Source organism: Agrobacterium sp. RAC06, assembly GCF_001713475.1.
Classification (GTDB): domain Bacteria; phylum Pseudomonadota; class Alphaproteobacteria; order Rhizobiales; family Rhizobiaceae; genus Allorhizobium.
Map to the genome: position 1 here is coordinate 3,360,001 of NZ_CP016499.1, position 57,671 is coordinate 3,417,671.

The 57,671-nt window shown below is 58.9% G+C and carries 38 protein-coding genes, 1 tRNA gene, 2 rRNA genes and 7 pseudogenes; 39 read left to right on the forward strand and 9 right to left on the reverse strand.

All coding sequences use genetic code 11. The annotated features are described in order from the left end of the window. The first annotated feature begins 9 nt into the window (after positions 1 to 9). From BSY240_RS16135 to BSY240_RS16145, 3 genes are all read left to right on the forward strand, one after another. Positions 10 to 2,808, forward strand: a 23S ribosomal RNA gene (locus BSY240_RS16135). Between the two features lie 117 nt (positions 2,809 to 2,925). Beyond that, positions 2,926 to 3,040, forward strand: a 5S ribosomal RNA gene (gene rrf, locus BSY240_RS16140). 176 nt (positions 3,041 to 3,216) lie between these two features. Beyond that, positions 3,217 to 3,293 (forward strand) — tRNA-Met (locus tag BSY240_RS16145). A gap of 167 nt (positions 3,294 to 3,460) precedes the next feature. On the opposite strand, the pseudogene BSY240_RS24265 reads toward BSY240_RS16145, so the two are convergent. Further along, a pseudogene (locus BSY240_RS24265) lies at positions 3,461 to 3,646 on the reverse strand (integrase core domain-containing protein); the annotation flags it as partial. 383 nt (positions 3,647 to 4,029) lie between these two features. Between BSY240_RS24265 and BSY240_RS16150 the strand changes: the two are divergent. Then, positions 4,030 to 5,001 (forward strand): NAD(P)H-binding protein, encoded by a 972-nt coding sequence (locus BSY240_RS16150; RefSeq protein ID WP_083229747.1) that lies wholly within the window; start codon positions 4,030 to 4,032, stop codon positions 4,999 to 5,001. Between the two features lie 130 nt (positions 5,002 to 5,131). Beyond that, a complete protein-coding gene (locus BSY240_RS16155; RefSeq protein ID WP_210183759.1) occupies positions 5,132 to 6,061 on the forward strand; it encodes an alpha/beta fold hydrolase in 930 nt (309 codons plus the stop codon). A gap of 173 nt (positions 6,062 to 6,234) precedes the next feature. Here BSY240_RS16155 and BSY240_RS16160 read toward each other — a convergent pair. Further along, positions 6,235 to 6,513, reverse strand: a pseudogene (locus BSY240_RS16160) (recombinase family protein); the annotation flags it as partial. 303 nt (positions 6,514 to 6,816) lie between these two features. Here BSY240_RS16160 and BSY240_RS16165 point away from each other — a divergent pair. The 3 pseudogenes from BSY240_RS16165 to BSY240_RS24270 form a co-directional block, all read left to right on the forward strand. After that, positions 6,817 to 7,536: pseudogene (locus tag BSY240_RS16165) on the forward strand (BID domain-containing protein); the annotation flags it as partial. Beyond that, positions 7,536 to 8,261 (forward strand): annotated as a pseudogene (locus BSY240_RS24615) (ATP-binding cassette domain-containing protein). The pseudogenes BSY240_RS16165 and BSY240_RS24615, both read left to right, overlap by 1 nt. Beyond that, positions 8,258 to 9,017 (forward strand): annotated as a pseudogene (locus tag BSY240_RS24270) (ABC transporter ATP-binding protein). The pseudogenes BSY240_RS24615 and BSY240_RS24270 overlap by 4 nt, the downstream one beginning before the upstream one ends. Positions 9,018 to 9,142: 125 nt before the next feature. Here the strand turns inward: BSY240_RS24270 and BSY240_RS16180 are convergent. Continuing rightward, complete coding sequence (locus BSY240_RS16180; RefSeq protein ID WP_069042963.1) at positions 9,143 to 9,577, reverse strand: Lrp/AsnC family transcriptional regulator; 435 nt, start codon at positions 9,575 to 9,577, stop codon at positions 9,143 to 9,145. Between the two features lie 126 nt (positions 9,578 to 9,703). Between BSY240_RS16180 and BSY240_RS16185 the strand changes: the two genes are divergently transcribed. Next, complete coding sequence (locus BSY240_RS16185; RefSeq protein ID WP_069042964.1) at positions 9,704 to 12,754, forward strand: aminotransferase class III-fold pyridoxal phosphate-dependent enzyme; 3,051 nt, start codon at positions 9,704 to 9,706, stop codon at positions 12,752 to 12,754. Between the two features lie 96 nt (positions 12,755 to 12,850). Further along, complete coding sequence (locus tag BSY240_RS16190; protein ID WP_069042965.1) at positions 12,851 to 13,858, forward strand: amino acid ABC transporter substrate-binding protein; 1,008 nt, start codon at positions 12,851 to 12,853, stop codon at positions 13,856 to 13,858. Positions 13,859 to 14,289: 431 nt separating this feature from the next. On the opposite strand, the pseudogene BSY240_RS16195 reads toward BSY240_RS16190, so the two are convergent. Beyond that, positions 14,290 to 14,647: pseudogene (locus BSY240_RS16195) on the reverse strand (IS3 family transposase); the annotation flags it as partial. 558 nt (positions 14,648 to 15,205) lie between these two features. On the opposite strand from BSY240_RS16195, the gene BSY240_RS16200 reads away from it, so the two are divergent. From BSY240_RS16200 to BSY240_RS16305, 22 genes are all read left to right on the forward strand, one after another. Further along, positions 15,206 to 16,723, forward strand: a complete 1,518-nt coding sequence (locus BSY240_RS16200; protein WP_083229641.1) for an ABC transporter substrate-binding protein — start codon at positions 15,206 to 15,208, stop codon at positions 16,721 to 16,723. Positions 16,724 to 16,785: 62 nt separating this feature from the next. Beyond that, on the forward strand, positions 16,786 to 17,727 hold the full coding sequence (locus BSY240_RS16205; RefSeq protein ID WP_069042967.1) for an ABC transporter permease: 942 nt from the start codon (positions 16,786 to 16,788) through the stop codon (positions 17,725 to 17,727). Between the two features lie 13 nt (positions 17,728 to 17,740). Beyond that, complete coding sequence (locus BSY240_RS16210; protein ID WP_069042968.1) at positions 17,741 to 18,598, forward strand: ABC transporter permease; 858 nt, start codon at positions 17,741 to 17,743, stop codon at positions 18,596 to 18,598. A 2-nt stretch (positions 18,599 to 18,600) separates the two neighbouring features. Then, on the forward strand, positions 18,601 to 19,707 hold the full coding sequence (locus BSY240_RS16215; protein ID WP_069042969.1) for an amidohydrolase/deacetylase family metallohydrolase: 1,107 nt from the start codon (positions 18,601 to 18,603) through the stop codon (positions 19,705 to 19,707). Beyond that, positions 19,704 to 20,702 carry an ABC transporter ATP-binding protein gene (locus tag BSY240_RS16220; RefSeq protein WP_069042970.1) on the forward strand — a complete coding sequence of 333 codons (999 nt, stop codon included), beginning with the start codon at positions 19,704 to 19,706 and terminating at the stop codon, positions 20,700 to 20,702. The genes BSY240_RS16215 and BSY240_RS16220 overlap by 4 nt, the downstream gene beginning before the upstream one ends. After that, on the forward strand, positions 20,695 to 21,651 hold the full coding sequence (locus BSY240_RS16225) for an ABC transporter ATP-binding protein (RefSeq protein ID WP_069042971.1): 957 nt from the start codon (positions 20,695 to 20,697) through the stop codon (positions 21,649 to 21,651). Before BSY240_RS16220 ends, BSY240_RS16225 begins: the two co-directional genes overlap by 8 nt. Next, positions 21,648 to 22,133 carry a RidA family protein gene (locus BSY240_RS16230; RefSeq protein ID WP_069042972.1) on the forward strand — a complete coding sequence of 162 codons (486 nt, stop codon included), beginning with the start codon at positions 21,648 to 21,650 and terminating at the stop codon, positions 22,131 to 22,133. Before BSY240_RS16225 ends, BSY240_RS16230 begins: the two co-directional genes overlap by 4 nt. An 18-nt stretch (positions 22,134 to 22,151) precedes the next feature. Beyond that, the gene (locus BSY240_RS16235) at positions 22,152 to 23,375 is read left to right on the forward strand and encodes an aminotransferase class V-fold PLP-dependent enzyme (RefSeq protein WP_069042973.1); all 1,224 of its coding nucleotides are present in this window, start codon (positions 22,152 to 22,154) and stop codon (positions 23,373 to 23,375) included. A gap of 62 nt (positions 23,376 to 23,437) precedes the next feature. Continuing rightward, entirely contained in the window at positions 23,438 to 24,211 is a 774-nt protein-coding gene (locus tag BSY240_RS16240; RefSeq protein WP_083229642.1) for an IclR family transcriptional regulator, read from the forward strand. Between the two features lie 1,094 nt (positions 24,212 to 25,305). After that, positions 25,306 to 26,472 carry an ROK family transcriptional regulator gene (locus BSY240_RS16245; protein ID WP_236759265.1) on the forward strand — a complete coding sequence of 389 codons (1,167 nt, stop codon included), beginning with the start codon at positions 25,306 to 25,308 and terminating at the stop codon, positions 26,470 to 26,472. Between the two features lie 113 nt (positions 26,473 to 26,585). Further along, entirely contained in the window at positions 26,586 to 27,725 is a 1,140-nt protein-coding gene (locus tag BSY240_RS16250) for a M20 family metallopeptidase (protein ID WP_236759266.1), read from the forward strand. A gap of 26 nt (positions 27,726 to 27,751) precedes the next feature. Then, positions 27,752 to 28,813, forward strand: coding sequence for a substrate-binding domain-containing protein (locus BSY240_RS16255; RefSeq protein WP_054149574.1), 1,062 nt, complete (start codon positions 27,752 to 27,754; stop codon positions 28,811 to 28,813). A 73-nt stretch (positions 28,814 to 28,886) separates the two neighbouring features. Further along, positions 28,887 to 29,834 carry an ABC transporter permease gene (locus tag BSY240_RS16260; RefSeq protein ID WP_069042976.1) on the forward strand — a complete coding sequence of 316 codons (948 nt, stop codon included), beginning with the start codon at positions 28,887 to 28,889 and terminating at the stop codon, positions 29,832 to 29,834. Between the two features lie 13 nt (positions 29,835 to 29,847). Further along, a complete protein-coding gene (locus BSY240_RS16265) occupies positions 29,848 to 31,065 on the forward strand; it encodes an alanine racemase (RefSeq protein WP_069042977.1) in 1,218 nt (405 codons plus the stop codon). After that, complete coding sequence (locus tag BSY240_RS16270; RefSeq protein WP_054149571.1) at positions 31,062 to 31,796, forward strand: ATP-binding cassette domain-containing protein; 735 nt, start codon at positions 31,062 to 31,064, stop codon at positions 31,794 to 31,796. Before BSY240_RS16265 ends, BSY240_RS16270 begins: the two co-directional genes overlap by 4 nt. Positions 31,797 to 32,534: 738 nt before the next feature. Next, positions 32,535 to 33,611 (forward strand): transporter substrate-binding protein, encoded by a 1,077-nt coding sequence (locus tag BSY240_RS16275; protein ID WP_069042978.1) that lies wholly within the window; start codon positions 32,535 to 32,537, stop codon positions 33,609 to 33,611. Further along, on the forward strand, positions 33,608 to 34,219 hold the full coding sequence (locus BSY240_RS16280) for an ANTAR domain-containing response regulator (protein WP_069042979.1): 612 nt from the start codon (positions 33,608 to 33,610) through the stop codon (positions 34,217 to 34,219). The genes BSY240_RS16275 and BSY240_RS16280 overlap by 4 nt, the downstream gene beginning before the upstream one ends. After that, positions 34,194 to 35,093, forward strand: coding sequence for an ABC transporter permease (locus BSY240_RS16285; RefSeq protein WP_069042980.1), 900 nt, complete (start codon positions 34,194 to 34,196; stop codon positions 35,091 to 35,093). The genes BSY240_RS16280 and BSY240_RS16285 overlap by 26 nt, the downstream gene beginning before the upstream one ends. Next, a complete protein-coding gene (locus tag BSY240_RS16290; protein ID WP_054149568.1) occupies positions 35,093 to 36,013 on the forward strand; it encodes an ABC transporter permease in 921 nt (306 codons plus the stop codon). Before BSY240_RS16285 ends, BSY240_RS16290 begins: the two co-directional genes overlap by 1 nt. A gap of 27 nt (positions 36,014 to 36,040) precedes the next feature. Further along, positions 36,041 to 37,657: an ABC transporter substrate-binding protein gene (locus BSY240_RS16295; RefSeq protein ID WP_069042981.1), complete on the forward strand. Its 1,617-nt coding sequence runs from the start codon at positions 36,041 to 36,043 to the stop codon at positions 37,655 to 37,657. 7 nt (positions 37,658 to 37,664) lie between these two features. Then, the gene (locus BSY240_RS16300) at positions 37,665 to 38,624 is read left to right on the forward strand and encodes an acetamidase/formamidase family protein (protein WP_069042982.1); all 960 of its coding nucleotides are present in this window, start codon (positions 37,665 to 37,667) and stop codon (positions 38,622 to 38,624) included. A gap of 8 nt (positions 38,625 to 38,632) precedes the next feature. Further along, on the forward strand, positions 38,633 to 40,396 hold the full coding sequence (locus tag BSY240_RS16305) for an ABC transporter ATP-binding protein (protein ID WP_069044014.1): 1,764 nt from the start codon (positions 38,633 to 38,635) through the stop codon (positions 40,394 to 40,396). A 441-nt stretch (positions 40,397 to 40,837) separates the two neighbouring features. On the opposite strand, the gene BSY240_RS16310 is transcribed toward BSY240_RS16305, so the two are convergent. Further along, positions 40,838 to 44,068, reverse strand: coding sequence for a PAS domain S-box protein (locus BSY240_RS16310; protein WP_171901584.1), 3,231 nt, complete (start codon positions 44,066 to 44,068; stop codon positions 40,838 to 40,840). Between the two features lie 604 nt (positions 44,069 to 44,672). On the opposite strand from BSY240_RS16310, the gene BSY240_RS16315 reads away from it, so the two are divergent. Together BSY240_RS16315 and catE are read left to right on the forward strand one after the other, a co-directional pair. Further along, the gene (locus BSY240_RS16315) at positions 44,673 to 45,176 is read left to right on the forward strand and encodes a YciE/YciF ferroxidase family protein (protein WP_069042983.1); all 504 of its coding nucleotides are present in this window, start codon (positions 44,673 to 44,675) and stop codon (positions 45,174 to 45,176) included. Between the two features lie 100 nt (positions 45,177 to 45,276). Beyond that, entirely contained in the window at positions 45,277 to 47,421 is a 2,145-nt protein-coding gene (gene catE, locus BSY240_RS16320; protein WP_069042984.1) for a catalase C, read from the forward strand. A gap of 44 nt (positions 47,422 to 47,465) precedes the next feature. Here the strand turns inward: catE and BSY240_RS16325 are convergent, their stop codons facing one another. The 3 genes from BSY240_RS16325 to BSY240_RS16335 all read right to left on the reverse strand — a co-directional run bounded on the left by BSY240_RS16325 (position 47,466) and on the right by BSY240_RS16335 (position 50,315). Continuing rightward, positions 47,466 to 47,858: a response regulator gene (locus BSY240_RS16325; protein ID WP_069042985.1), complete on the reverse strand. Its 393-nt coding sequence runs from the start codon at positions 47,856 to 47,858 to the stop codon at positions 47,466 to 47,468. Between the two features lie 67 nt (positions 47,859 to 47,925). Further along, positions 47,926 to 48,978, reverse strand: a complete 1,053-nt coding sequence (locus BSY240_RS16330; protein WP_069042986.1) for a sensor histidine kinase — start codon at positions 48,976 to 48,978, stop codon at positions 47,926 to 47,928. A 335-nt stretch (positions 48,979 to 49,313) separates the two neighbouring features. After that, a complete protein-coding gene (locus BSY240_RS16335) occupies positions 49,314 to 50,315 on the reverse strand; it encodes a sensor histidine kinase (protein ID WP_054149561.1) in 1,002 nt (333 codons plus the stop codon). Between the two features lie 249 nt (positions 50,316 to 50,564). On the opposite strand from BSY240_RS16335, the gene BSY240_RS16340 reads away from it, so the two are divergent. From BSY240_RS16340 to BSY240_RS16350, 3 genes are all read left to right on the forward strand, one after another. Next, complete coding sequence (locus BSY240_RS16340; protein WP_069042987.1) at positions 50,565 to 50,882, forward strand: PepSY domain-containing protein; 318 nt, start codon at positions 50,565 to 50,567, stop codon at positions 50,880 to 50,882. 31 nt (positions 50,883 to 50,913) lie between these two features. Then, positions 50,914 to 51,525 (forward strand): general stress protein, encoded by a 612-nt coding sequence (locus tag BSY240_RS16345; protein WP_069042988.1) that lies wholly within the window; start codon positions 50,914 to 50,916, stop codon positions 51,523 to 51,525. A 106-nt stretch (positions 51,526 to 51,631) separates the two neighbouring features. Next, complete coding sequence (locus BSY240_RS16350) at positions 51,632 to 52,717, forward strand: extracellular catalytic domain type 1 short-chain-length polyhydroxyalkanoate depolymerase (protein ID WP_069042989.1); 1,086 nt, start codon at positions 51,632 to 51,634, stop codon at positions 52,715 to 52,717. A 1,101-nt stretch (positions 52,718 to 53,818) separates the two neighbouring features. Here BSY240_RS16350 and BSY240_RS16355 read toward each other — a convergent pair. Further along, positions 53,819 to 55,735, reverse strand: a complete 1,917-nt coding sequence (locus tag BSY240_RS16355) for a putative bifunctional diguanylate cyclase/phosphodiesterase (RefSeq protein WP_069042990.1) — start codon at positions 55,733 to 55,735, stop codon at positions 53,819 to 53,821. A gap of 219 nt (positions 55,736 to 55,954) precedes the next feature. Here BSY240_RS16355 and BSY240_RS16360 point away from each other — a divergent pair, with 219 nt between their 5' ends. After that, positions 55,955 to 56,581 (forward strand): ATP-binding cassette domain-containing protein, encoded by a 627-nt coding sequence (locus BSY240_RS16360; RefSeq protein ID WP_069042991.1) that lies wholly within the window; start codon positions 55,955 to 55,957, stop codon positions 56,579 to 56,581. Positions 56,582 to 56,824: 243 nt separating this feature from the next. After that, positions 56,825 to 57,518 (forward strand): annotated as a pseudogene (locus BSY240_RS23740) (IS3 family transposase); the annotation flags it as partial. Positions 57,519 to 57,671: the final 153 nt, after the last annotated feature.

The following is a 57,671-nucleotide window of genomic DNA, read 5'->3' on the forward strand; positions in this document are numbered from 1 at the left end:
AATGAGAACGATTAAGTGTCGTAAGGGCATTTGGTGGATGCCTTGGCATGCACAGGCGAAGAAGGACGTGATACGCTGCGAAAAGCCGTGGGGAGCTGCGAATAAGCTTTGATCCATGGATATCCGAATGGGGAAACCCACCTTAAATGCTTGGAGAATCCAAACTGATCGCAAGGTCGGCTTGGGTTTCCAAGCATTGTGATAAGGTATCTAACTCTGAATACATAGGGGTTAGAAGCGAACGCAGGGAACTGAAACATCTAAGTACCTGCAGGAAAGGACATCAACCGAGACTCCGCAAGTAGTGGCGAGCGAACGCGGACCAGGCCAGTGGCAATGAGGAATAAAGCTGAACAGGTTGGAAAACCTGGCTAGAGTGGGTGATAGCCCCGTAAGCGTAGAACACTCATTGTCCTTGAGTAAGGCGGGACACGTGAAATCCTGTCTGAACATGGGGAGACCACTCTCCAAGCCTAAGTACTCGTGCATGACCGATAGCGAACAAGTACCGTGAGGGAAAGGTGAAAAGCACCCCGACAAGGGGAGTGAAATAGAACCTGAAACCGGATGCCTACAAGCAGTCGGAGGGCGCAAGCCTGACGGCGTACCTTTTGTATAATGGGTCAACGACTTAGTGTAACTAGCAAGCTTAAGCCGGTAGGTGTAGGCGCAGCGAAAGCGAGTGTTAATAGCGCGTTCAGTTAGTTGCATTAGACCCGAAACCGAGTGATCTAGCCATGAGCAGGCTGAAGGTTGGGTAACACCAACTGGAGGGCCGAACCCATATCTGTTGCAATAGATCGGGATGACTTGTGGCTAGGGGTGAAAGGCCAATCAAACTCGGAGATAGCTGGTTCTCCGCGAAATCTATTTAGGTAGAGCGTCGACCGAATACCCCAGGGGGTAGAGCACTGGATGGGCTATGGGGACTCACCGTCTTACTGATCCTAACCAAACTCCGAATACCTGGGAGTACTAGTCGGCAGACACACGGCGGGTGCTAACGTCCGTCGTGAAGAGGGCAACAACCCTGACCTCCAGCTAAGGTCCCCAAGTCATGGCTAAGTGGGAAAGGATGTGAGGATCCCAAAACAACCAGGATGTTGGCTTAGAAGCAGCCATCATTTAAAGAAAGCGTAACAGCTCACTGGTCTAAATAAGGGTCTTTGCGCCGAAAATGTAACGGGGCTAAAGCCATGCACCGAAGCTGAGGATTTGCAGTTTACTGCAAGTGGTAGCGGAGCGTTCCGTAAGCCTGTGAAGGGGTACCCGTGAGGGGCCCTGGAGGTATCGGAAGTGCGAATGTTGACATGAGTAACGATAAAGGGGGTGAGAGACCCCCTCGCCGAAAGACCAAGGGTTCCTGCTTAAAGTTAATCTGAGCAGGGTTAGCCGGCCCCTAAGATGAGGCAGAAATGCGTAGTCGATGGGAACCACGTTAATATTCGTGGGCCTGGTGGTAGTGACGGATCGCGTAACTTGTTCATTCTTATTGGATTGAATGGGCGAGGAAGCGGTTCCAGGAAATAGCTCCACCGTACAGACCGTACCCGAAACCGACACAGGTGGTCAGGTAGAGTATACCAAGGCGCTTGAGAGAACTATGTTGAAGGAACTCGGCAAATTGCACGCGTAACTTCGGAAGAAGCGTGACCCCTTTATACGCAAGTGTAATGGGGTGGCACAGACCAGGGGGTAGCGACTGTTTATCAAAAACACAGGGCTCTGCGAAGTCGCAAGACGACGTATAGGGTCTGACGCCTGCCCGGTGCTGGAAGGTTAAGAGGAGAGGTGCAAGCTTTGAATCGAAGCCCCAGTAAACGGCGGCCGTAACTATAACGGTCCTAAGGTAGCGAAATTCCTTGTCGGGTAAGTTCCGACCTGCACGAATGGCGTAACGACTTCCCCGCTGTCTCCAACATAGACTCAGTGAAATTGAATTCCCCGTGAAGATGCGGGGTTCCTGCGGTCAGACGGAAAGACCCCGTGCACCTTTACTATAGCTTTACACTGGCATTCGTGTCGGCATGTGTAGGATAGGTGGTAGGCTTTGAAGCAGGGACGCCAGTTTCTGTGGAGCCATCCTTGAAATACCACCCTTATCGTCATGGATGTCTAACCGCGGTCCGTCATCCGGATCCGGGACAGTGTATGGTGGGTAGTTTGACTGGGGCGGTCGCCTCCGAAAGAGTAACGGAGGCGCGCGATGGTGGGCTCAGACCGGTCGGAAATCGGTCGTCGAGTGCAATGGCATAAGCCCGCCTGACTGCGAGACTGACAAGTCGAGCAGAGACGAAAGTCGGTCATAGTGATCCGGTGGTCCCGTGTGGAAGGGCCATCGCTCAACGGATAAAAGGTACGCCGGGGATAACAGGCTGATGACCCCCAAGAGTCCATATCGACGGGGTTGTTTGGCACCTCGATGTCGGCTCATCGCATCCTGGGGCTGGAGCAGGTCCCAAGGGTTTGGCTGTTCGCCAATTAAAGCGGTACGTGAGCTGGGTTCAGAACGTCGTGAGACAGTTCGGTCCCTATCTGCCGTGGGTGTAGGAATATTGACAGGATCTGTCCCTAGTACGAGAGGACCGGGATGGACATATCTCTGGTGGACCTGTTGTCCTGCCAAGGGCATAGCAGGGTAGCTATATATGGAAGGGATAACCGCTGAAGGCATCTAAGCGGGAAACCCACCTGAAAACGAGTATTCCCTATCAGAGCCGTGGAAGACGACCACGTTGATAGGACGGGTGTGGAAGTGCAGTAATGCATGAAGCTTACCGTTACTAATAGCTCGATTGGCTTGATCGTTCTCATTGACCATGCTCATCGGCCCGGACAAAACCGGGCGATGATGCCAAATACGTGTTCAAAAAGACAAACAGGTAATCCCTGTACCAGCTTCTCAACAACATTGCCCTTAGCCGACCTGGTGGTCATGGCGGGGTGGCTGCACCCGTTCCCATTCCGAACACGGCCGTGAAACGCCCCAGCGCCAATGGTACTTCGTCTCAAGACGCGGGAGAGTAGGTCGCTGCCAGGTCTGCTAAAGGCAATGTTGTCAGGTTTTGTAAAAGCAAATACCTCAGGTTTTGCATCGCAAATACACCAATCTTCTCAACACAAAATCGGCCCAAGCCGAAAACATCGGGCCGCATAAAGCGGCCCTTTTTGCTTGGTAAGAACTCTCAAGCGCAACAATCATAGTTGCGCTCTTGGCGCGGGGTGGAGCAGCCCGGTAGCTCGTCAGGCTCATAACCTGAAGGCCGCAGGTTCAAATCCTGCCCCCGCAACCAATCAGAATTGCAAATTATCCCTCGGGGGATAACATCTTCAAAAGCTCCTCGGCATAAAACTCGAGGAGCTTTTTGCGTTTGATCGAGAAGACGTCGAGCAAGTGACTTGTGACCTGAGATCCAATTTCCCTCCAGTTTCAGGAGAATCTTGGGCTTATAATCTGGCCTCATGCGGCGTGGTTTTCCATAGCCATTTTTATTGCGAATTCACTGGGGGTGATATCGCCGAACGACGAGTGCGGTCTGTTTGTGTTGTAATCCTCCTTCCATGCGGTAAGGTCGGCGCTGGCTTGAGCAAGCTACGAGAACAGGGTCTCGTTGAGGCACTCGTCGCGGAAACTGCCGTTGAAGCTTCGACGAAGCTGTCTGCATCGGCTTGGTACAGGTCACCTGCCGACTGCCTGAAGGGCCCGTCTTGTTGATCTCCTGACATCCTACTCTTGCGCCCTTTAATCTCCCGGCGGACATGCTGACTAGCCGGCGACGATCAGGCGTTTTGCGGCGCTTGAAAATCAGCAAAGGTCGTTGCAAACAAGAGTTGCGGTTTCGTCGGGTCGTTGTTCGCTTTTGGAAGACCGGCAATTACTTCGCGGGCTTTCGTGAGAAGCGCGCCTAAAACGGGGCTTGGCGGTATACTGCGCATACTGCAGCCTTAAGCGATGGGGATACTGTGACGGGCACTGGTACTTCGGTGATGCCGGGCCGTTCCGGCCTGCAAGCCTCCAAGCGTGTCTGCCTGCTGGGCGCCACCGGTACGATCGGTCGGGCGACATCTGCGGCACTTGTGCGGCGGGGATATGAGGTGGTCTGTTTGGTCCGGCCGCCCGCTGGTTCCAGTGGAGCGAGGGTGCCAACGACACTCTCTCGAGTAATGGAGGGTGTCTCTGTCCGGTTCGTGGATGTTTCCGATCCCGTATCACTGGATCGCGACGGGTTTTCCGGCTCCAGATTCGATGCTGTGATCTCGTGCATGGCCTCGCGCACCGGCGCGCCGAAAGATGCCTGGGCCATCGACCACCGCGCGCAGCTGAACGTTCTGGAAGCGGCACAGCGTGCAGGCGTTGATCACTTCGTCCTTTTGTCTGCAATCTGCGTGCAAAAGCCGCTCCTCGCCTTTCAACGCGCCAAGCTGGCGTTTGAGGCAGCCCTGCTGGCATCCGGTCTTCGCTATTCCATCGTGCGCCCGACCGCTTTCTTTAAATCCTTGTCCGGCCAGATCGAACGCGTCCGCAATGGTCGCCCCTTTCTGATCTTCGGAGACGGCACACTGACCTCCTGCAAGCCCATCAGCGATGGCGATCTGGGCAGCTATCTTGTCGACTGCCTGGAAGATGCACGCCTCTGGAACTGCATCTCGCCGATCGGTGGGCCGGGTGAGGCGATCACACCACGCCAGCAGGGCGAAAATCTCTTTGAACTCCTCGGGCGCCAGCCGAGGTTCCAATCGGTTCCAATCGCCTTGCTCGACGGCATTATCGGTGGCCTCGCAACCCTTGGCCTGATCGCACCGTCCCTGCGCGAGAAGGCGGAACTGGCACGGATCGGCCGCTACTACGCAACCGAATCCATGCTTGTGCTCGATCCGCAGACAGGGCGGTACGATGCGGATGCCACGCCCTCGACGGGGACCGAGACTTTAATCGACTTCTACCGCTCTGTCGTGGCCGGCGGTGTCTTGCCTGAGAGGGGAGACCACGCCGTCTTTTAGGTTTCTGTGAGGCCTGAAGGATTAGCGGTCTGAGAACGCAGGGTTCCATTGCCACTTAGTGCCTGGCCGGCGGTGGGTTGAGGCGATCTTAAGGCATGATGGGGTGCAGGACATGGCCAGAAGAGGGAAGATGATGATGACGATATTTGCCTGGGTGGCCGGGTTCACTGTCCTTGGGATCATCGCCATCGCTGTCTGGCTTTATGAGCCCGACAAACAGCGTGCTGCATTGGAGGAAATCTATGCAGGGGAATATCGCATTGTCGACGGGGTTCGTCTGCGACTGCGCGACACCGGCCCTACGGCCGCCCAGGCCATTGTCATGCTCCACGGTTTTGGCGCCAGCCTGGATACCTGGGAGGATTGGGCACAGGCCTTGTCGACACGGTACCGGGTTATTCGCTTCGACTTGCCGGGATTTGGGCTGACCGGGCCAGATCCGACGGGCGACTACACCGACGCTCGCAGCATGAAGATCCTGGGCGACCTGATGGACCAGCTGGATGTGGCCCGCGCCAGCCTGATCGGCAATTCCCTGGGCGGACGCATTGCCTGGAACTTTGCCGCCATGCATCCGGATCGGGTGATCAATCTCATCCTGATCTCTCCCGATGGTTTCGCCAGTCCGGGCTTTGACTATGACAAGCAATCAGAGACGTCGCTGATCATGCGCGCTCTGCCCTACACGGCACCGCGCAGCATGTTGAAGGCTAATCTGGCTGCGGCATACGGAAACCCGGACGTCCTGAGCGAGGCAAGCGTCACCCGCTACCACGACATGATGCTGGCACCTGGTGTGCGTCCAGCAATCCTCGCACGCATGAGCCAGGTGATCCTGCGCGAACCCGGTCCAACGCTCGCCCGCATACAGGCCCCAACGCTGCTTCTCTGGGGTGAGAAAGACGGCATGATCCCGATCAGCAATGCGGATGATTATCTGCAAGACCTGCCAAATGCCACGCTGGTGCGCCTACCGGGACTCGGTCATTTGCCCTTTGCGGAAGATCCGGTTCAGTCGCTTCTCCCGTTGGAGCGTTTCCTGTCAGGCAAGGCGCCATAGGGCCTCCATTAAGGCAGGGGTACAAACTCTGGATGACGTAGGGACACAACCCCACAATTTGGCCGTTTCAAGGACGCTTCACATCTGTGGTCGGCGGGTGGTTTCAGTGATCGAGCAGAGAAGCTGGGGTATTTGAACCGTTTGCAGGCCGCCGAGCTGGTGTCGATCGGCTATTCCGTCGCCTTCAGCGTTACCCCTTTTTGCTTGAGCAGCCGTACGATTTCCTGCAGATCCCCAACTGACCGCGCAAGCCGATCGACCCGCGTCACGACCAGGTTGTCGCCGTCGCGCATGAATTCCAGAAGCGTGTTAAGCTCTTTCCTATCCTGCTTGGTCGATCCGGATTTCTTTTCCTCCTGGATGACCGTGCACCCCGCCGCTTTCAGAGCCGCCTCTTGAATCGCCAGATACTGATCGATGGTGCTGACCCGCGCATACCCGTAAATCGCCATGAAGCGTCTCATTAGCTTCTAGACCTTCTTTGGGTAGCGTCTCATAACTGCAGAATCAAACCAAATGATACACTGATTTACGTCTCACGGAGATTGTCTCAGCAGGTATACCCAAACGAAGCTGTGGCTTCATTTTGCGGAGGGTTCGGTCGTTGACCACCGATGCGCGTAGAATAGAGGGGACAGAGACGTGCCCAATCGAAAAGCTGCGTGATACGTGCACGGTGCGAGAGAGAATGTGTTGCGAAGCTTATAAACTTAGTGTCATCTCTTCATGAGATGAAGCCCGTTAATTGGTGGGGGGATTACCACCTGACCTATGTCGCGATGACGCGCCAAAGGGAGGATCTGTATCTCTATTTCGGGTGCCGCTCCTTCGAGATGAGTGGTGGGCTGACGAAGATCCTGTCGCGGCAAAACGCGAAGGAGACAACCCTCGACTACGAGCGCGGCACGCTCTACCGCGACGCGCTTCACTTTGCCGAAAACCGAGGCCTACACATCGTTCACGTGGAGCGAACGCTGCTGCGAGACCGCCTCGACTGGACGCTGCGCCAGAAGAAAAAGCTCACGTATCTCGCCAACCGCCTTCGCGCGCTCGGCGAATGGCTCGGCTTGCGGCAATCCCCGCTAGCCCAATCAGCCAAGGAGTCGGAACCCATGGTCGCCGGCGTAACCCGGTTCGAGAATTCCGTCGCAGATACGGTCAGCGAGAGGCTCGACGCTGATCCGGCCTTGAAGAAGCAATGGGAGGAGGTTTCGATCCGGTTCCGCTATGTGTTCGCCGATCCCGAAACCGCCTTCCGGGCGATGAACTTTGATGCCGTGCTGGCGGATAAGGACATGGCGCGGCAGTTACTTCAGAAGCCTAAGACCGAACCGGCATCGATCGGGCCGCTGAAGGATAAGACCGGCATTCTTGCCAGCGAAACGGAGCGCGACGCGCGACGCGTCGCCGAGGTCAATGTGCCCGCCCTGAAGCGTGACCTCGAACGCTATCTGCAGATGCGAGAGAGCGTTACCTGCGCATCGGCTTTGCCGGCGAGGGCGGCCGCGTGCTGGAGGCGGTCAAGGGCGTCGCCTTCCGCGTCGGCCGGGAAAAACTCGGCATCGTCGGGGAGAGCTGTTCGGGCAAGAGCCTGTCCAGCCGGGCGCTGATGGGCGTTCTGCCCCCTCACGCGCGGGTTTCGGCCGATGCCATGTCCTTTGCCGGCATCGATCTTCTCTGGGCTTCGCCGGCAATTGCGCGGCGGCCGCATGGGCATGATCCTACAGGACCCGAAATTCTCGCTGAACCCGGCCTTGCGTGTCTGCCAGCAGATCGCAGAGGCAATCCGGCTCGGCGACTGCACGATGCCCCGCGTCGCCGTGCGTCGGAATGTTCTGGAGGTGCTGGAGGCGGTGCATATCCGTTCTCCCGAGCGCGTCTTCGATCTCTATCCGCAAGAACTTTCCGGCGACATGGACCAGCGCGTGTTGATCGCCATGATGGTGGTGCGCGAGCCGGAGCTGCTGATCGCCGACGAGCCGACCTCCGCCCTCGACGTCGCCCTGCAGGCGCAGGTTCTGGAGATCATGGACGAACTGGTGCGCAGGCTTGGCATGGGGCTCATCCTCATTAGCCACTATCTCAACCTCGCCTCGCGCTTACGCGCGGGTTGCTGGCCTGCCTTCCCGCCATTGACGGGCCGCTGACGCCGCAGCCGACCTTTGTGCGCGAAGCGAGCTGGAGCGAGGCCGGCATATGATCCGCATCGAAAACCTCACCGTGTGCTTCGGCAGCGCCATCGCCGTCCGCTACCTTAGTCTCTCGGTGGCGCCGGGCGAGAGTTTTGGCCTCGTCGGCGAAAGCGGCTCGGGACAATCCACCGTGCTGCGCACCCTCATGGGCCTTAACCGCGACTGGACGGGCACAGTCAGCCTCGGCGGCATCGGCCTGCGCAAGGGGCCGCGAGCGGAGCTGATCCGCCTTGCGCAGATGGTGTTCCAAAACCCTTATGCCTCGCTCCACCCGCGCTATACGATCGGCTAGGCTCATCGCTGAGCCGATGCGCATCAACCGCCTGCCGGATCCCGACGGCCGCACGGTCGAACTGCTAGAGATGATCGGTCTGACGGCGGCGCACCGCTTCCGCTTGACGCACGAGCTTTCCGGCGGCCAGAGCCAGCGTGTGGCGATTGCCCGCGCGCCTTCGCTGTCGCCGCGCCTTCTCCTGCTCGATGAGACGACTTCGGCGCTCAATGTTTCCGTACAGGCGAAAATCCTCAACCTGCTCAATCGGTTGCGACGGGAACTAGACCTTACCTTCGTTATCGTCAGCCACGATCTCGCGGTAATTTCCTATATGTGCGACCGGCTGATGGTGATGCAGAACGCCTCGTCCGTGGAAACACTGACCGGCGAACAGTTGCGCGCCGGGGACATGCAAGCCGACTATACCCGTACGCTCTTCCTGGCGAGCCATCGTCGATTGAAGGTCGCTCAACTGGGCGATGAGTTCTGAACCCCAAGCTCAAGCGCCGGACGCTGGAGTTTCTGAGCCGTGATCACGATGACTTGCTGGTTCCGCGCCTCGATCGTCTGACGGCCATCAGCACTAGCGGATGGCACTCAAACGTATAGCCTATTTTAGCTCCGTTCTATCTCTCGCCGTAGTACAATCAAGCTCGTCAAGTCATCTACACTATCCATCGCTGAGACTTCGTTCCGCAGTTCGTTCAGTGCGTTGATGGATCCGACCTCAACCTCCACGACGAGGTCGAGCTGGCCGCTGACCGAAGACACCTTGCGCACGGCCGCGTAGCCGGCTAGCCGGTCAAGCACGCCGAGCGAGGGCGTGCGCTTCAGCGTCACCAGCAGGAAGGCCTGGATCTGGCCGTCGTCGAGCTGGCCGATATCGGCGCGGTAGCCCCGAATTATACCCGCCTTTTCCAGTCGCGTGACGCGCTCCGTCGTCGCACTGCGGGACAGCCCTATGCGACCGGCAAGCGACTTCATGGGGATGCGCGCTTCCTTGGTGAGGATGCTGAGGATCATCCGGTCGATGCTGTCCGTGCCCTGCATAATGCTACTCTCCGCCACGCCGACAAGATGACGGTTATTGCATACACAGTGCTGGCGCAACCGGCATAATGCCGGGTGCGCCAAAGGGCCGTCCATGCAAATCTTCGTATCGAGAAGAGGATTGCCATGAACGACATACTGAAGACGACCCCGGATTTTTCCCTCGACGCCGCAGCCGGCCTGCTCAAGGAGCATTATGGTCTTGCCGGCAAGCTCTCGCCGCTCGCCAGCGAGCGCGACCAGAATTTCAAGGTGGAATCGGCCGAGGGGACCTTCATCCTGAAGATCGTCAATGCCGCCGAGCCGGCGGTGGAGAGCGATTTCCAGACAGCACTCCTCGCCCATATCGGCACCCACGCCGGCGATCTGCCGGTGCCGCATATCCGCCCGACGCTGTCAGGCGAAAGCTTGGCCTTCATCACCAGCACTCACGGCGCCGCGCACCGCCTCCGCCTCGTCAGCTGGGTCGAGGGCGTGCCGCTCGCCGAGACGGGCCGCAGCGAAGCCGCACTCGAATCCCTCGGCCGCATGCTCGGTCGCTTAGACGCCGCCCTGAAGGGCTTCATGCATCCCGGCGCGTTGCGCGATCTCGACTGGGACATCCGCACTGCCGCCCGCTCGGCGGGCCGCCTTTCGCATGTAGCAAATGCCGAAGACCGCGCCCTTGTCGAACGCTTCCTCAAGCGCTTCGCCACCGTCGCGCCGCGCCTTTCGACGTTGCGGGCCGCCGTCATCCACAATGACGCCAACGATTGGAACGTGCTGGTCGATGCCGCCAACCACGACCGCATCTCCGGCCTGATCGATTTCGGCGATGCGCTGCATACGCCCGTTATCGCGGAAATGGCGATCGCCGCCGCCTATGCCGGTCTCGATCATGCCGACCCGATCGGCGCCACCGCCGCCATCATCAGGGGCTTCCACGCCGAGTATCCGCTGCTTGAAGAGGAAGTCGATCTCCTCTTCGACCTCATCTCGATGCGCCTCGTCACATCGGTGGCCATCTCCGCCTCGCGCCGTGTCCACGCCGAGGACAATCCGTATCTCACGATCAGCGAGCGCCCGGCGTGGACGCTGCTGCGCAAGCTCGACCGCATGAACCCGCGCTTCGCCACCGCCATCCTGCGCAAGGCCTGCGGCTTCGAGGCCGTGCCCGGCGCCCGCGCGGTCATCGACTGGATCGAGACGAACCGCAAGTCGCTCGCGCCCCTCCTCGAAAAGCCCGCGGCGACCTATCCCGCCGCGCTCGTGCCCTATGCGGACCCCGCCCATCCGATGACGATCGCCTCCGCCGCCGAGCGGCCGGACGAGGCGCAAGCGATCTGGGAAGCCTATTGCCGCGAGACCGGAGTCGAGCTCGGCATTGGCCCCTTCGCCGAGGAACGTACCGTCTATGCCGGCGAGATGTTCGTCTCCCGCTTCATCGAAGGCGCGCGCCGCACGCACCATCTCGGTTTCGATCTCTTCCAGGCCGCCGGCACTAGGGTCTTCACGCCGCTTGCCGCGACCGTCGTCAGCGTCGAGGTCGAGAGGGATCCACTCGGTTATGGCTGCCTGATCGCACTGCGCCACGAGCCCGAGGGCTGCCCGCCCTTCCTCTCGCTGTGGGGCCATCTCGCCCATGAAGCCGTCAACCGCCTGAAGGCCGGCGACCGGTTGGAAGCTGGCGCGCTGGTCGGCGAAATGGGCGCGCCGAAGGAAAACGGCGGTTGGGCGCCTCATCTCCACCTGCAGATCTCCACCGACACTACGCTCTCGGCCACCGAAATCCTTGGCGTCGGCGAGCCGCGCTATCTCGACGTCTGGACGGAACTCTTCCCCGATGCCCGCACCTTCGCCGGCATCGCGAAGGAATTGTTCAAACGCCAGGGCCGCTCGCATGAGGAGATCGTCAAGATGCGGCGCGATCTGCTCCTGCCGAACCTCTCGATCTCCTACGACAAGCCAATCAAGTTCGTGCGCGGCGAAGGCGTCTGGCTGATCGATGACAGCGGCCGGGCCTATCTCGACTGCTTCAACAATGTCTGCCACATCGGCCATGCCCATCCGGCCGTAGTGGAGGCGATGGCCAGGCAGGCGGCGACGCTCAACACCAACACGCGCTACCTGCACGATAACATTGTCGCCTATGCCGAGCGACTCACGGCGACGCTGCCAAAGGAGCTGACGGTCGCCGGCTTCGTCAACAGCGGCTCGGAAGCCAACAGCCTGGCGTTGCGCATGATGCGCGCCCATACCGGCCGCGAAAACGCCATCACGCTCGACTGGTCCTATCACGGCACGACGCAGGAGCTGATCGACATCAGCCCCTACAAGTTCCGCCGCAAGGGCGGCAAGGGCCCCAAGCCGCATGTCCATATCGCTGCCGTGCCGGACAGTTATCGTGCTCCGTCGGACTGGCCGATCGAGGAGCACGGCAAGCGCTTTGCCGAAAGCGTCGCCGAACAAATCGCCGTCATGAAGGCCAAGGGCGAGGGGCCGGGCTTCTTTCTCGCCGAATCCATCCCGAGCGTCGCGGGCCAGGTCTTCCTGCCGGAGGGTTATCTCAAAGAGGTTTACCGGCTGGTGCGCGAGGCGGGCGGCGTCTGCATCGCCGATGAGGTTCAGGTCGGCTTCGGCCGCGTCGGGAGCCATTGGTGGGCTTTCGAAACGCAGGGCGTCGTGCCCGACATCGTCACCATGGGCAAGCCGATCGGCGACGGCCATCCGCTCGCCGCCGTCGTCACGACCCGCGAAGTCACCGACAGCTTCAACAACGGCATGGAATATTTCAATACCTTCGGCGGCAACCCGGTCTCCTGCGCCGTCGGCCTTGCCGTGCTCGATGTCATCGAGGGCCAGGACCTGCGCGGCAATGCGCTTGCCGTCGGCAATTACCTGATGGACGCCTTCCGCGACATGCAGAAGCGCTACCAGGCAATCGGTGACGTGCGCGGCCTCGGCCTCTTCATCGGCATCGAGCTTGTCACGGACCGCAAGACTAAGGCGCCCGCCACCGAATTCGCCCGCGCCGTATCCAACGGTGCGCGCTGCCGCGGCGTCTTGATGGGCACCGAAGGGCCGCATGACAACGTGCTGAAGATGCGCCCGCCGATGATCTTCTCCAGGCGCGACGCCGATCATCTGATAGCCGTGCTTGAGGAAACCTTCGCCGGCGTAGAGAAGACGTTCGGCTAACGCCCAGACATCATTTTTTCAAAACCTGTCAGCTGGGGCGCTTTCCCCCGGCCGGGAAGACGCATGCCAAAAGGATCAATCAAGGAGGAGAACACCATGAAGACTACAATACTGGCCCTCGCGGCCGCAGCCTTTGCCGCCGGCAAGGCCTATGCCGGCACGGTCGATGTCATCAAGGAGCGCGGCGAGGTGCGCTGCGGCGTCAGCCAGGGCGTGCTCGGCTTTTCCGGGCCGGACAAGAAGGGCGTCTGGGGCGGTTTCGACGTCGATTTCTGCCGGGCGGTCGCTGCGGTCACACTCGGTAACCCGGACAAGGTGGCCTATGTGCCGCTTTCCACAAAGGACCGCTTCACGGCGCTGCAATCGGGCGAAGTTGACCTTCTCTCGCGCCAGACGACCTGGACGCTCTCGCGCGACACCGATCTCGGCATGAGCTTCGTCGGCGTCAACTACTATGACGGCCAGGCCTTCATGGTGAACAAGGAGGTCGGCGTGAAGAGCGTCAAGGAGCTCTCCGGCGCCTCCGTCTGCACGGAAACCGGCACGACGACCGAGCAGAACATGGCCGACTATTTCAGCGCCAACAAGATGGAGTACGAGGTCATCGCCTTCGAAAAGCCGGACCAGACGATCCAGGCCTTCAACACCGGCCGATGCGACGTCTATTCGACGGATGCTTCCGCGCTCTACGCCCAGCGCCTGACGCTCAACGATCCCGACCGTTTCGTGGTGCTGCCCGAGGTCATCTCCAAGGAGCCGCTCGGCCTGGCCGTGCGCCAGGGCGACGACCAGTGGTTCAAGATCGTACGCTGGACGCTGTTTGCGCTGATCGAAGCCGAGGAAATGGGCATCACCAAGGAGAATGCGGCTTCCCTCGCCGAGAGCGGCACCGTCGCGCAGAAGCGTTTCCTCGGCATCGAGAGCGAGGCCGGCAAGACGTTGGGGCTTGATTCGAAATGGGCCTATCAGGCGATTTCTGCCGTCGGCAATTACGGCGAAATCTTCGAACGCCACCTCGGCAAGGACAGCCTGCTCAAGATTGATCGCGGCCTCAATCGCCTGTGGAATGACGGCGGCCTGATGTACGCCCCGCCCGCTCGCTGACGTAGACTGGGCAGCTACCGCGGGATGTTTACCGCGGTAGCTGGCTATGTCTCGCAGGCAACCTTGCAGGTTCAAAATTACCTTTTGGATATTCCGACCCGACACCCGTCGAAGACACGAGTGGGCTAGGGAATGATTGTGAGGGAGTGGCCCCGCTGAGGCAGCGCATCGACTACGCCATGCGCGCCACCGGTCTGAGTCATCGCAATGAGCCTTGTCTCCTCCGCGGAAGGCGATCCAGCTCGCCTCACGAGCAGATTCGAAATAATTTAGGCCTATCGAGAACTTAGCTCAATTTAGAAAGTTGAACCGATTCGTTAGCTGGTTTGTTTTCGGTGTTAATGGTGACGTTAAGTTTCACCGAGCCGTCTCGCGACGTCTTTCCTGGTTTCCTCTCCTGAATAGCCCCGAGTTTCGTAGACACCCTCGGGTTAGATTTTCTGTTGCTTCTCGAATTCGACGGGCGACAGCATTCCGTTTCTGACGTGCTTGCGTTTGGGATTGTAGAACATTTCGATGTAGTCGAACGCGTCCTGGTGAACTTCATCGCGTGAACGGTAGACCTTGGCGTATCCGCTCCCGCTTCAGAAGATTGAAGAAGCTTTCAGCCACCGCATTGTCATGGCAGTTGCCGCGTCGGCTCATCGAGTGAACCAGATTGTGGTGCTTGAGGAACGATGCCCAGCCCATGCTGGTGAACTGCGAGCCTTTATCCGAGTGGACCAACACCTCATCCTTCGGCTTGCGTCGCCACACCGCCATGAGCAGCGCCTGCAGCACGACGTCGGTGGTTTGACAGCCGGAAAACTCTAGTTCCCGGCGGTCCAAGGTTTGGTCCCAGAGCAAGCCGCTTGGCAGCAGAGGTCTCGCGCCAGTTGGTAAACGAGCGTTCGCCTTCTTCGGTCAAAGAGATAGCATAGATGCCTAGGCGGAAGGGTAGATCGGTTCGGCTTTGTGCGATCCCAATGCCGTTGCTAGCCATAAACTCAATCTGCCGCTGGGAAAAAGCGTCTGCGCCGAAGGCCGAATGAAAGTCGGCGTGGAGCGTGTCGCCAAGGCATCCTTTCATCATCCACACGTGTTGAACGTGTCTCCGGCATAGGAAAGGCGCCACAGTTCCTGCGCGCCTGACAACTCCATCATGCACTCGCCACCTGCCGTAACTTCCATGAAACTTCCTTATAAGGGAATTTGGATTGCTATTATGGCATCTTATGGCGCCACTCTTTGAGTTTCAAGACGTGAAATTTTTCAGAAGTTCATCGAGAACGCTGGAAATACGTTATTGACTGCTATGTAAAATAATGCCGAAATAAGGCGGTATGTTCCACTATTAGGGAGGCTCTCGTGCGAACACTCAAGTTTATCGCGGCTACTACGCTGTTGGTGGGGACAGCCATATCAAGTCCAGCCGTTTCTCAAACCAAGCTCGACATTGCCATCATTGGTGAACCGCAGTCACTCGATCCGATGATGTCCACCCAAGACGTGGTCAGCATTGTTACGCAGCACTTTATCGAGACGCTTTACACATTCGACAGCAACTGGAACATCGCTCCACTCCTCGCTGAAGCACTGCCGGAAATCTCGAACGAGGGAAAAACCTATCGGATCAAGCTTCGCGATGGCATCATCTTCCATGACGCATCTGGGATGGATAGCGCCGATGTGGTTGCCTCTTTGGAGCGTTGGAAGGCCCAATCGACCCGAGGCAAGGGGGTGGCAGAACGTATCGCGGCGATCACGGCTATCGACCCATTGACCGTTGAGATTTCGCTAACGGAACCTTATGCGCCTCTTCTGTCGTTGTTGGCATTTTCGAATTCTGCTGCCGCCGTCTACCCCCAGGAAGTTCTTGGCGAGACACTGAGTGCCATCGTCGGGACAGGGCCCTACCGCGTTGTCGAGCATAAGCCTGATCAATACATCCAACTGGCTCGGTTTGATGGCTACAAGCCACGCAGCGAGCCTGCCGACGGTACGGCGGGTGCCAGAGCCGCTTTGGCCGATGAACTCCGCTTCGTACCTGTTCCTGATGCCAACACCCGTGTCGAGGGGTTGTTGTCGGGTCAATTCGACTATGCCGACGGACTTCCCGTCGAAGCCTACGACCGAATTGCCACGAGTAACGCGGCGGAGCCTGTTTTGCTTGATGGCTTCGGCTGGCCTGTCTGGGCAGTCAATCACAAGGCGGGCTTGCTGACTGACCGCGACATCCGGAAGGCTTTGCAAGCGGCTTTGCCTTTCGAAGACATGATGTTTGCGGCTTTCGGTGACGACAAGTTCTTTGCCACCGAGGCGTCCATGTATCCTGAAGGTTGGCCTTGGTCAGTTTCGAACGGTACGGAGCTCTACAATGTCAATGATCCAGCGAAAGCCGGCGAATTTCTGAAGGCTGCTGGCTATGACGGAACCCCTCTGCGCATCCTGACTTCACGCCAATACGAGTTCCATTTTAAAATGGCGGAAGTTGCCAAGGTCGCACTGGAGGCAGCCGGTTTTACCGTGCAGATGGATGTGGTTGACTGGGCCACTCTCGGGCAGCAGCGTAATGACCCGACAGCGTGGGACATCTACATCACGCATTCGCCGTTTCTCCCCGAACCAGCGCTGACCGATCTTTACTTCGCTACGTCCCGGCTCGGCTGGGCGAATGCGGAGAAAGATGCCGTCCTTGCCGCCTTTACTGCGGAAACCGATCCGACCAAGAGGTTGGAGCTTTTCGGAAAGCTGCAAGGGCATCTGATGGAGGATGTCGGTTTCATCAAGACTGGCAGCTTCGCCGCCCTGCAAGGTCAACGGAAGGGTCTCACGGGCGTCAATCTCTCGCCTTGGCCCTCCTTCTGGAATGCCGCCAAACCCTAAGGGTTGTGAACTATCGCGGGTCAGTTTTCTGGCCCGCTCCTCCCTCTTGAAAGGTCCCTATAATGTGGCGGTATGTCCTCGAACGGCTAGCCGGTCTGGTCGTTGTCGTCTTCTTTGTTCTGACGATCGCTTTCGTGATTGTCAGGCTCGCACCCGGTGATCCAGCAGCGCTTCTGCTTGGGCCTGATGCGACAGCCGCTGATGCCGCATCATTGCGAGAACGTCTGGGATTGGACCGCCCGATCTTCATCCAGTATCTGTCCTTTCTCGCAGGTGTTGTGACGGGCGATCTTGGACAATCGATCTTTTTCAACCAGCCGGTTACCCAAGTTCTGGCCGAACGGGCGGAGCCGACTGTGTTCCTTGCACTCTTTTCGCTCCTCTTTGCAGTCATGATTGCCGCACCGATTGGGATCTATGCCGCCTACCGGCGCGGATCACTACTGGATCAGGGCGCTGTTTCACTGGCGATGCTTGCGGCCTCCATTCCCTCCTTTTGGACTGGCCTCTTGTTCCAGCGCTATCTCGCCACGGATTTGGGATGGTTTCCATCGTCCGGCTACGGTGGTCCGGATGCTGTTTTTCTGGAGCGGATGCAGCATCTCCTTTTGCCCTCCTTGGTCCTCGGAATTGTGAATTCTGCGCTGATCCTCCGTTTCACACGCGCCTCCATGCTGGATGTGCTGGGCGAGGACTACATCCGGACTGCGCGGTCCAAGGGTATGGGGGAGCGCCGCGTCATCCTGCGCCACGCGCTGAAGAACGCGGCTATTCCCATCGTCACTGTCGTTGGTCTTACCTTCGCCTTGCTGGTGTCGGGTGCAGTGGTAACCGAGCGAGTATTCAACTTACCCGGTATGGGAAATCTTGTCGTGAACTCAGTGCTGAGGCGCGATTATCCTGTCATCCAAGGCACGCTGATTGTGGTTGCTACACTTTATGTCGTCATCAACCTTGTCGTCGATCTGCTCTACGCCGTTATCGACCGGCGTGTGAAATATTGAAAGGTCTCGAGAGATGGCAGGCAGCAGTATCGCCACCACACCCGGCTTCACTCGGCTTCTATTCGCGCGACGCAGCGTTCTTGTCGCATTCCTTTTGTTCCTGACAGTCGTCGCCTTGTGTCTCTTGGCGCCAATGATTTCCCCTGCAGATCCAATGAAGATGTCAGTCCGGGCGCGATTGACCCCGCCATCAGAAGTCTTTCTTCTGGGCGCTGATGCCTACGGTCGCGATGTGTTGTCACGCTTGTTGCATGCGGGGCAGACCTCACTTCTGATCGGACTCGGGGTGGCAATCCTGTCAACTTTGATCGGCGTTACGCTGGGGCTGTTGGCCGGCTTTGTGAGGCCACTGGATACCGCGCTGTCCAGGCTCGTCGATGCCATGATGGCCTTCCCGGACATCCTGCTTGCAATCGCGCTCGTGTCTATCTTCGGCGGGTCAGTCTTCAATGTGATGCTTGCGCTGTCCATCGTCTATGCGCCGCGGTTCGCACGCATCAGCCGCGCATCGACCTTGGTTATCCGTGAACTGCCGTTTGTGGAGGCAGCACGGTCGCTTGGTTCAAGCTCCGGCTACATCATCCGCAATCATGTACTGCGCAATATCGTCTCACCGGTCATTGTACAGGCTACCTTCATATTCGCGTACGCGATGCTGGCAGAAGCGGGATTGTCGTTCCTTGGTGTCGGGGTTGACCCGTCGATTCCGACCTGGGGCACGATGATCAATGAGGGACGGCAATACATCGATGCGGCTGCCTTCCTGATCCTGTTCCCCGGCCTCGCCATTTCGATCTCTGTCTTGTCACTTCAGATCACCGGCGACGGGTTGCGTGACGCGCTTGACCCCAAAATTTCCAAGGAGCTTTAACGATGGCACTGACATTGACCAACTTTTGTTCCGTTGCGATGCCTCAAGCGCAGGCAATCTATGTCGGTGACGATGGGCGGTTGTTGGACGGACCCGCACATGGTGCGCAGGCAATCGATTGTGGCGGACAGTTCCTGTCTCCGGGTTGGTGCGATCTACATGTGCATGTCTGGCATGGCGGCACCGACATCTCGGTCCGCGCCGAACAGGCCGGTCGCGCCTACGGCGTAACAGCGATGGCGGATGCCGGATCGGCTGGCGAGGCTAATTTCCTCGGTTTGCGCGAGTACATTATCGACCCGGCCGCTGAAACCATTCGGGCTTTCCTCAATATCGGGTCTATCGGGCTTGTTGCCTGCAACCGTGTGTCAGAGTTGATCGATATGCGCTCAATCGATGTGGATCGGACCCTTGCAGTGATCGAAGCCAATCGAGACGTGATCTGCGGTGTGAAGGTACGCGCATCTGGTGTCATCGTAGGGGCTTGGGGTATCACGCCTGCCAAGATTGCCAAGCGCATCGCCGAAATGAGCAATCTGCCGCTGATGGTCCATGTGGGCGAGCCACCGCCCCTCATTGATGAGATCTTCGATATCCTGACCCCGGGTGACATCGTCACCCATTGCTTCAACGGCAAGAAGGCGGGGTCAATTCGCGATACGGCCGCCATTTTCCAGCAGGCTCTTCGCCTGTCGGACCAGGGCGTACGGATGGATATCGGCCATGGGCAAGCGTCGTTTTGCTTCGCGACCGCCCGTTCGGCGATTGGCGATGGGTTGAAGCCGTGGTCGATTTCGACCGACCTGCATCTACGAAATATTGATGACGCGGTTAAAGACCTGGCCACCACTGCCTCGAAGCTGATGGCCGTTGGCCTATCGTTCGAGGATACCATCACCGCCATCACCAGCCATCCCCGCGAGACAATGGGCCTTAAACCGGTGCCTGAGGTTGGGCATCGGGCTGATTTCACACTCTTCCGAGTGAACGAAACGGCTCATGATGTGGTCGATAGTCTGGGAAATCACGCCATATTGAACAGGATGCTGGAACCCGTTGCTACCTTGATCGGGAAAGACTGGCAACCCGCCGGCCGGAGGGGGGTATGACTACCCTGCTGTCTGTGGAAAACCTCAGTGTTGGCTTCAAAGGACATGGCGGGACAGTCACCGCCTTACGGAATGTGTCGTTCAAGGTGGCTACCGGCAAAACTCTTGCTCTTGTTGGCGAAAGCGGATCGGGCAAGTCGGTATCATCGCTCGCCATCATGGGGCTTCTCGCATCGAACGCTCGGATCCTTGGTGGCAATATTCGTTTTTCGGCGCGAGACGGTCACGACATCGACTTGCTGAATGCAAAGCCGGGGCTGCGCCGTAGCCTTCGCGGCGCGGATATGGCGATGATCTTCCAAGAGCCCATGTCCTCGCTCAATCCGCTTTTCACAGTGGGTGACCAAATCGGTGAAATGGTGCTTGTCCACGAAGGGCTCGATCTCCCCGCTCGTCGTCGTCGCGTAATCGAGATGCTGGAGCTGGTGGAAATTCCGGCAGCCTCCACTCGGCTGGACCAGTATCCTCACGAGATGTCCGGGGGAATGCGCCAGCGCGTGATGATTGCGCTGGCGCTGATCTGTCGTCCACGTCTGCTAATCGCTGACGAACCGACCACCGCCTTAGACGTAACCGTGCAGGCGCAGATCCTGGATCTGATGCGGCGTTTGCAAACGGAAATGGGCATGTCGATCCTGTTTATAACCCACGATCTGGGCGTTGTAGCGGAAATCGCCGACAATGTGGCCGTGATGTATGCCGGCTCGATTGTAGAGGCAGGTGATGTCGGACCGTTATTCGATATGCCAGCTCACCCATATACGCGTGGTCTGATGGCCTCGATTCCTCGCCCAGGTCGAAAACCGGGTACGAAGCTAGTCCCAATTCCTGGTGTCGTCCCAGCGTTGTCCGCTCTTCCATCGGGCTGTGCCTTCGCACCGCGATGCGGCCTTGCAGATGCTGATTGTTCTGCGCCTGTCAGTCTGCGTAACCTCGACTTGGGTACTCAGGTCGCCTGCCATCATCCACAACTGAGGGAGCAGGCTCATGTCTGATGCCTTTCTCCGTCTGCGCGGTCTGAGCAAGAGCTTTCCGACAGTCCGGGGCCAAGTTCATGCGGTCACGGATGTCAATCTGGATATTCCACGCGGCTCTATCACCGGATTGGTTGGGGAGAGCGGCTCAGGCAAGACCACACTTGGTCGAGCTCTTTTGCGCCTCACCGAGCCCACCGCCGGACAGACCTTCTTGGAAGGCACAGACATCAACACGCTTGATGCAAGGGCCATGCGCGGACTTCGCAAGCGAATGCAACTTATCTTCCAGGATCCTGTTTCCTCGCTCAATCCCCGGCTCAAGGTAGGACAAATTGTAGCTGAAGGACTGATCGCCCATCGATTGGGCACAGCTTCCGAACGGCGCGCCAAGGTGGCTGATCTTCTCTGCGAAGTTGGACTTTCACCCGAAGCCGCCGATCGCTATCCTCATGAGTTTTCAGGAGGTCAGCGTCAGCGTATCGGCATCGCTCGTGCACTCGCTTTGGACCCTGAGTTCATTGTGGCGGACGAGTGCGTATCGGCACTTGATGTGTCTATCCAGGCGCAGGTGCTGAACCTGCTGATGGAGCTACGTGAACGGCGCGGCCTCACTATGTTGTTCATCGCCCATGACCTGTCTGTAGTGGAATACCTTTGTGACCAGATCGCGGTGATGTATCTCGGGCGGGTCGTTGAGGTGGGGCCGGCAGCGCAGGTTTATCACGAACCTCGACATCCCTATACCCGCGCCTTGATTTCGGCCATCCCAAGCCCTGATCCCGGCCACAGAAAAGCCCGCGAAATTCTGCCCGGTGATATCCCCAGTCCGCTAGATCCACCGTCAGGCTGCGTGTTTCGCACACGGTGCAGACTTGCAGAACCCGACTGCGCCATTGCTTTCCCGGCCCCTGTTCTGGTCGGGAATAAGCACACCGCGCACTGCATCAAGACGAAGGACATTGCATGAACGTGGAACAGACCCAGCCAACCCCAGAGGCGCGACTGAAATCGCTGGGGCTGCTGCTGCCCCAGGCCGCTCCGGCACCAATTGGTGCTTTTCGCAATCTGCGTATCGACCGTGGGACAGTTTACGTGTCGGGCCAAGGCCCGGTGCGACCAGACGGTACTTTGATAAGAGGGCGAGTTGGTGACGAGATCACAGCACAAGACGCAACTGACCATGCCCGTCTCATCGGACTAAATATGCTCGCTGTGCTACGCGATGAATTCGGCACGCTCGACCGCATTGCCGGTGTGGTAAAGCTGGTCGGGTTCGTTAATGCCGTCCCCGGCTTCGAACGACATCCAGAAGTGATCGATGGCGCATCTCGTCTGATGCATGATGTCTTTGGCGAAGGCGGTATCCATGCGCGGTCGTCGCTGGGCGTCGCATCGCTGCCGAACAATATTCCTGTCGAGATCGAAGGCATCTTCGAGCTTAAGCCCTGACTGCGGAAGGACGAGATCATGCCGCTTCAACATACAATTCAAGACAATTCCGACTGGGCGTGGCACGACGCAAACAGATTGAGCCGCGTTATCAACGTGAACGGTACCATGACATCGCTTGGTGCCAGTCGCGCGCATCCCGAGGTTGCTCATGCGACGGCTCAAGCCATGGGTCACTTTCTGCGCATTCACGAGATGCAGGCAAGGGCCAGTGAAACCATTTCCGCTCTCACGGGGGCAGAAGCTGGCTGTCTAACCGCGTCAGCAAGTGCGGGCATCACGTTGGCAGTAGCAGGATGCATGACCGGACTTGACCCAGTTCGCGCAGAGGCCTTGCCCCGTAACCCTGGTCCCAGATCGGAAATCTTGGTTCAGGCCGGGCATCTCTGCGGCTATGGTGCCCCGGTGTCTACGGCCATTGAACTCGCCGGAGCAACAGTCAAAAGCATCGGGCAGTCAACCTTGGCCATGGACCATCAATTGCGTGGTGGCGTCAGCCCAATGACGGCTGCGGGACTTTATGTCGTATCCCACCATGTGGTTCACTATGGCCAGATCCCATTCGCCCGATTTGTTGAAATCTGTCATTCCGCAGGGATACCGGTGATTGTTGATGCGGCGTCCGAGTATGACCTGCAGGGTTTCATCGCTGCTGGGGCCGATCTTGCAGTCTATTCTGCTCACAAATTCATGGGCGGCCCGACCGCCGGCATCATTGCTGGCCGTCGCGATCTCGTGCGTGCAGCATACCTTCAAAACATCGGTATTGGCCGCGGTATGAAGATTGGCAAGGAAAGCATGGCAGGTGCCATTTGCGCGATGGAGATGTGGATGGCTCGTGACCACGCCGCTGCTCGCTCCGCTGAACGTTCTGCGCTGGAGATGTGGATGTCTCAGTTTGCCGGCATCCCCGGCATACTGCCTCGCATTGTGTCCGATCCAACCGGCAATCCGCTTGACCGGCTACAGATCGACGTGGATGCGGAAGTCGCGGGCTCGACTGCAGCTGCGATCGCGCTCCATTTAGGCCGCCTGGATCCAGCGATTGTCGTACGCAATCATGAAGTGGAGTTGGGCTACTTCCAGCTTGATCCCTGCAATCTGGCCCCTGGTGAAGCGGAAATCGTGGGCCGAACTCTTCGTGAAGTTCTATTGTCTGCCTCTTCAATTCCACACTCCGCCGATGATGCCGACGATGCACGCAACGGAGGGGTAGCTGCATACATGAGTTGGCTATCTTGACGCCAGGGGTTGCAATCGCGCCTAGCTCCCATAATAAGGGAGTAAAAGTTCAGGAGTGGAGCATGGAAGACACACCGCGTTCCCGCACAAGCGGAATCGATCGCAGCCTGCAAATTCTTGATTCACTCACGGAAACAAATCGTGAGATGAACGCCTACGAGCTTTGCAAGGCAATTGGTGCGCCGCAATCGACTGTGTACCGTCTGGTCGATGAACTTGTGGAACGAGGAATGTTGACCCGTAGAAGCGACGGCCAGATCTGGCTCGGGCCTCGGCTTATGCGCTATGGTCTTTGCTACCGTGCCTCGATGGATCTGTTTGCGGAAGCCCGTCGTGAGATGCGCCGGCTTTGTGAGGAAACGGGCGAAACGGTGCAACTGTGTTCGCGCGACGAAGGTATGATGACTGTGATTGCAATGGTGGAAGGCGAAGGGCACTTCCGCGTGACGTCGGACGTGGGGACTCGGGTCCCGCTGAACTGGACAGCATCGGGCCGCCTTCTGCTTGGGCATCTCGAAGAAGGCGAGCGTATCGCAGCTTTTGCAAGGTCGGCGCGGTCATCACCAACGGGTAGAGCTGAAACCGATCCGCTGGTTCTTGCCCGGCAGTCGTCAGAGGACTTTCAGCGCAGACTTGCCATCCAGATGGGGCAATCCGAATATGCGGTTGCTTGCATAGCCGCTCCTATCCGCGATGAGCAAGGAGCTTGCGCCGCTACCATCTCGATTGTCTTGGCGGATAGTCAAGCTGATGCTCGTGCGGATGAACTCGCGACAGCGGTCAAGAATGCTGCGCGTCGCATTGAACTTTCGATTGGCTTTGACCAACCGTCTTGAGCCTGCCGCCAATGATGTGACATCGCCCCCACAGTCTTTAAGAAGGCCGTGGTCACGGCCCGGATGTGACTCCGGGCATTTAGCCTGTCTGACGCCGAGCGGCTGACAGATGCCGTGCCACGAATTCTCGCCGGATTCTCACCCAATCTTCAGATTGAGTGACGCCTTACGGGCCGTCCGAGAGGTCCAGAAAGAGCTTCACCAACGCCGCATTGATGAAGTAGTCACTCTCGCCCGAGCAACGGTCGTGGCGGAAGTCTCAGCCACGGCTTCGAGCATATAGATGACCGAAGCCGCCCAGTCCCCTGTGTCCCGAACGGCCTGAAGGTGCCGATAATAGTCGGCCTTGTCGCGGGTGATGAAGCGCGGCAAGTACAGCACTTGGAAAGCCGTCCAGACGGTATTTCTTAACTCTCATCAGGTGTGGGCAGATATTGCGGGAAGGGGTTCTGTGGTGACCAGCAGCATGGGGGGGCTTTGAGCAAACCATCTTAGCAGGGCGAGGGAAGACATGTTTTGCAACGGCCCCCGATCATTCCGGTCGCCAGTGCCATCCCTTCGACCAACAATCACCTAAGCCTGTTCGGTTTCAATCGTGCAACCCGCGTCAGTCCGGGCCGTGTTGGCTGCCTTCAGCGTCCTGAAGTCCAAATCACCCAAGGCGGCCTTAAGATCACCACCTCACCCTTGCTATCTCGCGTCCCGGACTCTCGGACGGTCGCGTGATGCGCGACGAAAACGACTATCCAGGCATGGACGCCGAAAGGTACCGCATCACCTGCTTTAGAGGTGTCGGCAAGGCAACAGCAGAGTACTGCGAAAAGGGAATGTCCTCGGTCATCGTCGCATCCACTATATTAAGTGGACCGACGCAACCGTACCGACCGCTGTGACGAATTCCCGTTTTGAAAGGAAGGGATTCCCCTAAAGGCCCGGCGGAGACGCCCGCCGGTGCATTGGTGCCTTCGGATCAGATTCTGCTTGACTAAATCACAGCGCCATAGTTAGTTCGTCAACAGAACGAATTAATAAGGTGCTAAATGGAACCCGCCCAGTCCCACTCGTTTTCCCGGCAGGTTTCGCTTTGCATGACGATGCAGTCGATCATCCATTGCGGACCAATCTCGCGCGCTTCGATCTCGAAACAGACCGGGCTTTCAAAGCAAACGGTCTCGGAACTCGTGCGCATCCTCGAAGAGGAAGGCTGGGTCAGCGAAACGGGCCGGACTTCTGGCCACGTCGGTCGTACGGCCACGACCTATGAACTGATCCCAGACAGTGCTTTCATGGCTGCCGTCGATCTGGGTGGCACAAAACTTCGTGTGGCCATCGTTGATCTGGCCGGTTCTATCGTCGCAGAAGTTGTCGCTCCGACCCATCCCGATGGTGGCCGGGCCGTTGCGGTCCAAATAGGTGAGCTGGTCGAGGCCGCGGTCATGCAAGGCAATGTCGACCGGACGCGGGTTCGGCAGACGGTTGTCGGTTGTCCGGGTGTCCCGGATCAGGCCACTGGATATGTGCGCTTCGCGCCAAACATTGCAGGAATCGATAGTTTTGATTTCCGGGGTGCCGTGTCTAAGGAAACCGGCACGCAAGTCATGCTGGAGAATGACGTCAACCTTGCCGTTCTGGGCGAGCAATGGCTTGGGGCAGGGCGCGGGATCGACCATCTCGCTTTCATTGCCCTGGGAACCGGCATTGGTGCAGGCCTGATCGTGAATGGTAACTTGTTGCGTGGGGCGTCCGGCGCAGCAGGGGAACTTGGCTATTTGCCCTTTGGCGCCGATCCGTTCGAGGCCGAGTCACTGCGGGTTGGTGCTTTTGAACGAGTGACAGCCACTCAGAGTATCCGTTCGGCTTATCAGTCGGCGACTGGGCGCGCCATCGAAGTGCCAGCGATATTCTCAGCTGCCGCAGAAGGCGATGCAGCAGCACAGGTTGTCCTTGACGGCGTAGCCCGGCAGCTTGCCCGCGCGGTGGCCACACTAGGCGCTGTGATCGCGCCCGAGGTCGTTATCCTTGGTGGCTCGATTGGCGCGCGCCCGGAGATCATCGCGGCGACCGAAGCCGAGCTGGCGCGATGTTTTCCCTTCCCAATCCGTGTCGTTCCAAGCCTGCTTGGAAACCACGCTGCTCTCAGCGGTGCCGTGGCGATCGGCCTTACCGAACTGCATACGGCGCTCTTTGCTCAGTCCGCCCCGGGTGCAGTCGTAACGCTCCCGGCGCCTAAGCCTGGCTTGATCCCGAGGGCAGCAGAATGACCGGCCGCGACACCTTGATCACCCGACTGCGCGCCCGTCTGGACACGGCCGCAGCGACCGATCTGCTGGCACGGGCAGTGCAAGCGGCCTCGGTCACCGGTGACGAGGCCAACATGGTTGCGATGCTGCGGCCCGAGATGGAGCGCCTTCGCCTTTCACCACGTGTCGAGGAATTCCTCGCGGGCCGCCCCAACATAAGCGGGCGACGACCCGGCGCAGGAACAGGTCCGGACCTGCTGTTCATTGGGCATACCGATGTGGTCCACCCTCGCGACTGGAGGGATTATTGGGCTGGTCACGCCCAGCAAGACCCGTTTGGTGCGGCAGTCGTCGATGGCGAACTTTGGGGGCGTGGTGCTGCCGATCTTAAAGCAGGCATATGCACTGCGCTGGCCGCGTTGGACTTGATTGACCGGTCGGGCATCCGTCTCGCAGGCAGCGTCTCATATGCTTTCGTCGGCGACGAAGAGAGCGGCGAGACTGGAACGGGCATCAGCGCGGGCATGCGGCAATGGGCCAATTCCGTCACCTCTGGCAAACTTCCCCGCCCTGACCTTGCTGTCTATGTCGAGCCGACACGATTGCAGGTGCTGCCTACGCAGATAGGGTTTTACATCGCGGACGTGAAGCTAACCGGACAAGCGGCCTACTTTGGTCGCCCCGATCTTGGCCGGGACGCATTGCGGGCCGCGCACAGAGTTTTGCAGGCGATTTGGGATCATTCCGACCAGCTTTCAACAGCCCGCGAGCATCCGCTACTGGGTCGGGCCTTCACATTGGTTACAGGGCTTGAGGCCGGCGGCCTGATCGCAGTACCTGGCGAATGCCGTTTCTCTATGATCGGCAAGCTGCTGCCGGGTGACAGCCTTGATCGCGCGACCGCCGAACTCGAAGCGGTGATCCGCGCAGCGACCCCGGCGGATATCGGCATCGAGATCGTCTTTCCAGCTGGGCGTGACCATCCACGCGGCGGATCGCCTGCCGGCATTGCGGTTGATCATGACTTGGTCAGGACCTTGTCCAACTGCATTGCATCTGTCCGCCCGGATCGCGGCGGCATCGAAGGGGCACCGTTCTGGTCGGAAATGCCCTTCCTCACACAGACGATCGGCATCCCGGCTGTCTACTGCGCGCCCGGTGACATCTCGATCTGCCACACCAACTTCGAGCGGGTGCCGCTGAAGGACTACCACGACGGCATTCTGGCCTTCGCGGCTTTCATCGCCACCACTTGCGGAATCCTGCCCGAGTGATCGGGCCAACATCAGGGAGAACGACCGTGAAAATTGCGACGAGGAAACTTCTGGCATCGCTTTCGGTGCTCACGCTGCTGGCACTTCCCGCCAGCGCGCAGACCGTTGGGCCATCGGGCGAGGCAGCTACGCCCGCGTCCGAAATCACCTTGGACGAAGCGCAGGCGGCTGAACTTAAAGTCAAGGGTCTGAAGGCGGCCCTGCTCTGGCACGACCAGGCCGACTTCGTGAACGCGGTAACGGCAGGTGCGACTGATGAGTTCACCCGCCTGGGGATCGAAGTTGTCGCTACCACCTCGGCTGGGTTTGATAGCGCCAAGCAGTTGGCCGATGTCGAAACCACGATGGCACTGAAACCCAATATCATTCTGTCGCTGCCTTTGGATCCGGTGGCTTCAGCTGCAGCGTTCAAGAAGGCCAGCGAAGCCGGCATAAAGCTGGTGTTCCTGTCGAACCTGCCTGCTAACTACAAACACCCCACGGATTATGGCGCCATTGTAACAGATGATCTGTTCCAGATGGGCAAACAGGCGGCAGATGTTCTGGCGACTTCGATGGGTGGCAAGGGCAAGGTCGGTTGGATTTTCCATGATGCTGCCTATTACGTCACCAACCAACGCGACAACGCCTTCAAGACCACGATCCAGAATGACTACCCCGACATGCAGATTGTGGCCGAAGCCGGGATCAGCGACCCGGCACGCGCCGAAGAAATCGCCAATGCGATGCTGCTGCAAAACCCTGATCTTGGTGGCATCTACGTCACTTGGGCGGGCCCGGCCGAAGGTGTGCTGGCAGCTCTTCGCGCGACTAGCAACACCACAACCAAGATCGTGACGCTGGACCTGTCGGAACCCATCGCGCTTGACATGGTCAAAGGTGGCAACGTGGCCGGGATCGTCGCTGACGAGGCTTACGAGCTGGGTCGTGCCATGGCGGCCGTTGGTGCCCGCGCCGTCTTGGGGGTCGAAAACCCGCCCTTCATCGTCGCCCCCGCATTGACCGTCACCAAGGATAACGTCGTCGAGGGCTGGCGGAAGTCCCTGCACAAAGACGCGCCGCAGTCAGTGCTCGACGCCTTGAAGTGATGCGACCTGCTGCGCCCGGTCGTCGCCTGGCGCAGCACCACTTCTCGCCCTTCTCTCTGTTTGGACGCATGTTATGAACTTTACACTCCCCTCGCGCGCCGCCTTGCAGGGACTGATCGTCTATGCCGGCTTTGTTCTGATCTTCCTTTTCTTCTCGGTTATGCTTTGGGATCGCGGGTTTCTGTCGGCCCAGAACCTGACCAACATCGTCTTGCAGACGGCGCCCGCGACGGTGCTGGCCGTCGGGCTTGTTTTTGTGCTGGCAGCTGGGGAAATCGACCTGTCCTTTGGCGCTGCCGTTGCATTGGCCGCGATCGTCGCGGCCATGGTGATGCGGGTCTATCCTTGGCCTATTGGCGTGCTGGCTGGAATGGGAACCGGCATGGCCGTTGGGCTGGTGAACGGTGCTATTGTCGCCTATGCGCGGCTGCCCTCCTTTCTGGTCACACTGGCCACTATGGGCGTCGTCGCCGGACTGGCGCGTGAGTTGTCGAACCTGCAATCCATTCCTGTCACCGCAGAGCCATTCATCGCTGTCTTCGGCGGCGGCCGCGTTTTCGGCATCCCTTCGCTGGTTCTCTGGACCATGGCAGCGCTGGTAATCGGCCATCTGATCTTTCGGGAAACCCGTTATGGCGCACATGTTCTGGCCACAGGCGACAACCCGAGGGCGGCCCTGGTATCTGGTATACGCGTCGTGCGCCTGCGGCTTTCGGTCATGGTGCTGTCTGGGGCCTGCGCGGGTCTGGCTGGGCTCCTCTATGCAGGCCGCCTACAGGCCGCCCGCTATACCTTGGGTGAGAGCGATCTGATGACGGTGATCGCAGCTGTCATCGTCGGTGGCACAGCTTTGAGCGGCGGTCGGGGGACTATTCCGGGCGCGCTGGTCGGCAGTCTGATGATGGGCATGTTGTCAAATGGGCTGATCCTGATGGGCCTGTCCGTCTCTTGGCAGATGATCATCAAGGGCCTGATCGTACTGGTTGCCGTTGCCGTTTCGTTGCGCGAACCCAACCGCTAACAGGAGGCTCCTCATGTTCCTTGACGTCCTGCGCCGCCGCAATCCTGATTTCATCCGGACCGCACAGTCCCTGCATCAGGCCGGAATGATCCCCGCGAATTCTTATGTTATCGATCTGGATGCTGTTACCGAAAACGCTCGCATTATGCGCGCTGAGGGCGACCGACTGGGCCTGAAGGTCTATGCAATGACCAAGCAGGTCAGCCGTAATACTGGGTTTTCCCGCGCTGTGATGGCGGGTGGAATTGACCGGGCGGTGGCCGTAGACATGGCCTGTGCCATCGCATGCCAAAACGCGGGCCTGCGGATCGGCCATCTTGGTCATCTGGTTCAAGTGCCCCGCGCCGAAGCCGCCATGGCCGCGCGTGACCTTGCACCCGACTATTGGACGGTGTTTTCAGACGATAAGGCCGCCGAGGCGGCCACTGCTGCAAAGGCGTCGGGCCGCGAACAAGCCCTTCTTGCCCGCGTCCAAACCCAAGGTGATACGTTTTACCGGGGTCACGAAGGCGGATTTGCAGCTGAAGCTGCGGTTGAGGCCGCGCGCCGGATCGACGCGCTGGATGGCGCGTGCTTCGCCGGGATTACCACCTTCCCAGCGCAGCTTTACGATCATGCCAGCCGTAGAGTGCGCCATACCCCGAACTTGGCCACCCTGCAGCGCACCGCAGATGCGCTACGCCGGGCTGGCTTTTCAGACCTTGAAATCAACGCCCCCGGCACGACATCGCTGGTCACCTTGCAGGCACTGGCCGAAGCAGGCGCGACGCAGGTGGAGCCGGGCAATGGTCTGCATGGCACGACGCCGCTGCATGCAGTGGATGACCTGCCAGAACGTCCCGCCGTTCTTTATCTGACCGAAGTCAGCCACCTGCACGCTGGTCGCGCCTATTGCTTTGGCGGCGGGCTCTACATTGACCCGGTGTTCCCGGAATATGATGTGCAGGCTTTGGTTGGCCCTGAACCGACCGTTGATGCCGCATCCTTGCGGTCGGTTGAAATCCCGCCCCCTGCTGCGATTGACTACTACGGCATGATCGACGCCACCGGGCCAACGCCACCGCGCACCGGCGACACCGTTGTTTTCGGCTTCCGCGGCCAGGCCTTCGTCACTCGCGCCTATTCCGTGGGGATCGCCGGAATCTCGACTGGCAACCCGCAGGTCATATCCATTGAGAATATTTTTGGTCAGCCAGAGCCCTGGCCCCGTTTGCGTAAGGCAATATCATGACCCCAGTTCTGCAACTCAAGAATATCCGCAAGTCATTCGGTGGTGTCACCGCGATTCAGGACTTCTCGCTTGACCTTAATGCGGGGGAAGTGGTGGCTCTGGTAGGAGACAATGGCGCCGGCAAATCCACACTGATCAAGATGATCTCGGGCGTTTACCCCCCATCCTCGGGCGAGATCCTGCTGGATGGTGAACCCGCCAGCTTTGCCGATGCCTCAGTTGCGCGCGAGCGTGGGATCGAAGTGGTCTATCAGGACCTTGCCCTTGCCGACCAACAGACGGTCTACATGAACCTCTTTCTGGGCCGCGAACCCGTGAAAGGCCCACTTCGCCTGCTGGATCGTAAACGGATGATCGCGGAAACCGAGGCTCTGGTGAAGGAACTTGATGTGCGCATCCCTTCGGCCTCCGCTACCATCCGCGACCTGTCGGGTGGTCAAAGGCAGGGTGTCGCCATTGCGCGCGCCACACATTGGGCCAAAAAGCTCGTCCTTCTCGATGAACCCACAGCAGCACTTGGGGTTGCCGAAACCGCACGGGTTGAGGCGACAATTGAGGCGCTGAAGCTACGTAAACTTGCTATTTTCATCATCTCGCATAGCCTTGATCAGGTATTCCGCCTGTCTGATCGCATCTGTGTCCTGCGCCGGGGTCAGCAGATTGGCATCAGGGAAACGGCCAAGACCGACAAGAACGAAATCATCGCCATGATCACAGGGGTTGCGGCATGAACGGCCCGGGACACCTGATGGTCGCTGAAGGTACAGAAATTCCTGCAGCGATCGAAGAGGGCTGATGGAGTGGATGCCCCCTCCCGACGGCATCGCAATGTGCACCTCAAGGCATCGCGGACCTAGCCCTGTTGGCGAAGACTATTGAAGATCACGAAGCCGGCCTCGAGCTTATCGTTGTAGAGACCGGCCGACTGTATCTGGACCAAATCGAGGCGCTGTCCTCGCGCATCGCGTCGCTGGTGGCCTGAACCCTAATATCCCTCCAGTGTTAGGGAGCAGAGCAATCAGAGCAATCAGAGCAGTGATCTTCTTGCCTCAAAGCTAGGAAAGAAGGTGTCTAGAAATCTCGGGGCTATTCAAACGAACGTCCGACGAGCCAATATCCCGGACGATGCGTGATCCGTTTCCAGCGGGCGATGATCTCGCCGGCAACAAGCGAGACGGCTCAAGTTTGCCTGACGAGCTTTGCTTTCGATGATCCATCAGTTCATCGCTGGACGGACGTGGAAAACGCGGGGATTTTCGGCAATTGCAGAGGCAAAAATCAGCAAGTGCACAAATGTTGCGCGCCGCAGCGTCTGCGCGATGGATTCATGCAGTTTCAGTGGCTGATTTTGAAATTATGCTTCCAATCTCAGGTCTGCGAGACTAAACTGAAAGAAATAGCGGCACCTGAGCCCCGTTTCGATCGCGTCCATGACGCGCATCGGCGGGGCTTTTTGCATTGGGAATCGGATGAAGCGAATCGTAGACATTGGTGTGCTTTTGTCACGCAGCGGCATGTATGCTGCCTTGTCGCGGGCTAGCCGCGACGGCGTGTTTCGTGGCGTCGAGGAGGTCAATGCCGATCCGGGGCTCGATGTATCCTTCCGCGTCACCGAACGCGACCCTGACGGACGGCTTGACCGTTATGCGCCTCTCTGCCGCGAAATCCTGCGTGGCTCCGGCGTGCGCCATATCTTCGGCTGCATCACATCCGCAAGTCGCAAGGAGGTCATTCCTGAACTCGAGCGCTTCGACGGAATCTTGTGGTACCCAGTGCCTTATGAGGGATTTGAGGCGTCCGAGCGGGTCGCCTACATGCATGCCTGCCCGAACCAGCATCTGCTGCCGCTTCTAGACTGGGCGCTGCCCACGCTGGGAAAGCGCGCCTATCTCGTCGGCTCCAATTATATCTGGGGCTGGGAGATGGCGCAGATCGCGCGCGAGAAGATCGCAGCTGCGGGTGGACAGGTCCTGGGCGATCGCTACCTTCCGATCGGTGACACCGAACTCGACCACATCATCAGTGATATAAGGGCATTGAAGCCGAGCTTCATACTGAACTCGCTCGTCGGCGACAGCGCTTACGCCTTTCTGGCGCGGCTCGCCCAGTTAAAGCAAGAGGCCGAATTCGTCGATGGCTTGACCGTGCTGTCGTGCAACTTCACCGAATGCGAGATCGAGGCGGCAGGCGAGGCGGCCGAAGGGCTGGTTTCGGCCGGTCCGTGGTTCGAGCCAGACGGCGGGAGGGGCGGATCGTTTTACGAGATGGCGCGCCAGTCCGTGCATGAACTGGCCCTGCTTCTGCATGGTCGCGCCGAGGCAGAAGAGCTTCCCCTGGCGGAACTCCTGCACACGGCGCTCAAGGCGGGCCGCACGACGCGCCTTGATCCCGTGCACCTGCATGCGCGCCAGCCGGCGATCATCGCGCGTCTGGAAAATGGTCGGTTTCAGGAGATCAGGCGACTGCCTGTGATGCGTGCTGATCCATACCTCACGCAAAGGGCGCAGCCCGCCTATTCGGGCTCCCACTTGAAAGTGGTGTCATGACCCGCATCAGGACAGAAAATCTGGGTGGAGCAACCGCGTGGATCCTGCACCGACCTCACCCTTCCGTAAATGGGCTTGTCCGCCAACTCGGGGTCATTGGCCTTGAGGTCCACGAGGTCTGGCCCGAGCTTCCGGTCGAGACGATCGAGGCAGACTTCATCTTCTACGATGCAGACATGGGCCACGACGAGCAGTTCCCCTGGACGCCCGGACAGTCACCCATGCCGATGATCGCGCTTATCGGATCGGAAGCGCCGGGCCGCTTGCGCTGGGCTATGGAAATGGGCGCGCACGCCCAGCTCCTGAAGCCGATGAGCGACAAGGGCGTCTATGCCGCTCTTCTCGTCGCGCGCAGCAATTTCGATCGGGCCAAGGCCTCCGAAGCCCTGATCGCCGATCTGCAGAGCCGCCTTTCGGCACGTCAGACGATCGTGCGCGCCGTCATGCTCTTCGTGATGAAGGGCAAGACGGAAGCCGAGGCCTATGACCTTCTGCGTCAGACCGCGATGGCTTGGCGCGTGACGATCGAGATTGCCGCCGAGCGGCTGGTGGCTAATCACTCGCATGAAAGGGGTGCCGACGATGGCAGACGCATCGATCCCGCCTGAATCCTTGGCCGTACCGGAAAGCGGGCCATCCGTGTGGCGGCAACTGGCTGAACGCAAGCTGGCGCTATTGGGGCTCCTGATCACCTTTGTCTGCGTCGGTGGCGCGATCTTCGCCCCGTGGCTTGCACCCTTCGATCCCTACGAGCAATTCTTTGACGGCCTCACCATCGAAGGCGCGCCCTTGCCGCCGAACACGATGTTCTGGTTCGGCACGGATCTTCTGGGCAGAGACCTGTTCTCGCGCATCCTGTATGGCGCGCAGACCTCGCTCGTGATCGGGCTGGTTGCCAACGGAACCGCCTTGCTGATCGGCACGCTGGTCGGCGTGACCGCGGGTTACTTCCGCGGCATCATCGGTGCGGTGCTGATGCGCTTCACCGATCTGATGATGGCCTTTCCGGCACTGCTCCTGGCGATCTGTCTGGCTGCGATCTTTTCCCCGTCCCTCTGGATCGTTGCGATGGTGATTGCCTTTGTGAACTGGGTCCAGACGGCACGCGTGATCTTCACGCAGACCTCCTCGCTCGCCGAACGCGACTATATCGCGGCGGAAAAGACGCTTGGCGCCAGCCATGGGCGCATCCTGTTCAAGCACATACTGCCACATCTGATCCCGACTTTGATCGTCTGGGGGACGCTTGGAATCTCGACCACCGTCCTCTTGGAGGCGACTTTGTCGTTCCTCGGCATCGGTGTTCAACCGCCGATTCCGTCCTGGGGCAACATCATCTTCGAGAACCAGACCTACTTCCAGTCTGCACCTTGGCTGGTCTTCATTCCCGGGGCGGCGATCCTGTTGCTGGCGCTTGCCTTCAACCTCGTCGGCGACGCGCTACGCGACATTCTCGATCCGACACAACAGGGGCGTGACTGATGGCTGCCTATATCCTCAGACGCCTGGTTCAGTCGGCGCTTATCCTGCTCGGCGTGTCCTTCATCACCTTCGTCCTTCTTTACGTCCTGCCGGCAGACCCGGTCCGTCAGATCGCCGGTCGCTCCGCAACGGCTGCAACTGTCGAGAGCATTCGCCAGCAGCTCGGGCTGGATCAGCCGTTTCTCGTGCAGTACGGCAACTATCTCTTGAACCTCGTCCAGGGCGATTTCGGACGCTCCTATCTTCAGAAGACGGAAGTCGCCGAGCTCCTGTTCTCGCGCCTGCCGGCAACCTTGCTCCTGCTCGTTGCAGCGATCGGTTGCGAGCTCCTGATCGGCCTGCCGCTCGGCATCGTGGCTGCGCTCAATCGCGGCAAGGCGATCGACAACGGGCTGATGCTAACGAGCTTCCTGACGGTCTCTGCGCCGCAATTCGTCGTGGCGCTGTTGTTGCTGTTCGTCTTTGCGGTGAAGCTCGGCTGGTTCCCGATCGGCGGATACGGCACCTTCGCCCATCTCGTTTTGCCGGCCGTGACACTCGGTATTCTCGGCTCGGGCTGGTACTCGCGCATCATGCGATCCTCCATGGTCGACGTATTGCGGGCCGACTTCATCCGTACCGCCCGCGCCAAGGGCCTCGGCCGCAGCAGGGTCATTCTTGGACATGCCCTGCCCAACGCCATCCTGCCGATCATCGCGATGATCGGTATCGACATCGGCCTCTTCATGTCCGGCATTGTCGTTGTCGAAAGTGTCTTTGGCTGGCCCGGTATCGGTCAGCTGGCCTGGCAAGCGATCCAGCGCGTCGACATCCCGATCATCATGGGCGTCACGCTCGTCTCTGCCTGCGGCATCGTCATCGGCAACCTGATCGCCGACCTGATTTCGCCGCTCATCGATCCGCGCATCAAGCTGCGCTGAAACCGTCAACCCACAGGAGTAAGGCCTATGAAGAAGCTTATCCTTTCAACTGCGCTCGCAACCCTCATGGCCCTGCCGGCCTTTGCGCCGGCCACGGCCCAGGAACCGAAGCATGGTGGCAATATGGTCGTTACGTATAAGGACGATGTCGCGACGCTCGATCCGGCGATCGGTTATGACTGGCAGAACTGGTCGATGATCAAGTCGGTCTTCGACGGTCTCATGGACTACGAACCCGGCACCACCAACCTGCGTCCGGGTCTTGCCGAAAGCCATGAGATTTCCGAGGACGGCTTGACCTATACATTCAAGCTGCGCCCCGGCGTCAAGTTTCACAATGGCCGCGAACTCGTGGCTGACGACGTCGTCTACTCGATCAACCGCGTGATCAACCCGGCCACGCAGTCACCCGGCCAGGGCTTCTTTGCGATGATCGACGGCTATGACGCCGCTGCTGAGGGCAAGGCCGAGACCGTCTCGGGCGTGTCTGCGCCCGATGCCAGCACTGTCGTCTTCAAGCTGTCGCGTCCGGACGCAACTTTCCTGCACGTCATGGCGCTCAACTTCTCGTTTGTCGTTCCGAAGGAAGCGGTCGAGGAAGCCGGAGCAGATTTCGGCAAGAAGCCGGTCGGCACAGGGGCATTCAAGTTGACCGAATGGACGCTCGGGCAGCGCCTCGTCTTCGAGAAGAACGCCGATTACTGGATCTCGGGCGTTCCCTATCTCGACAGCTTCACGGTTGAAGTCGGTCAGGAGCCGGTCGTCGCCTTGCTGCGGGCACAGAACGGTGAGGTCGATATCCCAGGTGACGGCATTCCGCCGGCCAAGTTCGTCGAAGTGATGCAGGATGAAGCGCAGAAAAGCCTCGTGGTCGAAGGCGGCCAGTTGCATACCGGCTACATCACCATGAATGTCACGAAGGCGCCGTTCGACAAGGTCGAGGTACGCCGTGCCGTGAACATGGCGATCAACAAGGATCGCATTGTTCAGGTTATCAATGGACGTGCCGTTCCGGCAACCCAGCCGCTTCCGCCATCCATGCCGGGCTACACTCAAGCTTACGAGGGCTACAAGTTCGACCAGGAAGGCGCAAAGAAGCTCCTGGCCGAGGCCGGTTACGCAGAGGGGTTTGAGACCGAACTCTTCGTCATGAACACCGATCCGAACCCGCGTATCGCCCAGGCGATCCAGCAGGATCTGAAGGCAATCGGCATCAACGCCTCGATCAAGTCCCTGGCGCAAGCCAATGTGATCGAGGCAGGCGGTGCCGGCAATGCGCCGATGATCTGGTCCGGCGGTATGGCCTGGATCGCCGACTTCCCGGATCCGGCAAACTTCTACGGGCCGATCCTTGGATGCGGCGGTGCCGGCGAAGGTGGCTGGAACTGGTCGAAATACTGCAACGCGGACCTCGACAAGATGGCCGCAGACGCCGATTCCATCGTCGATCCTGCCAAGGTGGACGAACGCCTCGCCAAATGGTCCGAAATCTACATGAAGGTGATGGAAGACGCGCCCTGGGCGCCGGTGTTCAACGAGCAGCGCTATACGATGAAGTCTGCCCGCATGGGGGGGGATAACGCCCTGTATGTCGATCCGGTGTCCATCCCGGTCAACTACGACTACGTCTTCATCAAGGAGTGATGTAGCCATGTGCAAGCACTGCAATCACACGATCCACGCCCATCAGCACCATTTCGGCTGGGACAATTCCTTTGCTCCGGCACTCAATGCTGCACCGGGCGAGACGATCCTGTTCCAGTGCCTTGACAGTTCTGGGGGCCAACTTGGCCCCCAGTCCACCGTCGAGGATGTGCAGGCGCTCGATTTCGCCAAGATCAACCCGGTGTCGGGTCCGATCTATGTCGATGGTGCGAAGCCCGGTGACGTGCTGAAGGTGACCATCGAGAGCTTCACGCCGCAGCTTCGTGACGGCGCCGGCTTCGGCTGGACAGCGAACATCCCGGGCTTCGGGCTGCTGGCCGACCAGTTCACCGTGCCTGCGCTCAATGTCTGGAAGTTTGACGCGACGAGCATGGAGCCCGCGCTGTTTGGCAAGACCGCGCGCGTGCCTCTCAAGCCCTTTGCGGGAACGATCGGCAATGCGCTTGCCGAAAACGGTCATCATACGGTTGTGCCGCCGCGGCGTGTGGGCGGCAATCTTGATATCCGCGATCTTTCCGCTGGAACGACGCTTTATCTGCCGGTCGAGGTCGAGGGTGCACTGTTTTCCGTTGGCGATACCCACGCCGCTCAGGGCGATGGTGAGGTTTGCGGCACGGCCATCGAAAGTCCCTTCGATGTCGTTTTGACACTCGACCTGATCAAGGATCAGCCACTGAAGATGCCGCGTTTCACGACGCCAGGGCCGGTCACGCGTCATCTCGATTCCAAGGGCTATGAGGTGACGACCGGCATCGGTCCGGACCTATGGGCTGCGGCGAGGGATGCCGTCTCCGGCATGGTCGATCTTCTCGCAACGACGCAGAAGATGGATCCTGTCGACGCCTATATGCTCGTCTCGACCTGCGGTGATCTTCGGATTTCCGAAATCGTCGACATTCCGAATGTCGTGGTGAGCTTCTACTTCCCGAGGGCCGTCTTCGAATGACCGCATCCATGCTTTCTCCCGTGGCCGAGCCAATGGCTGACGTCGTCTTGTCGGTTCGCGACCTGCAGGTGTCTGCCCGCTCGGACCAGGGACTTGTCCCGCTGGTCGATGGGCTGAGCTTTGACCTGCATCGAGGTGAGACCCTTGCGATCGCGGGAGAAAGCGGTTCGGGCAAGTCGATAACCTCGCTGGCCTGCATGGGCCTTTTGCCCGAACCCGGGGTGCGGGTGACAGGCGGTTCAATCCGCTTCGAGGACACCGAACTGACGACCCTGCCGGAAAAGCGGATGCAGGCGATGCGCGGCGCGCGCATCGCCATGATCTTCCAGGAGCCGATGACCGCGCTCAATCCGGTCATGAGCATTGGCCGCCAATTGATCGAAGCGATCCGCGCGCACGAGCAACTGTCGGTGTCGCAGGCGCGAGCCCGCGCGCTCGAAGCGGTCAAGGCGGTGCGTCTCTCGCAACCGGAGAAGCGGCTTGAGCAATATCCGCATGAACTCTCTGGCGGCATGCGGCAACGCGTCATGATCGCCATGGCAATTGCGCTGCGACCCGCCGTTCTCATTGCCGACGAGCCGACAACGGCGCTCGATGTCACGGTTCAGCGTGAGGTTCTCGATCTGCTGCGCGACCTGCAGAAGGAGCTGGGGACCGCCGTCATCCTGATTACCCATGACATGGGCGTCGTTGCCGAAATGGCCGATCGCGTGATTGTCATGCGCAAGGGGCAGATGGTCGAGGCCGCGGGCACGGTCGATCTCTTCGATGCGCCGAAAGACCAATACACGCGCGATTTGCTTGCGGCGGTGCCGCGCATCGGGGGCGGGGCTGAGCGTCCCGCTCTTGAGACCCGCGATGTGCTCGTGCGTTATAACGACGTATCGGTGAATTTCCCAATCCGTGCGGGGCTTCTTGGACGGGTTGCGGCGCGTGTGCATGCGGTCGAGCATGTTTCGCTGGAGATATACCGCGGCGAAACCCTGTCGCTCGTCGGCGAATCCGGCTGCGGGAAGTCGACAATGGCAAAGGCGCTGGTCGGACTGGTGCCCCACGAAGGCCGCATCGAGATCAACGGTCAGGCCATGGGGGAACTTCGCGCTGCCGGCCGCAAGGCGATCCGGCGCGATTTACAGATCGTCTTCCAGGACCCCATGGCAGCGCTTGATGCTCGCATGACCGTCGGCGAGCTTATCCGCGAACCGCTTGTTATCCACGGGATTGGAACGCCGGCCGAGCAGAAGGCACGCGTGCGCGAGCTCCTGGAGCGCGTGGAGATGTCGCCGAGCGTCTACAATCGCTATCCGCACCAGTTTTCCGGTGGTCAGCGTCAGCGCATTTGCATCGCGCGCGCCTTGGCTCTGAAACCGAAGCTGATCGTCTGTGATGAAAGCGTCGCTGCCTTGGACGTGTCGATCCAGGCAAAGGTGCTTGACCTTCTGCGCGACCTGCAGAAGGAAAGCGGCGTGACTTATCTCTTTATCAGTCACGACATGGCAGTGGTGGAGAATATCTCCGATCGTGTCGCGGTCATGTATCTTGGCCAGATCGTGGAAATGGGGACGCGCGCGCAGCTTTTCGGCAATCCGCAGCATCCATACACCAGGCGCCTCTTGGAAGCCGTCCCGGTTCCGGACCCGCGCCGAAAGAGATTGGCCGCTCCCCGCCTGGCGGGTGAGATCCCGAGCCCGGTGTGGAAGGTCGGCGTACAGCCAGAGCGCGTCACGTTGGTCGATATCGGCCATGGCCACCTCGTGGGAGATCTCGGCTAGATCACGGGCGCCCGCACCGCGGATTTCGATCACTCTGCTTGTGTGACCAAAACTGGCTTGTCGTCAGAGCAGGACTTTGACCGAACTTCGTTCTTTACCCTCAATGGTGGCGACTTACCTGCCTTGTCCTCGCGCTTGTACAGCATGATGTGCGGGAACGGGATTTCTACGCCTCGGCGGTCGAAGACCTGCTTGATCAGCTCGTTGTAAGCGCGGCCGGTTGCCCAGTGGCCGCCGGGAACGGTCTTGATGCGCGCGCACCTTGACGGGGCTGTCGCCGAAAGCGGTTACGCCATGCATCTCGAGCCGGTCGATGATCATCTCCCGCCATTCGGTCTGCATCAAAAGGTCGAACGCCTCGTGTATCGCCTCCTTCACCTCGGCGATGTCCTCTCGCCAGGCGACGCCGATCTCGGCGCAGAACAGCCCGCCGCGCTACCCTCAATCCAAGACCTGCCTGAGATCCTCGACGTCATAGGGCTTAGCAAGCCACTTCACCTGCGTACCAAGTTGCGCACCATCTTTCAGATCAGAGGCGGACAGGCCCGACGCGATGATGATGCGAATGGCCGGCCATCGCGTCTGTACCTCTTGAGCCAAAGATGTTCCTGACACATCCGGCAGCCCGATGTCCGTTATCATCACGTCAATCGCATTATCCTGCAGAATTGCCATGGCTTTGGCTGCCGTTCCCGCCTCGAAGACGGTATGACCAAAGTCCGAAACCATATCACTCGCGGCCATAAGGATGAGTGGTTCGTCTTCAACCAGAAGAACACTGAGCGTGCGCGCTTCATCTTGTTTTTGGGCTGAGCCTATATCCAGCTTTGGCGCGCGCCTGCTGTCACGATCCAGGCAGGCTCTTACACGATGGGCCAATTCGTCTCGGGTATAGGGTTTGCTTAAGAGCTCGACGCTTTCGTCCAGACGGCCGCCGTGGACGATCGAGTTTTCGGTGTATCCGGATGTGAACAGAACCGCCAATCCGGGAATGAGCTCTTGAGCGCGTTTGGCCATTTCGTGGCTCTTCAACGGACCCGGCATAACGACATCTGTAAACAAGAGATCGATTGGCATCCCGCTCTCGACGATTGCCAGGCCGCTTGTCGCGTCTCTTGCGCGCAACACTTTGTATTCGAGATCGACCAGCAGTTCGACGACAGTCGCACGCACATCGTCGTCATCCTCGACCACGAGGATGGTTTCGCTGCCACCGCGAGCCGGACCTGTCCAGGTAACCGAGGCGATGGCCTCCTGTTGCCGTATCCGCGGCAGATAAATGCGGAATGTCGTGCCTTCCCCCAATTCACTATAGACTTTGATGTGTCCGTTGGACTGCTTCACCAGACCGTAGACCATGCTCAGTCCAAGACCGGTTCCCTGTCCTGGCGGCTTGGTGGTGAAGAAAGGTTCGAAGACCTGGTCAATGATGTCTTGCGACATGCCGGATCCCGTGTCGGTGACAGCTATAAGGACATACTGTCCGGGCTCGATGTCTGGGTGTTGGCGCGCATACCGGTCATCCAAATAGGCGTTGCCCGCTTCAATTGTGAGCTTGCCGTGTCCGTTCATGGCGTCACGGGCGTTTATTGCCAGGTTGAGAATCGCATTTTCGACCTGTGTTTCATCGACCAGTGCATTCCACAGACCACCCGCAATGATTGTCTCAACTTCGACCCCCTCGCCGAGGGCTCGTCGAAGAAGATCATCCATGCCTCGCACCAGCCTGCCCAGGTTGATGACTTTTGGTGCCAGCGGCTGCCTGCGCCCGAACGCAAGCAACTGTGCTGCTAGCTTTGCACCACGAGACACCCCGGCGATTGCGTTCTGCACCCGCTGCTCGGCGCGGATATTTCCGGCGACATCCTGGGTCAGAAGTTGCAGATTGCCGCCGATGACCTGGAGCAGGTTGTTGAAGTCGTGCGCAATTCCACCCGTGAGTTTACCGACGGCTTCCATCTTCTGGGCTTGCCGTAGCTGACCCTCAATGGCCTCTCTTTCAGCGACCGTTTCATCGACCCGTTTCTGAAGGGCTGCATTGAAATTCTCAAGTGCGGCGCGCGCTTCGATCTCGGCGGTGATGTTACGGGCTTCAATGACCGTCCCGATCGCGACTCCATTGGCGTCGAGGATCGGGCTTGCAGTGAAGCCCACGGGATAGAAGCTGCCATCCTTATGGATAAACGTCTCCTCACCCTGCACCCGATGCTCTTCCGGGAACGCCCGGTCGATTGCACACTCATGCAGCGGGAACGGCCGTCCGTCCGGATAGGTGTGATGAATGACGTCATGAAGCGGACGTCCCTTTGTCTCTTCGAACGTGTATCCCGTCAGTCGTTCCGCTGCCGGGTTCATGTAGACGCATTCCTGGCGATGATCCATCAGGAACACCGCCATGGTGGTGTTATCGAGGACAGTATCCAGACGCTGCGAGACTTGTTCCAGTGCGCGAAGTGCTGCGTCACGCTCCGTCGTATCCTCAATCGCCGCAAAGAAAACGGGGCGATTCTCGTCCTGCAGTAGCTGTAGCGATACCGAGACGTTGTAATCGCTACCATTCTTGCGCCGGTGCACAGTGTTAAACTGTTGGATCAGCTTTTCACCTGAGCGAAGCGGGGCAAGCAACGCGTCGAATTGTTCCGGCGACACCTCCGGCTTGATGTCGATTGGGGTGATCTCTCGCAACTCGTCCATGGTGTAGCCGAGATTTTTTCGGGCCCCCCGATTAACCAGGACGAAGTTGAGAGAATGCGCGTCAAAGACAAAGATTTCGCTGGCAGCATCCTCGACGATCCGCCCGAGCCGCTCGCTGGCCGAAGATGACGTCAAGCGGTGCAATTCGGCAGAGGCGCGTCCTGCATAGAATAACAGCGTCTCCTGCGGCTGCCGCGTAGGATCAAGTGGTTCGTCGTTGACAAGTGCGAGCAGTCCGATGCTGCGCCCGTCCGTCCCTTTCAGTGGTACCCCGAGATAGCTCTCAGCGCCGATCTCTGCCAGAAGCGGATCTTCGGGGAACAGCCTGGATACATCGGCAGGGTAGTGGCACATTTCATCGCCAAGTACCTTTGCGCAGGGTGTGCCATCCAAATCGTACTCAAAGTAGTTCTGTCGACGGCCATCACCCCAGGCAGACAGAACCCTTGCCCGTAAAGGATTGTTCGGGTGAAGGTCGCATAGCAGAACCCACCGTGCGCCCAGCGCCTCAGCCAACCCCTCGACAAGCCCATCCAGGAACGGCCTCCCGATCAACTGCGAGCATTCAATCAGTCTCTGTCTGGCAGCATCGGCGCGTTTGCGAGCAGTCATGTCACGCGCAATCTGCGAAGCGCCTAGCACCTTGCCGTCCTGATCTTTGATCGGCGAGACGGTGAGCGAGATGTCCAGCAACTCGCCATCCTTGCGCAGCCGTTGTGTTTCTAGATGATTCACGCTCCCAGAACGGCCAACCCGAGCAAGGATCTCATCTTCCTCTGCATGGCGCTCGGCAGGGATGACCTGGCTGACGTGGTGCCCGATCATTTCGTCGGAGCAATAGCCGAACAATTTGGTGGCGCCCAAATTCCAACTTGTGACGATGCCGTTGAGCGAAATGCTGATAATCGCATCATCGCAATGCGCCACGATCGCCTCGAAGCTAGTTTCGTCGGATGCGTTCTCAAAGGTCTCAGTCAATGGTCTGTCTCATTGTAAGGCCCAGAGGCTTCAGCATCTGAGGAAATTTGGCGGCACTTAAGGAGAGTAATGCTCCGATACTGACAACCTAGTTATGACAGAAAGAGCAGATGGTACAACGATTTGTCGGACCTACCTCGGTCGGACCAGCGCCGAGCTTGCCGCACCGCAGAGCCCCTGGCTGCGGAGGCGGGAGCAATGGCAGCGTGGCTAGGCTGGGCATGACGCAGCACGAGCCCCTCCTTCGCTGCAAATGACATGAATGTGGTTGGGACCGAGTGCCCGAACGATGTCTGCCTGGGTTCTCGGGCGTGTTTAACGCTAACGGCCGCTTTCGGAAATGATTTCCGCCTAGCGCCTTTATGTAAGTCGTGCAGCTTGTCGTCACACGCAACTAGAAGCGGACATTCGTCCGAGCAAGCCGATCGCCTCCGGAAGGCTGGCGGAGGGTGAATTCCTAGCAGTCATCTCGTTCTGCTCTAGAGATCGAATGCTGACTCGCCATCGATCGCGAACAAGCATCCGTCGGCTGTCGCAACTTGGGAACCATTGAGACATTGAAAGGTTGGGCACCCGATACTTCACAGATTTGGATGGTTCCCCAATGACCAGCGAAAAGACGTTGTCCGACCTGTTCCTTGATACGCTCAAGGACATCTATTTTGCCGAAAAACAGATCCTGAAGGCGTTGCCGAAGATGGCGCGGGCAGCCCAGTCCGAAGAGGGCAAGGCTGGCTTCCTGCAGCACCGCGACGAAACCCAGGGCCAGATCGAGCGCCTGGAACAGGTGTTCGAATTGCTCGGCAAGTCGCCGCGCGGCAAGACCTGCGAAGCCATACAGGGCATCCTCGCCGAGGGCGAAGAGATCATGGAAGACTACAAGGGCACGGCTGCCCTTGATGCGGGTCTCATCTCATCGGCACAGGCTGTCGAGCATTATGAGATCGCCCGCTACGGCATGCTCAAGTCCTGGGCGAAGCAGCTCGGCCTGAAGGAAGCGATCCCGTTGCTGGATGCCAATCTCCAGGAAGAGATTGCGACCGATCAGAAACTGACGGCACTCGGCGAGGCGTCGGCAAACGTCAAGAGCATGAAGAAGGCCAGCTAAGCTGCCTCCAATGACTGAAAGACCGCCCGTTTGAGGCGGTCTTTTGCTTTCCAAGCGGCTTTCCTCACCACCATCAGAGCGCGTGCTCCAGGAGTTCTCCATGGCCAAGACATCAACCCGTGGGTCCGTTGGGTCCAAAACTGCGACTGCCAAGATCCACGACCAGACGATGCAGCGCGGCGAAGGCGGCGAACTGCATCAGATCGCCGAGGATGACGCGCCCCTGCTGACGACAGCTCAGGGCGGCCCGGTTTCCGACGACCAGAATTCTCTGCGCGTTGGGCCACGTGGTCCTCTGGTGATGGATGATTTCCATTTCCGCGAGAAGATCTTCCACTTCGACCACGAGCACATTCCCGAGCGGGTGGTGCATGCCCGTGGCTATGGCGCGCACGGCTATTTCGAAACCTACGAGTCTCTTGCGGACTATACAAAGGCCGATCTCTTTCAGCGTCCCGGAGAGAAGACCGAAGCCTTCGTTCGTTTCTCGACCGTTGCCGGCAACAAGGGCTCCGCCGACCTTGCCCGCGATGTCCGCGGCTTCGCGGTCAAGCTCTATACCCAGGAGGGCAACTGGGATCTGGTCGGCAACAACATCCCGGTCTTCTTCATTCAGGATGCCATCAAGTTCCCGGATCTGATCCATGCCGCCAAGCAGGAGCCGGACCGGGCCTTCCCGCAGGCGCAGACCGCCCATGACACCTTCTGGGATTTCATCAGCCTGACGCCTGAAAGCATGAACATGGTCATGTGGATCATGTCGGACCGGACGATCCCGCGCTCCTTCCGCTTCATGGAAGGTTTCGGCGTTCACACCTTCCGCTTCGTCAATGCGAAGGACGAATCTACCTTCGTCAAGTTCCACTGGAAGCCGAAGCTGGGTCTCCAGTCAGTGGCCTGGAACGAGGCCGTGAAGATCAACGGCGCAGATCCGGATTTCCATCGCCGCGATCTCTGGCAATCCATTCAGTCCGGCAATTTCCCGGAATGGGAATTGCAGGTTCAGCTCTTCGATCAGGAGTTTGCCGACAGCTTCGACTTCGACGTGCTCGACCCGACCAAGATCATTCCCGAAGAAATCCTCCCGCCTGTGGCCATTGGCCGGCTAGTGCTCGATCGCATGCCCGACAACTTCTTTGCGGAGACCGAACAGGTTGCCTTCATGACGCAGAACGTTCCGCCGGGCATTGATTTCAGCAATGATCCACTGCTGCAGGGCCGAAACTTCTCCTATCTCGACACGCAGCTCAAGCGCTTGGGTGGGCCGAATTTCACCCATTTGCCGATCAATGCGCCCAAGTGTCCGTTTGCCACCTTCCAGCAGGACGGCCACATGGCGATGCGAAATCCCGTAGGCAGAGCGAATTACCAGCCGAACTCTTTTGGCGAAGGGCCTAGGGAATCGCCGACGCGTGGCTATCGCCATTTCTCGGCTGAAGAGCAGGGCACCAAGGCACGTCTGCGCCCCGAAAGCTTTGCCGACCACTATAGCCAGGCGCGGCAGTTCTACATCAGCCAGACGCCCTCGGAGCAGCGCCATATCGCGGCGGCCCTGACCTTCGAACTGAGCAAGGTGGAAACCGCCGTAATCCGTGAGCGCATGGTCTCCCATCTTCTCAACATCGATGAGACGCTGGCCAATACCGTGGCCCAGAAGCTCGGGTTCAAGTCGATGCCGAAAGCGGCGGATGCAGCGATACCCACGCGTCAGGATCTGGAGCCGGCACCATCGCTCAGCATCGTGGAACGCGGCCCGAAACGTTTCGAAGGCCGCAAGCTCGGCATCCTGATCACCGATGGCGTCGATGCAAAGCTGCTCAAAGGTCTGACCACGGCGATCACCAAGGAAAAGGCCGTCTTCGAGCTGATTGCGCCGAAGGTCGGCGGCGTCAAGGCGTCGGATGGGACCTGGATCGAGGTCCACCACATGATCGATGGCGGGCCATCGGTCCTCTTCGATGCTGTCGCGCTGCTGACATCGTCAGAGGCGATGGATGACCTCGTCAAGGAGGCAACCGCACGGGATTTCGTCGCGGATGCCTTCCAGCATTGCAAGTTCATCGGCTACGACCCATCGGCCATGCCGCTTCTCGAAAAGGCAGGCATTGCGGATGCTCTCGATGAAGGCATCCTCGTCTTGCCCGGCGAGGAAGGTCTTGAAGGCTTCGTGTCCTCCCTTGGCAAACTCAGGGTCTGGGGACGAGAGCCGTCCGTGAAGCTGGGCAAGGCTTCCGTACCGAAGTAACCGGTTCGGCCCCCAGTTGATGGGGGCCAGCCATCGTCTCTGCTTCAGAGCGACCGGGCCTTCGGGTCGTCGCTTGCAAGCAGGCGTGTCATCGCCTCGGTGATGGTGAGGTCGTCGTAAGGCTTGGAGAAGAAGCGGCTTCCGACCGGCAGCATGCTCTCTTCGACGATGGCTGCACCGGAAGCGACAATCAGTTTCAAGGGTGGCCACCGATCGCGGATGTAGTGGGACAGTTTGATACCGTCCATCGTCCCTGGCATCTGGACATCGGTGAATACGAGATCGATGTCTTCCCGTCCTTCGAGAATGCGGATCGCCTCGTCGGCGTCGCCAGCCTCCAGCGCTTCATAGCCCGCCGACAGGACCAGATCGACTGCGCTCATGCGGATTATCGTATTGTCTTCCACGATCAGGACGACGGGTCTGCCGTTCTTCATTGTTCACTCGCTGTATGAGAATGGCTGCAGTTTTGCAGCCTTGGGCGGCTCAGGAACCGATCTGTCCCTATGCCGCCGGCGAAAAGTCGGTCTGAAGTCCTGACCTTTCCGTATGCCTGATCGTCACAACTGTGCCTGGGGAAGCGTCGCTTACCGTCAATTCGCCTTCGAGATTCTTGACGAGCGCCTCGACGATACCGGTGCCTAACCCGGCCTTGGGCGCGTCGTTCCCGATAGGCATTCCAGTTCCGTCGTCGGATATGGAAAGGGTCCAGTCTTTGCCCGAAGACAGATAGTTGATCTCGATCGTTCCGTTCCGATCGTCGCTGAAGGCATGCTTCAGAGCGTTGATCACGAGTTCGGTAACGATCAGACCCAGACTGATAGAGATATCCGCCGGGACGGTGCTGTCATCGACCGTCACCTGGATCGACAGCCGCTCGGGCTCCGCGATCATCGATGCGCCGAGACTTTGGCAAAGCTGCGTGAAATAGGCACGTAGCTCAACGCTGCCGCCGGCAGAGGTGGAGAGCTGACGCTGCAGGGCCGCAATCGACATGATGCGGTGACGGGCGTCATGGAGATGCCCGCGGACCTCCTCCGACTGAACGCGGCGCGCACTCTGCATGAGGACGCTGGCAATGATCTGCAGGCTGTTGGCGACCCTGTGCTGAACTTCCTGCAGAAGGATGGCCTTGTCGCGAACCAGATCGTCTTTCAGGCGAGCCTCAGCGCGCATGTCGGTCACGTCGGTGATGGCGACAAGCAGGCGGATATGCTCGAGGTCGCCGTCGTCGAGCTTTCGCGCATTGATGATCAACTGTCGCGTTTTCTGGTCCGGACGCTTCAGGTCGATCTCGTAGGCATCGATGCTCACACTGCCGGTGACGGTCGCCGTCAACAAGGAGTCGAGCCTCGGCATTGCCCATTCCCCGTGCCCGAGTTCGCCGAGGCGCTTGCCTGTGACGGAGGCCGTGGCAATCTCGAATGCTCGGCAGAAGGATGCGCTCGCTGCGATGATCCTCAGATCATCGGACAGAAAAAGCAGCGGTTCGTTGGACGATGTCACCACGGCAAGTGTGCTTGCCGCTTCAAAATGCACTGTTGGTGTCTGTGGCATATAGGGGCCCTCAAGGGCCGAAGACTCACGGCGCAAGTCATCACTCGGCAGGAGTGTCGACAGAAACGATGAGGTCAATTCCGACTGGAGGAGGATAACACACCGGATGTGCCTGCCATGCATAATTTGTTTGATTGATTGGTGAAAACGAAGCTGGAGCGTCTGAAGCTTGCTGATTATCAAGCGAATGCGGCGTTCTGCCTCCGGGAGCGACTGAGGGCCTTGGAGTGTCTGTTGAAGGCCGCCTTAGGTCGAGGTGCAATCCGGTTTGTCATGCTCGATGATAACGCATCTAGCCTGAAGACCTTTCCCATCTGCAGTCGGCACAGGTCCGATCAATGTGTCAGATCACTCACCCGCATCCTCAAGGTTACAACGACCCCTCCGGCGGTCCATTCGTGCGCAATAGAGCCCCCGAGGTGACCACTGACGGTGCGGTGGAGAAGCTTGCTTCCATATCCTTCAGGTGAGCGGCTCGGTATGTCTGGCCCGCCCTGCTCGCTCCAGAGGATCTCGACATCCTCTTCGACGGTAGAGCCGGAGATATCGAGCAAACCTTGCTCGGACGACAGAGCGCCGTATTTCAAAGAATTGGTCGCCAACTCGTGGATCACGAGGGCAAGGCTTGTCGCTGCCTTTTCGCCGATCCCCATGCGAGGAACGGCGACACGGATCCGACCTGCGAAGGCGCCGATGTCATCATAAGGCGCCAGCAGAACCGAGAACAGGTCGCCAAGCAGGGCGGCACTTCCCTGACCATTGGGTAGAGGCCGTACCAGGTCATGGGCACGACCCAGCGCGGTCAGTCGCTGGGTCAACTGCTTCGCCATCTCCTCTTTCGTCTCGGTCGTCCGTGACGTGATTGTCGTCAGGCCAGACGCTAGAGCGAGAAGGTTCTTCACCCGATGGCTCATTTCACCGGCCAGCAACTCGTGGCCTTCCTCCGCCTGCTTGCGCCCCGTAACATCGAGAAAAATGCCCGACATCTTTCCAGCGGCGGCATCTCCGTTGCTTCCTTGACCCCGTGCCGAAATCCATCGCACATCCGATGCGCTCGTCAGAATTCTAAAGTCGATCTCGAACTGGCCTTCGATGACGCGGGTCGCCATGAAGGCCGTCCTCACGCGGTCGCGATCCGCAGGATGAACCTGCGCGGACAAGTGTTCAAAAGTCAGTACGGTGTCCGGAGAGATGTCCCAGAGTTCGAAGCCTCTGGCATCCATGACGAATTCGTCGTTTTGAACAATCCACGTCCAAAGAGCGACCCCGGCGGAGTCAATCGCGCTTCGCAGTGCTTGCACGTCCCAGTCTGTATGCGTTGGACCGTCGTCGTTCATGCAGGCTCTCCCGTTCGACGGTGCAGTGCATCGATCCACAATCCGTGGACGACCTTACAGGCAAAAGACTGCCAGTGACCAGTCTGTTCAGTTTCCGACGCAATTCCCTGATGCGCATCCGGAATGCGGAGACGAAAACTCGTCGCTGCAAGCGAAGAAGATGCAAAGCGAGCCAACGTCGGAACATTAATCACGCCGTCGTGTTCTTGCTACGAGACCTAGCAACCAGGTCTGCAAAGAGGAAAACTCATGAAAAAGATGATTTTCGCGGCGGCGCTCGTGTGCGCCTCGGCAGTGTCTGCCTATGCCCAGACCACGACGGTTCCGGCCATGGATGGCGACACGCCTGCCGTAGCGACACCGGATACGCCGAATGCTACTGCCCCTGTGGAGGGCGCAAATTCCTTCACCGAGGAACAGGCACGGCAGCGCATTGAAGAGGCAGGCTACACCGGCATTGCCGACCTCATGCTCGACGATCAGGGCGTCTGGCAGGCCACGGCGATGAAGGACGGCAAGTCCATGCCGGTCGCCATGGATTACCAGGGCAACGTCGTCTCGAAATAATTTTGCGGAAACGCAGAGAAAGGTCATTCCCATGAAAACCGTTACCGGACTTTTTGACAACTACAATGAGGCATCCGCCGCAGTCAGCGCACTGGAAGCGCGTGGCATCCCGTCCGAAGACATCAGCATTGTTTCGAACAATGCCGACAACCGCCACAGGCATGAAGGCAACGACAACGGTGCCGCAGAAGGTGCGGGTGCCGGTGCCGGTATCGGCGCTGTCGTTGGTGGTGCCGGTGGTCTTCTGACCGGTCTCGGCATCATGGCCATTCCAGGCGTTGGCCCTGTCGTCGCCGCCGGTTGGCTTGCGGCCACTGCTGCAGGCGCCATTGCCGGTGCAGTTGCCGGTGGTGCAGCAGGCGGATTGATCGGTGCACTCACCGATTCCGGTGTCTCCGAAGATGAGGCCCATGTCTACGCGGAAGGTGTTCGCCGTGGCGGCACACTTGTCACAGCTCGCGTGGATGACGGTATGGAAGCCGAGGCGGAAGCGATCCTCAAGCAGTCCAATCGCGTCGATGCAATGGCGCGCCGCCAGGCCTATTCGGAACAGGGTTGGACGAAGTTCGATCATTCCGCTGATCCCTACGGCCCAGCCGAAATCGAAAAGGAGCGGGACCGCTATCGCGTTCGCACTCTCTAACCAATAACAATCGAGGATCGGCTCACGCCGGTCCTCGAACTCGTTCTGAAACATCATCTATCAACAGGGATGTCGGTTGGCTTTCCGGAACCCCAGAAGGTCACCCATGCGAAGCATTTCCGATACCATCGAGCGGCTCGCTCGTGCCCGAGCGAATGCGCAAGGCGGCACTTACCGGCCGAGCACGTTGACCAGACTGGACGGCCCGGTGCAAAACCCCGGCCAGCTAACGGGCTGGTATCAGTGCCCGGACAACCCGGCTTCGCCACCTGCTCTTGTGGTGATCCTGCATGGTTGTACGCAGTCGGCGGCCGCTTACGATCATGGGTCCGGCTGGTCGCGGCTCGCCGAAGACTATGGTTTCGCGGTCCTCTTTCCGGAACAATCCCGCCAGAACAATGCCAATCTCTGCTTCAACTGGTTCCAGTGCAATGACGTCACGCGCGACAAGGGAGAGATCCTGTCGATCCGCGAGATGATCGCGAGCATGGTCGACCTTCACGGTATCGATCCGCGTCGTGTGTTCGTCACCGGCCTCTCGGCGGGTGGCGCCATGGCCAATGCGCTTCTCGCCTCTTATCCCGAGGTCTTTACCGGTGGTGCGATCATCGCAGGCCTTCCTTTCGGGGTCGCCTCGACGGTGCCGGAAGCATTTGATCGGATGCGGGGGTATGGCCTTCCATCCTCAACGATGCTCGATGCCAAGCTGAGGAACGCCTCAGCCCATGAAGGACCTTGGCCGACGGTATCCGTATGGCACGGAACGACCGACAACACCGTTTCAGACGCAAACTCCCGTGCGATCATCGATCAGTGGCTCGGTGTCCACGGGGCGGACGTGGGATCGAGCGAGGCTCAGCTTCTCGATGGCGGCCACGCGCTGGAAACCTGGAAAGACGCATCCGGCCGCGATGCCATCGAGCATTACCGGATTGTTGGAATGGGTCACGGAACGCCCGTCGATGCGGCTTCCGGATACGGTCGACCAGCTGCTCACATGCTCGATGTCGGGATATCCTCCACCGTGCACATTGCGCGCGCCTGGGGATTGACCCCGTCCTTTGAGCGGAGAGAAAAACCCGCAGCGTCAGATGCGCCAGGCGCTAAGTCGCAGCCTGGTCAACCACAGATGCCTGAGGGAGTTCAGCAGGTCATCGAAGACGCGTTTCGGGCCGCAGGACTGATAAAGTGAAGTCTCACGGACATCAGGCTTTGCTGCCGAGGCTGCCTGGCGATGTCTGCTTCGCATCGAAGCCGCGTGACCACTGTTGCGAGGCTCATGCCCAAGATCGTTAATCCCGGATTTCCGGAACTTCCTGGCTCCCCAGATGTTGCCAATCATAACCTGCTACGAAATCTGCCGCTGCCAAAGTGCGGATAGTCCGCGAATGAAGGACAAGTCCATGATTAGATTTTTTGCTTGGTCCATGTTCACCACGATGGCGCTAGTCTTAGCTTACTGAAGTATTGCCCGTGCCAAGCGGTGGGCCCGCTTCGAGCGGCGACTAGGTTACTTGCCACCTCTTTATGATGTGGACGGTGTCCAGACTCTCCTGAACAGCCTCGATTGCACTGCGATTGCCAAGATTGTTGACCCGTCTGCATAAATCAACGAAGGCGGCTACGACATCGAGCATGAGCACACCGGCACCAGCCTTCACGTGGCCGATCAGATTATCACCACTGTGGTGCGGAAAGCGGGCGCCCTCGCCACCACGGAGGGACCGGCCGATGCAGAATGAACCGATGATCGCGATTCACTCACTTGTTCGCTTCTCTAGACTGGCAGTCCTGGTCCGGGTCCTTCCAAATGTAAAACGCGTTCCAGACGCCCGGCCACGCGTCGAGCACGTAAACGCTCGACCGGTCCCCCCCGGGGTGGGACCAAATTCTTCGCTACAAGACCGACCGAGGCAACTACCCCCAAGGTGATGATGATCAGCGGGACGACGGGCCAATGAAAAAGACGATCGCCAGACATATGAGCAGGCAAGGGCGGTAGATGGTCAGTTTTGTCATGTGTTGCTTCTGATATTCTGCAGGCGGACGATATTGGGGAGCCAAGTTCAGCGCAAGAGTTCATACACCCCGTCGCGCCGACCGAGGGTGGCAGCCCATATCGGCTGCTTAGTGCCCCAATTCGGCCATTCGCGATGCTGGACCTAAATCCCGTAACCGGTCGCTCGCTGCGCCGCCGACGACAAGCCAGTGTCTTTGTACAACCCTTGTCGTCCAAGTCTGACGCGAACAAACTTCGCTGCTGAATCCAGTGAAGATTTCAAATCGTGATCGTTCAACCTGACTGGATATACAATGCTGTCTGATTTGTATTTGACTGCTGCTGACTTGCGATGAGTTGGGTGGCATCCGCTCCGCTCATGGGCCGTCCGAACAGGTATCCCTGGATGAGATCCGGCTTGAGGGCCGCAAGCACAGCCATCTCCTCACGGATTTCGACGCCCTCGAGCACGCAGCGCAAGTTGAGCTTGGAGCACAGGGCAATGATCGCGGCGACGATTTCGCGCGATGTGAGGCTGTGGGCAACCTTGCGGATGAAGCTCCTGTCGATCTTGACCTTGTCGAGCGGAAGCTGATCGAGATACTGGAAGCTCGAATAGCCAGATCCGAAATCATCGAGTGCGACCCTGCAGCCGCTGCTTCTCAACCTGTCGAGAACAGCGCTCGATGTTGTGAGATCGGACATCACCGCTGTTTCGGTGATCTCGAATTCCAGACGACCCGGCGAAATCTCCTCCTTCATGATCTGACCTAGAAGCGAGAGGACAAAGGTCTGATCCGAAATGTCCCGTGCTGACAGGTTGAAGGACAGACTGATGTCGTCAGGCCATTTCTTCAGCTCCGCCAGGCCCTTGCGGAACAGGATGGCGGTGACCTTCTGAATGAAGCCGGAGCGTTCGGCGACACGGATGAAATCGTCAGGACGGACAAGCCCGAGCCTGGGATTTTGCCAGCGGGCCAGTGCTTCGAAACTGACGATACGCTGCCTGCTTGGAGAGTATTGCGGCTGAAACAGCAGGAACAGCTCCTGCTCGAGGTTGCCTTCGCGCAATTCCCGTTCGATGGCGATGGCGTTCTCCATCTCCTTGCTGTCAGTGGTGTCGAAAACGATGCACTGTCCGCGGAACCGGGCCTTGGCTTTGTAGAGAGCAAAGTCGGCCTGCTCGTAGAGCTGTGTGCTCGCCATTCCCATGTCCGGATAGTGCGAGAAACCCGCGGAAGCGCCGACCGAGAGCTCCTGGTTGTCAATGATATAGGGCGCAGTGATCGCCTTTAGCCAACTGCCGGCAAGCGCTCTGACCTGCGATTCTGTGACGTTGCCGGTCAGAACGACGGCAAACTCGTCACCACCGATCCGGCCAATCATGGCCCCCTCGAAATGCAGCTCCGTGGCCCGCGCGACGGAGGCGCGCAACAGGCGGTCGCCCATCGAGTGACCGTACACATCGTTGATGCCCTTGAAGCCGTCGAGATCGAATATGCCCAGCCAGAATGGCGTACGCTGCTCGATCAGCCGGTCGATCTTTTCGAAGATGGCGCGCCTGTTCGGGATCCCGGTCAGCATATCGGCATCCGCAATGGCCCGCGCCTTCACCGTCAGCTCATCGGCCAGCAATCGTGCGTCGATCTGGCGAATGATCGCATGCCTGAGCAGTCCCGTCATGCTCACTGAAGCGAAGGCAGTCGCAACGACAATGGAAACATACTCTGCGTAGAGGTCCTCAGGGAGAGACGTGGAGAACCAGTAAAGGGTGGCCAATGTCAGTGGAACGCTGATCATGACCGTGCGCGTCGTGGCGCCGGTGATTGCAAAAATGAAGGCGAGCAACACGAAGTATATGTAACGCGTTTCCACATTGTAGACGAGCAGGTAGCTCAAGAGGTTGAGGTACATGAACAGATGCATGGCCAGATTATGCAATTCGAGCTTGGCCAGAGACATTGTCCGGTTGTTCGCTAGAAACTTGTGAAACAGATAGAAGCCGAAAGCCGTCGTCATACTGATGAGGGAGAACGCGACCAGCATAAGGCCGGTCTGCGTCTGCCAGTGCTCCCAGGTGACGAAGAGATAGTAGCCGCAGGCGGGGATCAGGATCGGTCGCAGGATCGGGATATAGGCATCCACCATTGCCTGCTGTCGTGCCGGGTCGGTCGATATCCTGAGCTGATTGAGCAGATTGGCAATTTTCATGGAGAGAGTTTTTTGTTTTCGCCTGATCCGGAAGTTTGGCGCTCTGATGGAGATAAACGCATAGATTTTCCCCGTTTATTGTCTGCCGTCAAAGCGTGTAGTCGCGGTCCAGCCCGACTTCGTGTGATTGTCGGGATATATATCAGTGAGATTTAAAACAGGTTTACGGCATGCCCATTTTGGAGCAGCGCGAAATTTTCCCAAGCCAATGCGTGCGCGATGATCGATATCGTCAGTCTCAGCAAGGCCTATGGCGCCAGCACGGTTCTGGACGATTTCAGTCTGACGTTTCTTGCCAAAGGCGGGTTGACGGCGATCATCGGACCGAACGGCGCGGGCAAGTCCACCCTCCTGTCGATCATCGCGCGCCTGATGCTGCCTGACGCTGGCACGGTTCATCTCGAAGGGCTCGATGTCTTCCAGGCCAAGGGCGAACTGCTCGCCCAGCGCCTTTCGATCCTCAGGCAGGATAACCACATGGCCGCGCGGTTCACCGTCAGCGATCTCGTCGCCTTTTCCTATTCGAATGGACGGCTGACGGTTGCCGACAAGGCAAAGATCGACGAGGCGCTGGCTCATCTGAAGCTGCGACCGCTTGCCGATCGATATCTCGATGAACTCTCGGGCGGCCAGCGGCAGCGCGCCTTCTTCGCGATGATCCTGTGTCAGGACAGCGATTACACGCTGTTCGATGAGCCGCTCAACAATCTCGATATCCCGCATGGCGTCGCCATGATGGCGCCCTCAAGCAGCCGAGCCGGGATCTCAGCAAAACCCGCAAACGTTGGTGCGCACAAGCTCTTCCCGTTGATCCTCGAGCCTGTCGAGCTCCTCGTCAAACCCTGAAATCCGACAGCGGCCTTCCGCCACCCTCTGTCATATCCGGGCGATGATGCTCCCTTGCAATCTCGCCGGTTCTGCTCAGGCTTTGTGATCGAGGAGACCTTGAGCGAGACGAACTGATCCACCGAGCCCAACAGCCATACATACTGAGCCAGACAGAAGATGGGGTCAGGCAGAAGCATCTCGACACGGCTGCGAATGGTGTGGAGCATGGCTTCATGCCGATACCGATGAGCAGTGACCTCATACAAGTCGAGATCCAAATACGGGGTCCTCGATGCGTCGATGATCAGCCAGATGAAGGCTCTGGAGGATGAGAGCCATCGGATGAGGAAGATGTATGCCGAGATGAGCGTGCAGGCCGAGCTTCTGAAGGAGGCTCTTGGGAAATAACGCGGCTATCTCGACGACGGGATATGGCTGGGCAAGCAGTGGTGGGGGTGCACGGGGTGATCATTGCGGTTGCCTGCCGTTGCTTCCATGTCAGTAAGACCTGCTCTCTTTATAGCGCCAAGTTGAACGACGATAACGAGGAGGTCGCCGATCTCCCCGTCGGGCTGACGCGGGCGAAGAAGACCTGGGGCTTCGGCCTGTGCTTCCTTTACCTGCGCAATATGTCCGGGGACATCGCTGGAACCACAGGCGTGTGTGCGGCATCTGTCGCAAGTCTTAGGATCAAGCCACGCTGGCGTTTGAAGCAGGACAAGCCCGATGCGTTGACTGTGCCGGAAGCAACGAGCCTGGTCTGGTCCAGGGGTTTCATGGCGGATCGTTTGGAGGATGGTCGGCAATTCCGACTGCTGAAAGTCTTGGATAACATCAACCGCTGGGGCCTGGCATCCAAGTGAACTTTTCGACGCCTGCAGAACGCGTCATCCGCACACTGAGCCAGATCGTCGAATGGCGCGGTAAACCGACGATGATCCTCCGTGACAATGGCTTCGCGCGCCGTCGGCAATGTTAGAGCAAGATTGCCGATAACGAACGGCCGAATATGGGCATTGGCAGTTCGGAAAAAGTCGGCAATGAACTTGATGTCGGCGAATGCTGCGATCGCTAAGGGTAGCCAAGCTTATTCAGGTCAAAGACAGCC

Coding starts and splice junctions, on each gene's coding strand:
- BSY240_RS16155 (WP_210183759.1), top strand. CDS start 5,132: ATGATGATGACGATATTTGCCTGGGTGGCCGGGTTCACTGTCCTTGGG.
- BSY240_RS16180 (WP_069042963.1), bottom strand. CDS start 9,577: ATGCAGGGCACGGACAGCATCGACCGGATGATCCTCAGCATCCTCACC.
- BSY240_RS16185 (WP_069042964.1), top strand. CDS start 9,704: ATGAACGACATACTGAAGACGACCCCGGATTTTTCCCTCGACGCCGCA.
- BSY240_RS16190 (WP_069042965.1), top strand. CDS start 12,851: ATGAAGACTACAATACTGGCCCTCGCGGCCGCAGCCTTTGCCGCCGGC.
- BSY240_RS16205 (WP_069042967.1), top strand. CDS start 16,786: ATGTGGCGGTATGTCCTCGAACGGCTAGCCGGTCTGGTCGTTGTCGTC.
- BSY240_RS16210 (WP_069042968.1), top strand. CDS start 17,741: ATGGCAGGCAGCAGTATCGCCACCACACCCGGCTTCACTCGGCTTCTA.
- BSY240_RS16215 (WP_069042969.1), top strand. CDS start 18,601: ATGGCACTGACATTGACCAACTTTTGTTCCGTTGCGATGCCTCAAGCG.
- BSY240_RS16220 (WP_069042970.1), top strand. CDS start 19,704: ATGACTACCCTGCTGTCTGTGGAAAACCTCAGTGTTGGCTTCAAAGGA.
- BSY240_RS16225 (WP_069042971.1), top strand. CDS start 20,695: ATGTCTGATGCCTTTCTCCGTCTGCGCGGTCTGAGCAAGAGCTTTCCG.
- BSY240_RS16230 (WP_069042972.1), top strand. CDS start 21,648: ATGAACGTGGAACAGACCCAGCCAACCCCAGAGGCGCGACTGAAATCG.
- BSY240_RS16235 (WP_069042973.1), top strand. CDS start 22,152: ATGCCGCTTCAACATACAATTCAAGACAATTCCGACTGGGCGTGGCAC.
- BSY240_RS16240 (WP_083229642.1), top strand. CDS start 23,438: ATGGAAGACACACCGCGTTCCCGCACAAGCGGAATCGATCGCAGCCTG.
- BSY240_RS16245 (WP_236759265.1), top strand. CDS start 25,306: ATGCAGTCGATCATCCATTGCGGACCAATCTCGCGCGCTTCGATCTCG.
- BSY240_RS16250 (WP_236759266.1), top strand. CDS start 26,586: ATGGTTGCGATGCTGCGGCCCGAGATGGAGCGCCTTCGCCTTTCACCA.
- BSY240_RS16260 (WP_069042976.1), top strand. CDS start 28,887: ATGAACTTTACACTCCCCTCGCGCGCCGCCTTGCAGGGACTGATCGTC.
- BSY240_RS16265 (WP_069042977.1), top strand. CDS start 29,848: ATGTTCCTTGACGTCCTGCGCCGCCGCAATCCTGATTTCATCCGGACC.
- BSY240_RS16270 (WP_054149571.1), top strand. CDS start 31,062: ATGACCCCAGTTCTGCAACTCAAGAATATCCGCAAGTCATTCGGTGGT.
- BSY240_RS16275 (WP_069042978.1), top strand. CDS start 32,535: ATGAAGCGAATCGTAGACATTGGTGTGCTTTTGTCACGCAGCGGCATG.
- BSY240_RS16280 (WP_069042979.1), top strand. CDS start 33,608: ATGACCCGCATCAGGACAGAAAATCTGGGTGGAGCAACCGCGTGGATC.
- BSY240_RS16285 (WP_069042980.1), top strand. CDS start 34,194: ATGGCAGACGCATCGATCCCGCCTGAATCCTTGGCCGTACCGGAAAGC.
- BSY240_RS16290 (WP_054149568.1), top strand. CDS start 35,093: ATGGCTGCCTATATCCTCAGACGCCTGGTTCAGTCGGCGCTTATCCTG.
- BSY240_RS16295 (WP_069042981.1), top strand. CDS start 36,041: ATGAAGAAGCTTATCCTTTCAACTGCGCTCGCAACCCTCATGGCCCTG.
- BSY240_RS16300 (WP_069042982.1), top strand. CDS start 37,665: ATGTGCAAGCACTGCAATCACACGATCCACGCCCATCAGCACCATTTC.
- BSY240_RS16305 (WP_069044014.1), top strand. CDS start 38,633: ATGCTTTCTCCCGTGGCCGAGCCAATGGCTGACGTCGTCTTGTCGGTT.
- BSY240_RS16315 (WP_069042983.1), top strand. CDS start 44,673: ATGACCAGCGAAAAGACGTTGTCCGACCTGTTCCTTGATACGCTCAAG.
- catE (WP_069042984.1), top strand. CDS start 45,277: ATGGCCAAGACATCAACCCGTGGGTCCGTTGGGTCCAAAACTGCGACT.
- BSY240_RS16325 (WP_069042985.1), bottom strand. CDS start 47,858: ATGAAGAACGGCAGACCCGTCGTCCTGATCGTGGAAGACAATACGATA.
- BSY240_RS16330 (WP_069042986.1), bottom strand. CDS start 48,978: ATGCCACAGACACCAACAGTGCATTTTGAAGCGGCAAGCACACTTGCC.
- BSY240_RS16335 (WP_054149561.1), bottom strand. CDS start 50,315: ATGAACGACGACGGTCCAACGCATACAGACTGGGACGTGCAAGCACTG.
- BSY240_RS16340 (WP_069042987.1), top strand. CDS start 50,565: ATGAAAAAGATGATTTTCGCGGCGGCGCTCGTGTGCGCCTCGGCAGTG.
- BSY240_RS16345 (WP_069042988.1), top strand. CDS start 50,914: ATGAAAACCGTTACCGGACTTTTTGACAACTACAATGAGGCATCCGCC.
- BSY240_RS16350 (WP_069042989.1), top strand. CDS start 51,632: ATGCGAAGCATTTCCGATACCATCGAGCGGCTCGCTCGTGCCCGAGCG.
- BSY240_RS16355 (WP_069042990.1), bottom strand. CDS start 55,735: ATGAAAATTGCCAATCTGCTCAATCAGCTCAGGATATCGACCGACCCG.
- BSY240_RS16360 (WP_069042991.1), top strand. CDS start 55,955: ATGATCGATATCGTCAGTCTCAGCAAGGCCTATGGCGCCAGCACGGTT.